Raw genomic sequence first — 56,822 nt, 5'->3', positions numbered from 1 at the left:
ACTGCTGCGCGACGACAGCGAATAGCCCGCACATCTATATCTGGCCAGGCGGGTATCTGGCTATGCGGGTATGTGGGTATGTGGGAGCGTGCTCGCACGCGAACAACGGCCTTGCCGCCCCCGACCGGACCGAACCCGGCCACCTCCCGCCATCCTCAATCCGCCTCCCCGGCCCCCTGCCACCCGCGAAACCCCTCGCGCACCGACAGGCTGCGGGCATACCCCAGATCGCGCAGCAGCTGCGCCGCCCGCAGGCTGCGCCGCCCGCTGTTGCACAGACACAGCAGAATTTGATCCTGCCGCACATGGTGCTGGTTGATCAGCGACAGGAAGTGCTGGAAGTCCCGCTCGTCCGGCTCGTCCGCATCCAGCAGCTCCTGTTCTTCTTCCGACAGATGCTTGCCCAGCAGCTGCTTCAGCCGGAACAGCGGCACCGACACCGCACCATCCACCGCGCCTTCCAGCTCCAGCTCGAACGGCTGGCGGATGTCCAGCAGCACCGCCAGCCCGATATCCACCAGCTCGCGCGACGCATCCACGCTGATCTCCAGCTGCGGCTCGTCCATCGGTTCGTTCCTTTCGTTACTCATGCGCACTCCTTCAAAAAGGCGCTGAATCGAGGCATCCCGGATCCGGAATGCACGGCCGGCGGTCCCCCGGCCCCTGCGGCCACCGGGCCCGACCGCCCGATGCTTGACCGGGTTAATCGAGCCCGTTATGTTTCATTAAACATAACGCGAATGCAAAAATCCCCGCCGACCTGTCACCCGGATCCTCCAGCCATGGCCCGATCCGCTGTGAAAGGTACGAATACCCTCGTACGGGGAAGAACGTACAGACAAGGCGTTCCCAGACGCATTCAGCCCGAAGAAAAGGACGACCGATGATGCACCTGCGCACCCTGCTCCTGACCCTGTTCCTGTTGCTCCCCGGCCTGGTGGCCGCCAACGGCCCGCTGACCATCGCCGCCGCCTCCGACCTGCGCTTCGCCCTGGACGACATCATCGAGGAATACGAACGCGAACACCCGGACGACGCGGTCCGCGTGACCTACGGCTCCTCCGGCCGCATGACCACGCAGATCATGAACGGTGCGCCGTACGACGTCTTCTTCTCCGCCGATATCGCCTACCCGCAGAAGCTGCGCGCCGAGGGCCATGCCGTGACGGAACCGGAGGTCTACGCGATCGGCCGCATCGTGCTGTGGAGCAATCGCATGGATGCCTCGGAGATGACGCTTGAAGACCTGCTGCGCGACGACATCCGCCGGGTCGCCATCGCCTCGCCCACCCACGCGCCCTACGGCGTGCGCGCGATGGAGGCGCTGAAGTCCGTCGGTATCTGGGAGGATCTGCAGCCCAAGATCGTCAACGGCGACAACATCGCCCAGACCGCACGCATGATCCAGGCCGGCGGTGCCGAGATCGGCATCATCGCGCTGTCGCTGGCCGAGTTCCCGGACCTCGCCGAACACCCGCACCACCTGATCGACGACGCCCTGCACGAACCACTCACCCAGGGCTTCATCATCACCCGACGCGGCGAAGACAACGCGACCGCGCACCGCTTCGCCGACTACATGAACGGCGACACCGCCCGCGACATCATGCGCCGCTACGGCTTCGTGATGCCCGGCGAAGAGCTGCCCGACGACGCCACCCGGTAACCGGACATGTTCGAGCTGAGCCCCACGGACTGGATGGCGATCGAGGTCACCCTCAAGCTCGCGATCTACACCACGCTGATCCTGCTGGTGATCGCCACGCCCATCGCCTGGTGGCTGGCCAACGGCCGCGCCCCCGGCGGCCTGCGCACCGCGGTGCAGGCCCTGGTGGCCCTGCCGCTGGTGCTGCCGCCCACCGTTCTCGGCTTCTATCTATTGGTCCTGCTGGGCCCGGCCGGCCCGGTCGGCAGCACGCTGGAGAGCTGGGGCCTGAACCACCTGGCCTTCACCTTCCAGGGCATCCTGATCGCCTCGGTGATCTACTCCCTGCCCTTCGCCGTGCAACCGCTGCAGCAGGCCTTCGCCAACCTCGGCCGCCGCCCGGTGGAGATCGCCGGCTCGCTGGGCGCCGGGCGCATGGACCGCTTCTTCACCGTGATCCTGCCGATGACCCGCGGCGGCTTCATCGTCGCCGCCACCCTCGCCTTCGCCCACACCCTCGGCGAGTTCGGCGTAATCCTGATGCTGGGCGGCGCGATCCCCGGCGAGACCCAGGTGCTGTCCATCCTGATCTACGACCACGCCGAGGCGATGGACTTCGCCTCCGCGCACCGCCTGTCCTTCGGACTGCTGATCTTCGCCTTCGTGGTGCTGTTCGTGGTCTACGCCATCAACCGCCGCTTCGACACGGTGCGCCTGTGACCGGCCCCATGAACGAGACCCTGCGGATCAAGGCGCGGCTGGAGCGCGCAGGCTTCACCCTGGAGGTGGACACCGCCTTCCCGCTGGAGGGCGTCACCGCCCTGTTCGGCCGCTCCGGCTGCGGCAAGACCACGCTGCTGCGCATCATCGCCGGGCTGGAGCACGCGCCCGGCGCCGAGGTCCACTTCGGCGCCACCCCCTGGCAGTCCGGCAAGACCTTCGTCCCGCTGCACCGCCGCCGCGTCGGCCTCGTGTTCCAGGAGTCCACCCTGCTGCCGCACCTGTCCGTGCGCGGCAACCTGCTCTACGGCTACAAGCGCACGCCGGAACCCCTGCGCCGCCTGCACCTGGACGAGGTCGCCGGGCTCCTCGGCATCGACGAGCTGCTGGAGCGCCGCGCCGAGGCGCTCTCCGGCGGCCAGCGCCAGCGTGTCGCCCTCGGCCGCGCCCTGCTCACCAGCCCCGACCTGTTGCTGCTCGACGAACCGCTCAACGCCCTCGACACCCAGACCAGGCGCGAGATCATGCCCTTCCTCGCCCGCCTGTCCGAGGAGACCGGCATCCCCACCCTGCTCGTCACCCACGCCCCGGACGAGGTCGAACGCCTCGCCCACCGCGTCGCCTTCATGCACGACGGCCAGCTCGAACGCCTGGAACCCCTGCGCGAGGCGCTCGCCCGCGCCGACTCGCCCCTGTTCCGCGACGAAGGCGCCGTCTCCGTCCTGCAAGGCGAACTGGGCCCGCCCGACGAACACGGCCTGCACCCCTTCGGCCCGCCCGAGGCCCGCTACCGCGTACCGACCACCCCCGGCGCCACCAACAGCGCCGGAAACCAGGCCCGCCTGCGCATCGACGCCCGCGACGTGTCACTTGCCCTCACCGCCCCGGAGGACGTCTCCATCCTCAACATCCTCCCCGTCACCATCGAGTCCCTGGACGAAGCCCCCGGCCACCATGGCCCCGCCCGGGTCCTTGTCACCTGCCGTCAGGACGACGGTCAAACCCTGATGGCCGAACTCACCCGCCTCTCCACCGAACGCCTCCGCCTGAAGCCCGGCACCCGCGCCCACGCCCTCGTCAAATCCGTCGCCTTTCTCGACTGACCACCCATTTGTGCCAGGCCATCCATGCACGGGACCGTCGACTGTTAGTATTACTTGCACCCGAGCCAGCCGGGGAGAGAAACCCGGTCTTTGTTCAGATCGGCAGCGGGCGCACCCAGCGCGGGCTTTACCAGTTGCTGAATTCCACGGGCTATATGGAAGGCTGGACGATCGACAACCGCTACCGGGGAGACGATGCGTTTGATGTCGAAATGGCCGAACGCTACCGCGACCACGCTCGCCGGACGTGCCGCGCGGCGAATCTGGGGGCGTGAACATGGCAGGCCGCCAAATATCCTTCGACCGCTGCATCCCGGAGCTAGTGCACGCAGTGCGCTCGGTCGAACCGACCGCCGACTTCTCCAGACTGCGCGTGGTGCGCGACATGCACGGCCGCCTGTATCTGACAGTCCCGGATGACTGGCCCCAGCCGGCCCTCGACACATTGCGCGAGCAACTACACCAGGCGCTTGGACCGTTCAGCCCGGGCAGGAACAATGGCGTGGCCAGATGCTCGGAAACGCTGGCCGGCGAAGCGCTTTACCGAGAACCCAGCCTGGTGCAGTGGGTGGGAGATACGGGGGTGCACCTCGTGGAGAGGCGTGCCATGGGCCAGGACTGGGTCCTGCAACCTGACCCTTGCCAGACCGCACATCCGCCGCGTTTTGTGTTCCACAGCCTGAAGGGCGGTGTCGGGCGTTCCACGGCGCTCATGCTGTGGGGCCGAGAGCTGGTCCGACAGGGACGTACGGTGCTGCTGGTGGATCTGGACCTCGAGGCCCCGGGGCTTGGCGCGCACATGCTGCCCGAACAAAGCCGACCGGAATACGGCGTGCTGGACTGGCTGGTGGAGGATCTTGTCGGTAACACCTGCCCGGATCTGGCGGCCGATATGGTGGCTGAAAGTACACTGGTCGACCGGCCGGGGCTCTGGCTGGCCCCAGCCCTGGGTCGAACGGCAGCCGAGCATTCCGAGAGTGCACTGGCCAAGCTCGCGCGCGCCTACCTCGAAGGCGAGGATGGAAGCGGCTTTGCGGTGCGTCTGCAACACATGCTCGGTGCCCTGGAGGCAGAGGTAAAACCGGATGTCGTGTTGATCGACAGCCGGGCCGGCCTTCACGAGACGGTCGCAGCGCCCCTGTTGCATCTGGGTGCGGAAGTGTTCTTTTTTGCCGTGGACGTACCCGCCACATGGGAGGGTTACCGCTACCTGTTCGCGCATCTCGCCCAATTGGCATCCGTCGGCGGTTCCGGATCGACCGATGCGCAGTGGCGGACGCGCTTCCATATGGTTCAGGCGCGTTCCACCATGCGCGAGGAAGACAAGCACCGTTTCGCCTCCAGTTCCTACGGGGTATGGGTCGACACTTTGTATGATGCCGTTCCATCGGATGGCGTGAACGGCCTGGATATCGCATTCACATTCGACGAACGTGACCCTGAAGCCCCCCACTGGCCATTCGGCATCCTGCGTAGCGAGCACTTCGAGGCGTTCAATCCGATGGAGCAGCTGGCGGACGTCGGGGAGTCTGCGATACGAGAGGCGTTCGGAGAGCTCTTCGAAGGCCTGCAGTCCTGTCTGAGCCTGCTGGAGGAAGAAGCCGGATGAATCAGCCCGCCTTGCACCGTGACGACCTGCGCGCGGCCTTTGAAGCCATTCCGGAAGAAGTGGCGCATCACGGTACCCAGCCTCCGGCACCCGCGAGCGTATACGTGGTCCCCGGTCACGAAAGTGCACTCAACCCCAATACGCCAGTGGTAGTCGGTGACCGGGGCACGGGCAAGAGCTTCTGGAGTGCCGCCCTCAACGGTGAGACTACCCGCATGATGATCGGCCATCAGCTGAGGCGGCTGAGGCTCGACAAAGTTCGTGTCGGCTGGGGCTACTCTTCCGAGACAGGCAACCACAGCCACCCTTCCCGGCGAGTATTGCGGAAGCTGCTTGACGAAGGATTCCGGGCCGAGGACATCTGGCGCACGGTCATCCTGTACCAGCTTGCCGATCCAGCAGAACACGCCCTGTTTCGGGGGGCGGAACGCTGGGCCGAACGTGTTCAGCGAATCGTCGATGACCCGGAGACCGAAGAACAACTGTTTGCAACGCTGGACGCTGACCTGAAGGCACGCGGGGAACGGCACCTGGTGGTATTTGATGCGCTGGACCGTCTGGGCGATGACTGGGCGCGCATCCGCGCACTGCTGCGGGGGCTGCTGCGGGTTGGTCTCGATCTGCGGGAATACAGCGCGATTCGTACCAAGTTCTTTCTACGCCCCGACATGTGGGAAGACGAAAGTGTCTGGGCCTTCCCCGATGCATCCAAGCTCACCCACGGGCGTGTACTGCTGGAATGGCATCGCGCGGATCTGTATGGCCTGCTGTGGCACCACCTGGGAAACGATCCACAATCCGGCCCCGCTTTCCGCGGATGGCTGGCCGCTACGCACAACGAACACTTCGAGTCGGTGGAGATCGACGGCGGGACCGTTTTCGTGGTCCCGGAATCGCTGCGAACACAGGACAAGGCACAGGCCGAAGTACTTCGGGCCATCGCGAGCCCCTTCATGGGGCGCGACCGACGCAGGGGCAAGACCTACACATGGGTGCCAACCCATCTGGCGGATGCCAAAGGGCAAATCAGTCCACGCAGTTTCCTGGTGGCACTGAAACAGGCTCATGTGCTCACCGAGCACCAGTACGCCGATTCCGGCGTTCTGCTTCACTTTGAGGGCATCAAGCGCGGCGTACAGGAAGCCTCGCGCATCCGTTTGCAGGAACTGCAGGAGGACTACCCCTGGATCAAGCAGATGCTCGAACCACTGCACGGGATGACAGTACCGGCTACCAGAGAAGACCTCCAGACCCGCTGGCGCGAAAGCGGCGTGGTGGACGCCATCCAGCAGGCCGCAACGGACGACGACAACCAGGACGACTCCGCACGCCCCTACCTGCCACCGCATGCGCTGGAAACGCCCGCCGCCGGCCAGTGTTTGGAAGACGCGCTCATCGAGGCCGCAATCGAGATCGGCGTGATGAGTCGCACGGCCGATGGCCGTCTGAATATCCCCGACCTGTTCCGGGTGGCTGCCGGTATCGGGCGTCGTGGCGGCGTCCGGGCGATCCGGTGAGATGACGATGCACAACACCCCGCATCCGGGCGAGTTCATTCGCGAGGTCTATCTGGAACCATTCGGGCTGAGTGCCCGCCACCTGGCCAGCAAGCTTGATGTCTCGCCTTCCACCCTGGGGCGTATCCTGCAGGGGCGCAGCGGAGTCAGCCCCGAGATGGCGCTGCGTCTTTCGAAAACACTCGGGCGGTCTCCGGAAAGCTGGCTTGCCATGCAGGACCAGCACGACCTCTGGTGTGCACGCAGGAGCGTGAAGTTGGACGGCGTACAGCGGATCCAGTTCGACGGGCTCGGCGACAACGGACAACCAGGCGCGTAGCCCGGCAAGCAGGTGCGCGACGGGCAAGGTGGCTACCCCCGGCCCGGTCAGCGCCGAGGCATCCACCGATATCGTTAAGGACCAGAGGGGGCCTCCAGCGCATGGAGAAGAAGACCCCTTCCGTCTCGTTACGCTGCTTACCGGGCCGCCTCGGCTTCCAGCATATCTGCGAGTTCGGCTGCGGGGACAAGGCCGTACCTGATCTGGCCCTCGGGGGTGATGATGGTGGGGGTACCCAGGAAGCGGTGCTCCCGGGCGATGGCCAGATGATCGGCCACGGGATTCGGGCAGTCTTCCGCCTTTATGGTCTCGGCCCGCTTGGCCCGGGTGATGGCATCCTGCCGGACGTCGCTGCACCACACCGCCTCCATCTGCTCGAAGGCGTTGCCGATGACGGGGAACGCCGCATAGCGAATGCGGATGTCCCATAGGAGGTAGTCGTCGATTTGCTGGTGGAACTCGCGGCAATAGGGGCAGTTGACGTCGGTAAAGACCGTCACGGTGTACTGGGCGCCATCCGGCTCAAAGACGATGAGCTCGTCCTCGTCCAGGCCTTCCACCAGTTGCACGATCTCGGCCTGCCGTTCCCCGGCGGCCGCGTTGGCGCTCAGGCCGAACACCAGAAGCGCCACGGCCACCAGGACCATGGGCCATGTGCAGATCCCGTTCGTCCGTATCACGTGCACCATCCTTCCGGCTTGATATGTTGACAGCCGGATTTGTCGGTCTGGCGGATCCCCTGCCCCGAAACACATACCAATGGACCATTGCGAGGCATCCGGGTTCCGGATGGAGGACGCTTGCCGGGCTCGGTGGCGACAGGCTGGCGCGGACGGTTTACTCTCGATAGCAGTGAACAAATAAGGGCCTGCCATGCCGTTGCCCGCGCAGAAGACGAAGATCGTGGCCACCGTCGGGCCGGCGTCCGATTCACCGGAGACGCTGCGGCGGATGATGCAGGCCGGGCTGAACGTGGTCCGGCTGAACTTCTCGCATGGCGACCCCGCCTGTCACGCCGGCCTGATCGCGCAGATCCGCGAAGCGGCGCAGGAGACCGGCACCCGTGTGGCCATCCTCGGGGATCTGCCGGGGCCCAAGATGCGCATTGGCGAGCTGGCCGAGGAGCCAATCGAGCTGGAGCCGGGGCAAGGCATCACGCTGACCACGCAGGAGTGCATCGGGGACGCCTCGCGGGTCAGCGTGTCGTTCTCCGGGTTGCCGGAGGCGGTGCAGCCGGGCGATGCGCTGTTCCTGAACGATGGCTACATCGAGCTGGAGGTGGTGTCGGTCGCCGGGCCCGACGTCAGCTGCCGCGTGCAGACCGGCGGGGAGTTGCGCTCGCGCAAGGGGCTGAACCTGCCGGGCATCGATCTCGGGATCCGCGCCTTCACGCTGGACGATCACGAATGGCTGCGGTTTGCGGCGGAACACGGCGTGGATGCGGTGAGCCAGAGCTTCGTGGTCGACGGCGACGACATCCTGGCGGTGCGCAAGGCCGCGGAGGATCTGGGCTACAACCCCTTCATCATCGCCAAGATCGAGCGCGCCGATGCGCTGGAGCAGCTCGACAGCATCCTCGAGACGGCCGACGGCATCATGGTGGCGCGCGGAGACCTGGGGGTGGAGATTCCGATCGCGAGCATCGCACTGGCCCAGCGCCGCATCACCCGCCGCGCCAACCGACACAACCGCCCGGTGATCACCGCCACGCAGATGCTGGAGTCGATGGTGAACTCGCGCCGGCCCACGCGCGCCGAGGCCACCGACGTGGCGAATGCCATCGTCGGCGGCACTGACTGCGTGATGCTCTCCGGCGAGTCCGCGATGGGGCGCTATCCGGTGGAATCCGTGGCGATGCTGGCGGCCATCGCCCGCTCGATCGAACCGGAACGCGACGCGGCCGCGGGCACCGACCACCCGGACGAACCCGACCTGCCCGAGCAGGAGCGCGCCGCCGACCTGATCGCGCGCAGCGTGTTCCACACCGCGCACCGGAGCCGACCGCAGGTCACGCTGGTGCCCACGCTCAGCGGCGCCACCGCCCGACGCATCGCCCGCCTGGGCCTGCCGTGCTGGATCGCGGCCTTTACGCCGCACCCCGAAACCGCTCAGGGCCTGCAGTTTTCCTACGGCGTACAGCCGGTGGCCGTCGCCGAAGACCGTAGCGACTGGAACGACTTTGCGCGCCAGTGGCTCGCGGAGAACGGCATCAACGAAGGCCTGTCCCTGCTCGTTCAGGGCCCCTCCGAGCCGCACCCCTCGGGCAACCACCGCCTGGAGCTGCTGGAACTGGGTCCGTTCCGCGGGGAAGGCTGATTCCGCTACCGGCCTGAGCGGGCCTCACCGGGCCCGTTTCGCGACGTGTCGGCCGGGACAGCGGGGTCCGGAGCGAACGCCCCCGGCTCGGCCCCCGGATCAACCACCTCGATCCGGTCGCGTCCGTCGTTCCTGGCCGAGTACAGCACCCGGTCGGCGCGCCTGGCAGGGTATCCGCGTTGTCCCCGGATCGGCATTCGGTCAGCGCCGGGGGGCGCCAAAGGCCGCCGTTCCTCAGGGCTCTACCGGGAGCAGATCCTCGATGTCGACCTCGAGGATAGCGGCGATGCGACGCATGGCATCCACGGAACCGGACTTGCTACCGGCTTCCAGTTGGGAGATGTAGGACTTGCCCACCCCCGCCGCCGTCGCCAGCGACTCCTGCGTCAACCCGCGATGTTCACGCCAGACGCGCATCGGGTGCTCGTCCCCGGCCAGAAGCCGCTGCGCAACCGCCTCCGGCACAACCTCGTCCTCGCCACGCTCCAGCTCGACCATGGCGCGGTCGAAAGTCCGGATGTCCTCGGCCTTTTCGGCGCTCGCCACCAGGCGCTCATAGGTGTCGATGGGGACCACGGCATATTCGGGTTTGCCGTCGCGTTCGATGATCTGAACCGCTTCACTCATTTGTAGATGCCTCCTCGTGCGCCTGCGTCCAACACCAGAATGACCAGATCGTCATCCTGCCGACGAAACAGAACCCTCCACCGGCCGATGCGCAGACGGTAACCTTCGCGCCCCTGCAGTGGTCTGACATCCAGTCCCGGTTCGTCCGGGTCCCGTGCCAGCCGGCTCAGCGCCCCGGTCACGCGCTGGCGCTCTCCACGCGGCATCCGCGCCAGGCACTTGAGTGCCGACTTCTTGTAGTTCAACCGGTACACGGAGAAGAGTGTAGAAAAAGGTTTACCAACAGGCAACATAACGAATGCCCCGCCCCGGGCATCCATCCGAACCAGGGGCAACCCCGGCCCCGGGGCGCAGGCCTTTGTCGCCGGGGCAGGTATCCGGCTATGGTCCGGGGTACGGATCAAGGAGAGCTGGCATGACCCGACCGACACCCCTGGACGCGGAACGGACCTACCATCGCTGCCCACCGGAGCAGCTCGAGTTCGACACCACCGAAGAGCTGGAAGAACTGGAACTCCCCTGCGGCCAGGACCGGCTGCTGCGCGCGCTGGAATTCGGTGCGGGCATACGCAGCGCGGGTTTCAACCTGTTCGTGCTCGGCCCCGAGGGCAGCGACCGGCACGACCTGGTGCGCCGTTTTCTCGCCCGCCGCGCGGCCAGCGAGGCGGTCCCGCCGGACTGGTGCCATGTCTTTAATTTCGACCGGCCGGAACGCCCCCACGCGATCCGTCTGCCGGCCGGCGAAGGACGTCAGCTGCGCGATGATCTCGAGAACCTGGTCGAGGAGATGCGCACCAGCATCCCTGCCGCCTTCGAGAGCGACGAATACCAGGGGCGGCTGCGGGAACTGCAGGAGGAGATGTCCGAACGCCAGAACGAAGGCGTCCGCGAGGTCCAGGAGGAGGCCAACAAGCACGACATCGAGCTGGTCAGCACCCCCGGCGGCTTCACCTTCGCGCCCGTGCGTGACGGCGAGGTCCTGGACCCGAAGGAGTACGAGAAGCTGTCGGAGGAAGAACGCGAGCGCATCGAACAAAAGGCCGAGAAACTGCAGAAACAGCTGCAGCAGGCCATCCAGCAAGTGCCCCGCCTGCGCAAGGAGCTGCGGGAGAAGGTCCACTCGCTGAACGAGGAGATGGTGCAGCTGACCCTCGGCGGCCCGATCCGCGAACTGAAGGAGAAATGGGCGCACCTGCCGCGGGTGGTGGAACAGCTGGACGCCATCCACGGGCACGTGGTGGAACACGCGGAGATCTTCCGTGGCGGCCACGACGAACACGGCGGGCAGGATGGGCAGAGCGGGCAGGATCACGCGCCCCCGGAAGCGATGCTGGCCCGCTTTCGCGCCAATCTGCTGGTGGACCATGCGGAAACCGAAGGGGCGCCGGTGATCTACGAGGATCTGCCCAATCACCAGCATCTGACCGGCCTGATTGAACACCACGTGCACAACGGCGCGCTGTACACCGACTTCTCGCTGATCCGCGCCGGTGCCCTGCACCATGCCAGCGACGGCTACCTGATCCTCGACGCCCGGCGAGTGCTGGTGCAGCCAATGGCGTGGGACAGCCTGAAGCGCGTGCTGTTCTCCGGCGAGATCCGCATCGAATCGCTGGAGCGGCTCTACGGCCTGGTCAGCACGGTCAGCCTGGAACCCGAGCCGGTCCCGGTATCGCCCAAGGTGGTGCTGGTGGGCGACCGCCTGCTGTACTACCTGCTGTCGCATTACGACCCGGACTTCGCCGAGCTGTTCAAGGTCGAGGCCGACTTCGAGGACGACCTCGAGCGCGACGAAGCCGGTTACGCCCTGTACGCGCGCATGCTCGCCAGCATGGCGCGGCGCGACGAGCTGCGCCCGCTGGACCGCGGCGCCGTGGCCCGCACCATCGAACACGCCAGCCGTCTGGCCGGGGACCAGACGAAACTCACCGCTCACGACCGCACCCTGCGCGACCTGCTGATGGAGGCCGACCACTGGGCGCGTCAGGCGGAGGCCGAAATCATCGGCGCCGCCCACATCGAACGCGCGATCGAGGAACGCATCGAGCGTTCGGCACGCGTGCAGCGGCGCAGCCTGGAACAGATCCGCCGCGGCACGGTGATGATCGCCACGGAAGGCAGGCAGACGGCCCGGGTCAACGGGCTGTCCGTGATGCAGCTGGGCAGTCACCTGTTCGGACGCCCGATGCGCATCACCGCGACCGCGCGGCCGGGCAAGGGCCAGGTCATCGACATCGAGCGCGAGGCCAGACTGGCCGGGCCGATCCACAGCAAGAGCGTGATGATCCTTTCACGCTTTCTCGCCAGCCGTTACACCGGGGATGCGGAGCTGTCGCTGTCGGCCAGCCTCGCCTTCGAACAGTCCTACGGCGGGATCGAGGGCGATTCCGCCTCGGTGGCCGAGATCTGTGCCCTGCTGTCGGCCATCGCGCGGATCCCGCTGAAACAGGGGCTGGCGGTCACCGGCTCGGTCAACCAGCACGGCGAGGTCCAGGCGGTCGGCGGGGTCAACGAAAAGATCGAGGGGTTCTTCGATGTCTGTCGGGAAGCGGGCGAGATGAACGGCCACGGCGTGCTCATCCCCGCCAGCAACGTGGAGCACCTGATGCTGCGCCGCGACGTGCGCGAAGCCGTGGCCGCCGGCCACTTCCGCGTGTACCCGCTACGCACGGTAGACGACGCCGTTGCCCTGCTCGCCGAGATGCCCCCCGGGGAAGCGGACGCCGATGGCGAGTTCCCGGCGGAGAGCTTCAACCGCGCGGTCGCCGACCGGCTGGCGACCTTCGCCCGCCTTGCGCGGCATCGCCGGCACGACGACGCGGGCGCCGAGGACGCCGGACCCGTTCCTCGGGACGAGGACGATGACTGACCCCGCGGGCACCCAGCCGCCCCCGGCGGCGGAGGCCGGGCGCATCCTGGTCCTGCTCGACGCCTCGCACGCCAGCCAGGCCGCGCTCGAGGCCGCGGCGACCCTGGCCGCCACGCTGCAGGGCGAGCTGCAGGCGATCTTCGTCGAGGAGGCCGATCTGCTGCGCAGCGCCGCCTACCCCTTCACCCGCGAGATCGGTTCGCTCTCCGGGCAGCCGCGGCCGCTGGAAACCGGCCCGCTGGAGAACCGCCTGCGACGGCGCGCCGCCCACCTCCGCCGTGCGGCCGAACAGGCCGCCGTGCGTGCGAGTATCCGCTTCTCGCTCGAGGTCCGCCGTGGATCGGTGCGCCGCGAGGTACTCGCGCTGACCACCCCCGGTGATTTCCTCGTGCTGGGCAAGATCGGATGGTCGGCCGCGACCGGCAACCGCCTGGGCTCCACCGCCCGCAGCCTGGTCCATGAAGCCCCGGGACGGGTCCACCTCACCGGAACCCGGCCGACACGTCCCGACAGCCCGGTCCTGGTGGTGGTCGATGCCCCGGAGACCGCGCACGATGCGCTCGCCTTCGCCCGCGCCCGAGCCCGCCAGCAAAGGCGCCCCCTGACCGTGCTGCTCGTCCCGCTGGACGACCTCGACGCCGCGCGGGAGCGGGACCGGGCCCTGAGCGAATGGGTGGCGGCCGACGACCTTCCGGTACGGGTTCACTCGCTGCGCTCGAGCGCTCCCCGCGAGCTGCTCCGCGCACTGGAGCGTCAGCCGGCGGCCGAAGTGGTGCTCGGCCGCCGCAGCCCGCTGCTGGCCGGCCCGCAGGGCGACGCCCTGCTCGGCGCTCTCGAGCCCCCGGTCACCATCACCCCCTAAGGGAAACACTGATCCATGTACACGCTCGCGTGCTACCCTTCGCGACCGTTTCACCAGCGATACCGGAAGGCCATGAAATACTTTCGCGCGATCAGCGTGATCGAGGGCATCTCCCTGATCACCCTGCTGTTTGTCGCCATGCCGCTGCGCACCTACGCGGACATGCACATGGCGGTCACCTGGGTCGGCTGGATCCATGGCATCCTGTTCCTGATCTATGCGGCCGCCACGGTGGTGGCCAGCCACATGCGCGGCTGGTCGGTGCTCAAGTGGCTGCTGGTCCTGGCAATGGGCGTGGTGCCCTTCGGGTTCCTGTACGTGGACTGGATGATCCGGCGCGAGCTGCAGCGCGGCTGACGGTCCGCGCGCGAGCGGAGGTGAGCGTGGACAACACCATCGAAGTGGAAGGCCTGGTCCGGGATTTCGCCGGCACCCGCGCGGTGGACGAGGTCAGCCTGCAGGTCCCCGCCGGCCATGTGCTCGGGCTGCTGGGCCCGAACGGCGCCGGCAAGACCACCACGGTGCGCATGCTGGCGACCCTGCTGTCCCCCACCGCCGGACACGCGCGGGTCGGCGGCCTCGATGTCGTCGACGAGGCGGCGCGGGTGCGCGAGATCATCGGCCTGACCGGCCAGTACGCATCGGTGGACGAGAAGCTGACCGGGCGCGAGAACCTGATCCTGATCGCCCGCCTGCTGGGCATGAAACGCGCCGCGGCCCGGGCCCGCGCCGACGAGCTGCTGGCCGACTTCTCCCTGCGGGACGCCGGGCACCGCCCGGTGCAGACCTATTCCGGCGGCATGCGCCGGCGGCTGGATCTGGCGGCCAGCCTGGTCGGCCGCCCGCGCATCCTGTTCCTCGACGAACCTTCCACCGGACTGGACCCGCGTGCCCGCCGCGACCTGTGGGCGCGGGTACGCCGGCTGCAGGACGCGGGCACCACGGTGCTGCTGACCACCCAGTACCTCGAGGAGGCCGATGCACTGGCCGATTCCATCGTGGTGCTGGATCAGGGCCGCGTAATCGCCGAGGGCACGGCCGCGGAGCTGAAGGCCCGGGTCGGCACGCGCACGCTGTTCCTGCGCCTGGCGCGGGCGGACCAGGCGGATGCGGCCGCCCGCCAGGTGGCCGCCCTCACCGGCAGCGACCCGCATGTGGAAGGCGAGACCCTCAGCGCACCGGTGGCCGAGGCCTCGCTGCTGCCGGCGGTGCTGCGCGAACTGGATGCCACCGGGATCGAGGTCGCGGAGCTGGGCCTGCGCAGCGCCAGCCTGGACGACGTGTTCCTTACACTCACCGGGCAGACCGGAAGCACCGACGCGCCGGCCGATGCCGCCGGGGACAGCGGGGAGGATGCCGCATGAATGCCCTCGACCAGACCCTCGCGCTGGCCTGGCGCAGCCTGGTGCAGGTGCGCCGCAATCCGTGGGAGCTGGGGGACTACTCCATCCAGCCGATCCTGTTCCTGGTGCTGTTCCTGTTCGTGTTCGGCGGGGCCATCGCCGGCTCGCCGGATGACTACCTCGCCTTCGTGCTGCCGGGCGTGATCGTGATGAACATGCTGTTCGTCACGGTGTATGTCGGCCACGGCCTCAACACCGACCTGACCCGCGGGGTGTTCGACCGCTTCCGCGCCCTGCCCATCCCGCGCTGGGCGCCGCTGGCCGGCCGCATCCTCGCGGACGTAGTGAAGCAGGTGCTGTGCATCGCCCTGCTGCTGATCGTGGGCTACCTGCTGGGCTTCCGTCTGGCCACCTCCTTCGGCCATCTGCTGGTCATGGTGCTGCTGGTGCTCACCTTCGCGGTGGCGTTCTCCTGGGTGATGGTGCTGGTCGGCGTGCTCGCCCGCGACCCGGAACACGTGCAGCTGTTCGGCTTCACCGCGCTGTTCCCGGTCACGTTCGTCAGCTCGGCGTTTGTCCCGGTGGAGACCATGCCCGAGTGGCTGCAGGGCTTCGTCCAGGCCAACCCGGTATCGCTCCTGACCGAGGCCGCGCGCGGGCTGATGAACGACGACGGAGCGGTCGCGGCCCCGGCGCTGGCATCGCTGGCCTGGGCGGCGGGGATCGCGGCGGTGTTCGCGCCGTTATCCGTATGGGTGCTCAACCGCCGGCTGGCGCGCGGCTGAGCCCCGGCGGGCGCTACGCCCGCAGGTGGCCGGACACAAAAAAGGCCGCCGCACGGATGCGACGGCCCAAAGGCCCCGTGTGATGGGGTGTGCGGGTTCAGTAGACGGGTACCAGCGCGTAGCCCTGGTTCTGGTAGCCCATCACCGCGATGAATCCGCTGCGAACCGGCTTGATCGGCTCCAGGATGGTGTCGTTGTCCACGCCGTAGGCGCGGGTGGCGGCCGAGCAGACTTCCATCTGCACGCCCAGCTCATCCAGCCGGTCCACTGCCTTCGCGATCTCCTCCAGGGTCTCCGCGTGGTCGATGTCCACCTCCGGCTCCGGATCGGTGGTGATGAACTTGACCGCCTCGGCGATGAACACCATGCGCAGGTCGGGCTCCACGCCCTCCTTGAGCAGGTTCTCGTGGTTGGTGGCAATGCCGCGCAGGTACGCCAGCATCACGTCCGGATCGGACTTGCGCATGTCGTAGACCGCCCGCATGGTCTCGATCCCCTGCGTGGCCTCACGGTTGTCCAGGCCCTCGTCGTCGGCGGCCGCCGGCACGGCCAGACCGAGCGGCAGGACGCAGGCGAAAAAGATGCTCAGTATCGTTTTTTTCATGTGGTCTCCTCCTCCTGGTGGTTTTCCGGTTCTCTTCCCGGGGTCAGTAGATCGGGATCACCGCATAGCCCTGCGCCTGATACCCGGTCAGCGACACGAAGGTATTGCGTACGGGATCAATACCCGGCAGAAGGTTGTGGTTCTCCACGCCAAACAGGCGCGTGGCCACCGAACAGGCCTCCATCCGCACGCCCTTCTCCCGCAGCGCGGCGATGTGCTCCTCGATCGCGTCCAGATGCTCGAACTGCGTCAGTTCGAACCGCTCGCGGTCCTCGCTGACCATGGTCACCGCCAGCCCGCGGAAGGCGAGGATCATGTCCGGCTCCACGCCCTGGTCGGTGAAGTCCTCGTGGGTCTCGCGGATCACCGTCAGGTAAAGCGCCAGCCCCTCGGGGTCGCTGTTGTTGAGATCGAACACCACGCGCCCGGTTTCGACGCCCTCCAGCGCCTTCGCGTCGGTGGGTTCAGCGCCGGCTTCGGCGGCGGACACCGCCAGCATTGGCCAGGCGGCCAGCGCCAGCAGCAACGGCAGTACGGCCATTCTTTTCATCATCATGCGTTCTCCCGGGTGGTGTTGCGAGGCGGATCCATCGCAATCGCCCGCCATGCCGCCTCCTGCATGTCGGGCAAAAAGTCGGACAGGGGCCGGTCCAGCACGCCATCGAGGTACAGGTGCAGCAGGCGGATGGCTCCGCCGAAGGCCACGGTGGCCGCCACCGGCACCTCCATCGGCCGCAGCTCGCCGGCCGCCATGCCCTGCTCGATGCATTCGCGCATGCGCTGGAACGGCTGCGACGAACACACCGGCGGTTCATCCGGCAGGAACTCCCGATGACGCGACTCCAGCACGAAGCGCATGGTTTGCGGGGCCTGTGCGGTGGTCTCGAACAGAAAGGCGATGATCCCGTCGCAGCGCGTGCGGCAGTCCTGACTCTCCTCCATCACCTGCTGCAGCCCGGCGTCCATGCGCTGCAGCAGGTCGTCGTACAGCGCCTTGGCCAGGGCCTCCTTGTTGCCGAAGTGGTGATAGATCGAACCAATCGACACCCCGGCCTGGCGGCGGATGTCGTGGATGGAGGTATTGAAATAGCCGTCGGTGCTGAAGCGCTCCAGCGCAGTGTCCAGAACCAGCTTGCGCAGGGTCTCCCCGCGTACGACCTTTCCGGGACTGGCAGTCATCGACGCCTCACTAAAACGAACGTTCGTTCTAATCTACACCCGCAATGCGTCGGGGGAAAGACCCGACCCGGCTCAGCCGGTCGTGAACCGCTCCGGCGGCGGCTGCGGGATCGGAACGTCCTCGACCTGCAGATCGTCCACCCGGGCCTGGCGCGGGCCCTCCTGCAGCCACGTCCCGAGCCGGTCGAGGGCCTCGGGCGAGCCCACCGCCAGCACCTCCACGCTGCCGTCGGGGAGATTGCGGGCATGGCCGGTCAGGCCCAACGGGCGCGCCTGTTTCTGCGTGGAGGCGCGGAAGAACACGCCCTGCACCCGGCCGCTGACACGCCAGCGGCGGGCCCGGTTATCATTGGCCTCAGTCATGAATCCTTCACCTCCGGAGTCCGTGCATGTCCGAATCGCCACGCCCTACGCTGTACCACAACCCGCGCTGCAGCAAGTCCCGCGCCGCGCTGGCCCTGCTGCGTGAACGCGACATCGAGCCGGAGATCGTCGAATACCTGAAGACCCCGCCGGATGCCGACACCCTGCGTGCAATCCTCACGCGACTGGGCCTGGGCCCGCGGGATGTCCTGCGCACCGGCGAGGCCGAATACCGCGAACAGGGCCTGAAGGACGCCGAGCTGGACGACGAGGCGCTGATCCGGACCATGGTCGAACACCCGAAACTCATCGAGCGCCCGATCCTGGTCCACGGTGACGCCGCACGCATCGGCCGGCCGCCCGAACAGATCCTGGAGATCCTGCCGTGAGCGCCGCCGTGGAAGTCCTGGTGCTGTACTACAGCCGCTACGGCGCCACTGCCGAACTGGCGCGCCACGTGGCCACCGGCGTGGAGCAGTCCGGGGCCACCGCCCGGGTACGCACGGTCCCGCCGGTGACCACCGGCACCCCCGGCGACACCCCGGCGGTGCCCGACAGCGGCCCGCCCTGGGCCGAGACCCGCGATCTGGAAGAATGCGCCGGGCTGGTGCTGGGCTCGCCGACCCGCTTCGGCAACATGGCCGCGCCGCTCAAGCACTTCCTTGATGGCACCAGCGGGCTGTGGGCCAGCGGCGGCCTGGTGGACCGCCCGTTCGGGGTATTCACCAGCACCGCCACCCAGCACGGCGGTCAGGAGACCACCCTGCTGACCATGGCGCTGCCGCTGATCCATCAGGGCATGCTGTGGGCCGGAGTGCCGTACACCGTGCCGGAACTCTCCGCGACCACCACCGGCGGCACACCCTACGGCGCCAGCCACGTGGCCGGGGAACGCGGCGAGGCGCCGGTCTCGCGCGAGGAACAGCGCATCGCCAGCGCGCTGGGCGAGCGCGTGGGGCGGCTGGCGCAGCGGCTGCAGGCCGCAGAGGGCCAGGGAGGCGGCAAGGCATGAACCTCGTGGCCCTGTTCCGCTGGATGACCCTGATCGGGTGGTTCGGCCTGTTCGCCACCCTGCTGGCTTTCACCGGCTGGCTGCAGCCGCCGGAGGCCCTGCCGCGCGCCCTCGCCCTGGCGATCCTGCTGGTGCCGCTGCTGTTCCCGCTGCGCGGGATCCTGCATGCGCGCCGCTACACCCATGCCTGGGCCAGTCTGCTGGCGCTGGCCTACATCACCCTCGGGATCACGCTGGCGTCGGTCGCCAGCGACCGTCTCTACGGTGCGCTGGTCACGGGCTTCAGCCTGGCCTGGTTCGCCGGCTGCCTGCTGTTCGTGAAGCTGGACGCGCGCCGCGCCCGCGCGGCTCAGTCGGCGGCCGAACGCGCCAGCTGATCGCGCACGAAGGGGATGGTCAGGCGGCGCTGTTCGGCCAGCGCCGCCAGGTCCAGGCGTTCCAGCAGGGCCAGCAGCGCGGCAACATCCCGCCGGTGGTGGCGCAGCACATAGGCGGCCACCGCATCCGGCATCTCCAGGCCGCGCCGCCGGGCGCGGTCCACCAGGATGCGCCGTAGATCCTCCTCCTCCGGGGGCTCCAGGCGGAATACCGGCCCCCATCCCAGGCGGGAGCTCAGATCCGGCAGGGTCGCGCCCATGTCGTCCGGCGGCTCCGGCGCCGCCAGCAGCACCCGGCAGCCAGCATCGCGCAGACGGTTGAGCAGGCCGAACAGCGCCTCGTCCCAGGCCGGCGAACCGACCACCGCCGCAAGGTCATCCAGCGCCACCAGCCCTGCACGCTCCAGCCCGTCCAGCACCGCCGCGGGGGGCGCCGTGGCCAGTTCCGCCAGCGGCAGGTAGGCGGCCCGGTCGCCGCGTTCATGCGCCACGTGGCAGGCGGCCTGCAGCAGATGGGTCTTGCCGGTCGCGCCCGGCCCGTGCAGATAGACCTGCGGCTGGCTCAGTCCGGCGTTGCGCCCCAGGCTCTCGACGGTGTCGCGCGCGATCCGATTGGCCTCGGCGTGGTATTCCACAAAGCGCGATGCATCGCGCAGCCGCAGGTCCAGCGGGAGCTGGGCCACGTCGGTGTCGACGCTGGCAGGATCTCGGGTCACGGGTCGGCATCCCCTCCGGGGGCGGGCTGATTGAGCGCGCGATAATGCGCCAGCGCGTGGCGCACCGCAACGGCCAGCACCGCCGCCACCGGCAGGGCCAGCAGCACCCCCACGAACCCGAACAGCTGCCCCCCGGCCAGCACGGCGAAGATCACCGCCACCGGGTGCAGCCCGGTGCGGTCCCCCACCAGCCACGGCGTCAGCCAGACCGATTCGAGGACCTGCGCCACCGCGAAAATCGCCCAGACGACCAGCAGCAGGACCCAGCCGTCGCCGGCGAACAGCACTGCAGCGCTGGCCAGGGTAATACCAACGATCACGCCCACATACGGGATGAAACTCACCACACCCGCGATCACGCCGATGGCCAGCCCCAGCTCCACGCCCGCCAGCGACAGGGCCACCGCATAGAACAGGCCCAGCGAAACCATCACCAGCAGCTGCCCGCGCAGGAACGCACCCAGCACTTCGTCGGATTCGCGCGCGAAGGTCTCCACCGGGGGCCGCCAGCCCAGCGGCAGCAGGTCATGCAGGCCGTCGATCAGGCGCGGCCAGTCGCGCAGCAGATAGAAGCTCACCACCGGGATCAGCACCAGGTTGAGCACGCCCATCACCAGCGCGGTGGTGGAACTGCCGATCCAGTGCAGCGCGCCGCCGGCCAGCCCGCCCGCCTCCTGCCAGTGGCGCGCCACCATGTCCTGCACCGCCTGCGGATCCAGCGCCGGGATGCCGTCGCCGACATGCCGCTCCAGCCATGGCCGTGCCTGCTGGTCGAACCAGGCCATGATCTCCGGCAGGAACAGGAACAGGCGCTCCAGCTGGGCGGCCACCAGCGGGATCAGGACCAGCACCACCGCCGCCAGCAGCAGCATCACCAGCAGGGAGATGACCAGCGTGGCCACCGTGCGCGAGGTATTCAAACGCACCCCCAGGCGGGTCACCAGCGGGTTGAACAGGTAACCCACCAGCAGCGCGACCAGAAATGGCATGAGAATGGGCGCCAGCAGATACAGCGCGCCGGCCACGACCAGCAGCCCCAGCAGGGCGGCCACGGTGGCGGCGGATACGTTCCCCGGGACCGGGCCACCGGGGGGCAGGGTTTCTGTGGCGCTCATCGGATCCTCCCCCGGATCAACGCACACCCAGCCACAGTGCAGCGTCGGGGAGTCCGGCCTCTTCCCGTTCCTCCTCCCCGGCCGCAGGGAAACCCGCTTCCTGCAGCACTTCGCCCAGGGCCTCGGCATCCAGCCCCGTCCGCAACCGCAGGGTCAGGGCGGCCCCGCCCAGCGAGTCCAGCTGCACGCGTTCGATGGCCTCCATGCCGCCCAGCCGGGCACGCAGCTGGCGAAAACCGTCGAAACCCGCCACCCCGGTAAAGCCCACCGTGATCCACTCGGGTTCGTCCGGCACCCGCGCCAGGTCAGCGCCCATCCGGTCCAGCGCGGTGGCGGTCGCCCGACGCGCGGCCGCCGGGGCATCCGCGCCGGTGGCCTCGGCACGGTATTCGCGGTCCCGGTGCACCAGCAGGGCCCGCGCGCGGGTCTCGCTTTCCGCCGGTCGCAGGTGCAGCAGGATCAGGCCGTCCGGACCGTAGCGCCCGGCCGCCTCGAACAGCGGCTCGGTCACGCGTCCGACGATGTCGCTGATGCGCGCCTCGCGCCGGTCCTGCAGATCCCCCAGTGGGAACAGCAGCGGCATGTCCCGCTCGCCAGCCAGGGTCTCCAGTGCGGCCAGCACGCCGGAGTCCTCCCCGACGGACGCGGTGCCCAGCAGGTCACGCCGGCCGCCGGCCTCCTCCGCCGCCCACACCAGCAGGGACGGACGCGAGCCGACAAGCATCGGAACGGCGGCGTCGCGCAGCGACCGGCGCAGGGCAGTCCGGTCGAACTCCAGGCGATAGCCGCCCGCGTCGCGCGCCTGCTGGCGCTCCAGCGCCGCCGGCAGTTCGTCATCGTCCGGGGTCTCGCGCAGCTGGTCGGCGAGCGCCCGCACCGCGTCGGAATCCAGCCCCGCCACCCGCACCAGCGCCGCGTGGAGCCCTTCCGCCAGCGCCGCTTCGCGCTCTTCGGCATCGCTCTCCACAACCAGTGTCCCCGCCCCCGCGGCGTGTGGCAGCAGAGCGATCAGCCACAAGGAAAGGAGCAGGGCGACAGCGGAAATGGAACGCGACACGGCGGGCATGGGACTCACGGGCAGCAGGCAGACAACACGGTGCTCAACATAGCACAGCGCCCGCCGTCGGCGCGCCGCCCGCGCTTTGCACGCCCCGGCACGGGCGGCTAACATGCGCGGGTTAAATGCGCGCCTGCCCGCGGGCAGCGTCGCGGCCCGCCAGAAGGCCCTTTTCCGGGAACGTTGCCCATGTCCGAATCCTCTTCCGGTCTGACCTATCGCGAGGCCGGCGTCGACATCGCCGCCGGGTCGGAACTCGTCGAACGCATCAAGCCGCACGCGCAGCGCACCCTGCGCCCCGAGGTCCTGGCCGGCCTGGGCGGTTTCGGCGCGCTGTTCGAACTGCCCGTCGATCGCTACCGCCAGCCGGTGCTGGTATCCGGCACCGACGGGGTCGGCACCAAGCTGCGGCTCGCCCAGCAGACCGATCGTCACGACTCGATCGGCATCGATCTGGTGGCGATGTGCGTGAACGACATCATCGTGCAGCGCGCCGAGCCGCTGTTCTTTCTCGACTATTACGCCACCGGCCATCTCGACATCGACATCGCCGGCGATGTCATTACCGGCATCGCCGAGGGCTGCGAGCAGGCCGGCTGCGCGCTGATCGGCGGCGAGACCGCCGAGATGCCCGGCATGTACCAGGGCGAGGACTACGACGTCGCCGGCTTCGCGGTCGGCATCGCGGAGAAGGATCAGCTGCTGGACGGCAGCCAGGTGGCCGCGGGCGACGTGATCCTGGGGCTGGCGTCCAGCGGTCCGCATTCCAACGGCTACTCACTGATCCGGCGGGTGCTGGAACACGTGCAGGCGGACCTCGACGCGCCGCTGCCGGGCGGCGACGGCGAGACCCTGGGCGCGGCCCTGATGGCGCCCACCCGCATCTATGCCCGGCCGCTGCTGGAACTGATGGCGCGGCATCCGGTGCATGCGGCGGCCCACATCACCGGCGGTGGCCTGACCGAGAACCTGCCGCGCGTGCTGCTCTCGGAGACCCTGCATGCGCGCATCGACACCAACGCCTGGCAGTGGCCGGCGGTGTTCCGCTGGCTGCAGCAGCAGGGCGGCATCGCCGACGAGGAGATGCTGCTGACCTTCAACTGCGGCATCGGCATGACGCTGATCCTGCCGGAAGCGCACGTAGATGCGGCCACCACCGAACTGGCGGCCGCCGGCATTCCCGCCTGGCCGATCGGCGTGGTGGCCGAGTGCGCGGAACACGAACCCGGCGTGGTGTACACCGCGGGATGACAGGCATGGCCCCGCAACGCCTGGTCGTGCTGATTTCCGGGCGCGGCAGCAATCTCAAGGCCCTGATCGACGCCTGTGAACGCGGCGAGATCAACGGCCGGGTGGTCGGCGTGATCAGCAACCGCCCCGACGCCGGCGGACTCGAGTTCGCGCGCGCCCGAGGCATCCCGGAACAGGTCCTCAACCACCGCGACTACACCGGGCGCGAACCGTTCGACGCGGCTCTGGCCGAAGCCATCGAGGCGTTCGAACCGGACCTGGTGCTGCTGGCCGGGTTCATGCGCATCCTGACCCCGGGATTCGTGGAACGCTTTACCGGACGGTTGCTGAACATTCACCCGTCGCTGTTGCCGAAGTACCGCGGACTGGACACCCATGCCCGCGCCCTGGCCGACGGCGAGACCGAACACGGCGCCAGCGTGCACTTCGTCACGCCGGAACTGGACGGGGGACCGGTTATCATGCAGGCACGGGTCCCGGTTCTGGCCGACGACACCGAAGCCTCCCTGAGTGCGCGCGTGCAGCAGGCCGAGCACCGCCTCTACCCCGCAGCAGCCGGGCTGGTGTGTTCAGGGCGGATTCAGTGGTCGGAACCCACGATCCGGTACGATGGCGCCCCGCTGGAGGCGCCCCTGCAGCTCGATCACGAGGTGACTCCCCATGCCCCAGGTGAATCGTCCTGACGCCGCCCGACGGCGTTTCACGGCGCGGTTGCTGACCGGTCTCGTCCTGGCGCTGGCCGCGGTCCTCGCAACGGCGGTCCCGACCGCCGCCCCTGCCGCCGACAGCAACGCGGACCCGGCGGACGCGTCGCGGATCCCGCCGTTCACCGCCAGCTTCGAGGCCACGGCCATGGCCAGCACGCTGAATGCCTCCATGAGCCTCAACCACGAAGACCTCCGCACGCGCATGGCAATGGATGCCCACGTGACCGGATTCCTGCGCGTACTCGGGCGTTTCGAACTCAGCCGCGAATCGCTGCTGAACACCAACGGTTCCGGCCTGCACCTGATCTCGTCGCGCTCCCACCAGGTCACCCCGCGCGACGAGCGTAAAGTCGAAACCCGCCTGGACCACGAGGAACAGCAGGCCATCGGCCACATCGACAGCGAGCGGTTCACGCTCGACGTGCCCGAAGGCACCCTCGACTTCCTTGGCTCGCTGTACATGATGATGCAGCAGCTGGAAACCGGCGAACTGGACGTCACCGGCGACACCGTCCGAATCCGCACCCTGGAGCGCGACCGCCTGCGCGAATACGAATTCCGCCGCGACGGCGAGGAAACCGTGGACTCCGGCATCGGCTCGCTGGACACCGTGCGCGTGGTCCGCCGCAGCGACAACGGCGATGTCGAACTCGCCGCCTGGTTCGCCCCGGACCTGAACCACATCCCCGTGCGCTTCGACTACGAAGCCGGCGGGCGCGTGTTCGAACTCGAACTCACCGCGCTGGAATGGCACGAACCCATCATCGACCTGACCGAAGACCCCAATCCGTGAGCACATCCATGAGCGAAACCTTCGACCTGGCCATCATCGGCAGCGGCCCCGGCGGTTATCGCGCCGCCGTCCTCGGCGCCCTGCGCGGACTCTCCGTCGTCATCATCGAGAAGGATACCTGGGGCGGCTGCTGCCTCAACCGCGGCTGCGTGCCCAAGAAGGACTGGTACCACACCGCGCGCACCGTGGCCGCCCAGCGCCACTTCGAGGGCCGCGGCATCCGGGGCTCGCTGAGCGCGGAGATGGACCCGGCCTGGGACCATCAGAAAGAGGTCGTGACCTCGGTGCGCGACTCCTACCTGGAGTACATGAAGCACCTGAAGATCCAGTACCGCGAGGGCACCGCCCGCTTTCGCGACGCCAGCACCCTGGAGGTCACGGGCGCCGACGGCAGCGAGACCCTGGAGGCGAAGCACACCATCATCGCCACCGGCGCCACCGCCACCGTGCCCGCACCGTTCGAGGCCGTCCCCGGGCGGGTGATCACCACCGACATGCTGTTCGACGAGCGCCCGCCGCAGGGCCGCCGGGTCGCCATCATCGGCTCCGGCGTGGTGGCCACCGAATTCGCCTTCATCTTCTCCATGCTTGGCAAGGAAGTGACCTGGCTGACCCGCTCGAAACCCCTGAACGGCCAGAAGTTCAGCCCCCAGGCCCTGTCGACGCTGAAGGACAAGCTGGGTGAGAACGGCGTCGAGCCGATCCGGGTGAAGGGCTACGAGAGCGTGGAGACCACCGATAACGGCGTCGTCATCACCGATCAGGACGGCGGACGCCACGAGGTCGACTGGGTCCTGCTCGGTACTGGCCGCACGCCGCATACCGCGGACCTGAACCTGGAGGCCGTCGGCGTGCAGACCGACGCGCGGGGTTTCGTGCAGCGACGCGCCACCCTGCAGACCGACGTCGACCACATCTATGCCATCGGCGACGTCGCCAGCGAATGGCAGACCGCCAACCACGCGCTGGCCGATGCCACCATCGCGGTGGAGAACATCCAGACCGGCAACACCCGCGAGCAGGACGAACGCTACGTGCCGATCGCCATCTATTCGGCGGTGGAGATGGCGCGTCTGGGCATGGACGAGGACGATGCCGAGGACGAGGAACTGGAACCCGCGGTCGGTTTCGCCGCGTTCGAGACCTCGCCACGCGCCCTGGGGCAGGACGAGCCCGAGGGCTTCGTCCGCCTGATCGGCGACATGGACACCGGCGGCCTGCTGGGCGGCGAGGTCATCGGCGGTGACGCCGGCGAGCTGATCCACATCCTGTCGCTGGCCCCCGATCGCGACACCGCGCTCAACTGGATCGCGAAGGGCCAGTGGAACCACCCGGCCCGCGCCGAGGAATTCCTCAACGCCACCGAGACCCTGGCCTCCAAGTGGGGCCTGAAGGCCGAGATCTTCGACCTGTGACCCGCCGGCCGGCGCCCGTCGCCGGCCGGCCGTCTCAATCCCCGCGACGCGTCATCCGCACCTCATGTTCGTGCGGATAGCGCGCCGCATGGAAGCGGCCCTCCCAGGTGTCCGCATCCAGGCGTTCGAGCTCCAGGTGGTAACTCTCCTGCTGGTCCGGGGTCGGGTTCCACACCAGTTCCACGCGTTCCCCGTCTGCGGCAAGCGCCACCGAATCCAGATCACCGCTGGCGCCGTCCAGCCCGGGCCCGCGGGCATTGCCCATCAGGAAATCGCCCTGCGCACGGGTCTCGCCACGGCCATGGAACACGCTGAAATACGCCAGCGGCACGTCACCCTCGACCAGCGCCGCACGCCACGAACCCTGCAGTGCACCGGCGGGCTGACCGCCCTTGCCGTACTCGGCATCCCGGGCGTCCTTCCCGGCGTCGTCCGGGTCGTCCGGAGCGGCATCCGGGGCCGCATCCGGGGCGTCACCTTCCTCCAGCCAGGGCGGGGGCGGACGCCGATCCACCGCCCACGCGGTGCGGATCTGCGCGTCCGGCCCGACGCTCAGGCGCTGCCAGATCGCCTCCAGCTCGTGGTCCATCAGGTCGCCGTCGCGCAGCAGGATATCCACGCTGCCCGGCTCCTCCAGCCCGACCTCCACCACCGCTTCGGCGAAGGGTTCGGCGAAGCCGACGCTCTCGCGGGCCTCCAGCTGTCCCGGCCGGGTATCCAGCAGGGACCCCAGCAGGAATGCCGGGGCCGGAGCGCCTTCCGGCGATGACGACAGCGATGGCGGGACGAAATCCCACAGCCCCTCGCCGTTGTCACGCCACTGCGTGACCCGGTCACCCAGCGGTTCGGGATCGGTGCAGGCCTGTTCAAGGCAGCGGGCCTGTTCGATGGCCGATGCGTCCAGGCTCCGGCGCGAGGCCGCGACCACGTGCCCCGGGAACCCCTGGATCGGGCTCATCACCATGCGCCAGGAGACCCCGTCCCACGCCCCGCCGTCGTTACCGTCGCCGGCGTCCTCGTCCGAAGGTTCAAAACGGTCGATCTGCACGAAATGCAGATCCCGCATCCGCCCGGGCGGACTACCCTCCATCCACTCGAAGCCCGCCTGCATCCGGTAGCGCGCGGGTTCCGCCGGCCCCTCGTGGCCCTCCAGCAGCAGGACGGGCACGGTCCACGGCCCGGCCCGTTCTAACGGCCGCACCGATTCGCGTTGCTCGGGCGGCAGGCGCTCGCGCAGCAACTCCGGGACCTCCTCGCTCGCGAAGCGCTGGTAGCCCTCCGCCTCCACGAAATCAGTGGCGGCCTCGCCCATGTCCTGCGGCGGTCCGGCCACCGCGCCCCCCGCCGCCAGCCCGACGAACGCGGCCACGATCCCCGCGTGCCGTACGGGTCCGCGCTGTCTCCGGGTTGAATCCTGCATGTTTCTCCCCTCCCTTCAGGTGATGCCGGTTCATACTGCCGGAACCGTATCGCCGACGCCCCCCATGAGCGGAGAGGAACCGACCGCTGCGAACGGGTTCTCGCACTCGCCCCCGGAATACGCGAGACTTTCATCACACTCAGCCAGGCGCGTGAACCAGGGCATGACGACTCCCCCCATCGGTGACGGCGATGCTCCGCAGACCTCGATCGCAGGCGAGGAGCGTTTCCGCACGCTGTTCGAGCTGTATCCCGACGCCACGGTGCTGATCGATCCAGAAACCAGTCGGCCGACCGAATTCAACCGGCTGGCCCACGAGCAGCTCGGTTACACCGCCGAGGAGTTCCATCGCCTGCGCATCACCGATTTCGACGCGCAGAAGACCCCGGAAGAAATCGCCGAACACATCGAACGGATCCTTGTGCAGGGACGGGATGACTTCGAGACCCGACACCGCCGCAAGGACGGCCGGATCATCGACGTACGGGTCTCGGTGGTGCTGCTGACACAGGAGGAGAAGCCCCTGTTCCTCGCGGTCTTCCGCGACACCTCCCGGGTGAAGGAGGCCGGTCGGGCGCTGGAGCGCAGCCGCGAGCGCCTGGCCCTGGCCACGGAGTCGGCCGGCCTGGGGATCTGGGACTACGACATGGCCAGCGGCCACCTGGAATGGGACGACGGCATGTTCCGCCTCTACGGCATCGACCCCGCCGAATTCGGGAATGCCTTCGAGGACTGGGCCGAGGCACTGACCCCGGATTCCCGGGAGACAGCCGTGGCCGCCTTTGAAGCCGCCGTTGAATCCGACGCACCATTCGACCTCCGGATCACCATTCGCCGCGCCGATGACGGGACCATCCGCACCCTGCACGGTCAGGCCCAGGTCATCCGGGATCACGCCGGCCGGGCCATGCGGGTCGTGGGCGTCAACCGCGACATCAGCGAGGAGGAGGCCAACCGCCAGCGGCTCGCCGCCGAGGAAGCGAAATTCCGTGGCCTGTTCGAGCTCTCGCCGGTCGGCATCGCCATGAACGACTTCGCCACCGGTGAATTCCTCGATTTCAATGCCGCCATTAATGAGCCCGCCGGCTATACGCGCGAAGAATTCCTGCAGCTGAGTTACTTCGAGGTTACTCCCGAAGAATACATGGCCGACGAACAGGCCATGCTCGAATCGATGCAGCGCACCGGCCGCTACGGGCCGTTCCAGAAGGAGTACATCCGCAAGGACGGCTCGCGCTACCCGGTCCTGCTCCACGGCTTTAAGACCACGGCACCGGACGGGCGCGAGGTGATCTGGTCGATCATCCAGGACATCTCCGATATCGAACGGACCCGCCAGGAACTGGAAGATGCACGCAACCAGTTTGCCTCGCTGGTGGAGAACATTCCCGGGATCACCTTCCGCTGCGTGTACGATGACGCCTGGACCATGCTCTTCATGAGCCGGGCGGCCGACCCGCTGACGGGTTATGACGCAGCGGAGGTGATCAATAACACCGTCGTCTCGTACGCACAGCTGATCCACCCCGACGATGCCGACCGGGTCGCGCAGACCATCGCGGAGGCGATCGCCGACGACCGGCCGTGGGAGACCCTGTACCGGATCCGGCATCGCGACGGCTCCATTCGCTGGGCCCAGGAACGGGGCATCGCCGTGCGTGACGAACAGGGCGGGGTCGCCTGGCTGGACGGTTTCATCCTGGACATCACCGAACAGAAGCAGGCCGAGGCCCGCGCCGCCGAGATCGAGTCGACAACGCGTCGGCACCGGGCGGCCGTGGACGCCATCGCCCATACCATTGCCGCAGAAGATAATGTCGGTGCGATCCTGGAGACCACCTGCCGCAGTCTGGGCGAGGCCCTGGGTGCCGACCGGGCGCTGGTCTACGAAATCGATTTCGAACGCGAGCTGGTCACCGGCCGGGAGGAATGGCTCAATCCCGAACGGCCTGCCATCACGCCGTCGATCGGCACCTACCCGCTGGCAGTATTCGGCAACGGCTTGCGCGAGATGCGTAACCGCCAGGGCTGGATGAACAGCCATGCAGACGCGCCCCACCCGAGCCTGGTTGCGGACGGCGCGACCGGCATCCTGCACGACCAAATGGGTATCGGAACCCTGCTGTGGTATCCGTTCGGTTTTCGCCAGAGCGGTTTCCATCTGCTGGTCCTCAACTGGCTGGACCGTCAGCCGGAACCGGACGAACAGCAACTCGGTTTTCTCGCCTCGGTTGCCGGCCTGGTCGAGCTGGCGCGGAACAAGATCCGCCTGCTGGAAGAACAGCAGCATGCGCAAGAACAGTACGAGGTCCTGTTCCGCGAGCTGCAGGACGGCTTCGCTCTGCACGAGATCATCTGCGACGACGACGGGAACCCGGTGGATTACCGTTATCTCGCGGTCAACCCCGCATTCGAGCAACTCACCGGACTGAAAGCCGAAATGACGGTCGGCCGGCGTGTGCGCGAAATCCTTCCCGGGGTCGAATCACACTGGATCGAAAACTTCGGACGCGTCGCACTGACCGGGGAGAACTGCAGCATCGAGGATTATGCCGCCGAGCTTGGGCGGTACTTTTCCACCACGGCCTTCCAGCCGGAGCCCGGACGTTTCGCCTGTCTGATCCGCGACGTCACCGACCGCCGGAAAGCGGAACAGGCCCTGCGCGAATCCAGGGAGCGCTTCGCCGGCATATTCGAGCAGACCCGCAGCGGGGTGGCGGTCTACCGCCCGGTGGACGACGGCGAGGACTTCGTGTTCATCGACTACAATCCCGCGGCGGCGCAGATGGACCGGACCACCCGCGACTCGGTCATCGGACATCGGCTCACCGAATGCTTCCCCGGTGTCCGCGAGATGGGGCTGTTGCAGGCCTTCCAGCGGGTGGCGCGGACCGGGGAGCCGGAGCTGCTGCCGATCTCCCAGTACCACGATGAGCGCATCGCCGGCTGGCGCGAGAACCGGATCTTCCGCCTCTCCTCCGGCGAGATCGTCGCGGTCTACGATGACCTCACCGAGATCAAGCAGGCCCAGCAGCAGTCCGAGCAGGCACGCGAGCAGGCGGAGCGGGCCAGCCGCGCCAAGAGCGAGTTCCTGGCCAACATGAGCCACGAGATCCGCACGCCGATGAACGCGGTCATCGGCCTGAGCCAGCTGCTGGAACAGACCGAGCTGGACGCGAAACAGCGCGATCAGGTGCACAAGATCCAGCAATCCTCGCGGATGCTGCTCGGCCTCATCAACGACATCCTCGACTTCTCCAAGATCGAGGCCGGCCAGCTGGAGCTGGAAGCGCGCGACTTCAGACTCGGCGAGGTGGTCGAGCAGATGGCGACGCTGTTCGGCGAGAAGGCCCACGCCGGGGGACTGGAGCTGCTCTACGACATCCAGCCCGACCTTCCGCGCGCCCTGGTTGGCGACGACCTGCGCCTGTCCCAGGTGCTCGGCAACCTGCTCGCCAATGCGACCAAGTTCACCGAGCGCGGCGGGACGGTGGAGCTCGGGATCCGTGCGGCCGGGCCGGTGACGGATGCTCAGGCCAGCCTGCGCTTTTTTGTACGCGACACCGGTATTGGCATGAGCGAGGAGCAGCTCGCCCGGCTGTTCCGCCCCTTCAGCCAGGCCGACACCTCCACCACCCGCAAGTATGGCGGCACCGGCCTGGGACTGGTGATCACCCGACGCTTGGTGGAGGCCATGGGCGGCGAGCTGGAGATGGAGTCGGTCCCCGACGAGGGCAGCACCTTCGCCTTTACCCTGACCCTGCCGCTGGGCCAGGACCGACAGGCGATTGTCGAGTGCCCCGAGACCACGGGCCGCCGGGTGCTGGTCGTCGACGATCAGGCCAGCGCCCGTCAGATGATGCGCGAACTCCTGCACCACTGCCATTACCTCACCGAGGAGGCCGACAGTGGCGAGACCGCCGTGGAGCAGGTGGTGGCGGCGGAACGCCGCGGCGAGCCGTTCGACTTCATCCTGATGGACTGGATGATGCCGGGCGGCATGAATGGCAGCGAGACCTGCGAAGCCCTCGAGCGCCTGCGCCAGCGCGGCGAACTGAAGCAGACGCGGCCCCCGATCCTGATGGTCAGTGCCTACGCCCGGGATGAAATCACCCTGCCTGAAGGGCTGACCACCGACTACCTGGCCAAGCCGATCACCGCCTCATCACTCTACGATGCCCTGGTGCGGGCAGAAGGTGGCGGCCCCCCTGATCGTGCTCCGCAGGCAGCCCGGGTGCCGAAGCTGGGCGGCCATCGAGTGCTGCTGGTGGAAGATAACGAGATCAACCAGGAAGTGGCCAGAGAGCTTCTTGAAAAAACTGGCGCCCGCGTAACCACAGCCGACAACGGCGCCGAGGCGGTCGAGGCCGTGCGCGCGGAGAAGCCCGATCTGGTACTGATGGATCTGCAGATGCCCGTAATGGACGGTTTCGATGCAACCCGGAGCCTGCGGGCCGATGGCTACACGGGCCCCGTTCTGGCCCTCTCGGCGGCGGTCATGGAAGAAGACCGCCAACGCGCGCGGGATGCCGGGGTCAACGGACACCTCGGCAAACCCGTCGACAGCACCGAACTCTACGCCGCACTCGCGACCCATCTCGACGCATCCACAACGGAGCCCACGCCCGGCGCAGAAGAGGAAGACTCTTCCTCCCCTGCTCTTCCCGCCACGCTGCCGGGCTTCGACCCGGCAAGGGGCCTGCGGCATTTCGGCGGCGATGCGGCCCTTTACTCCCGGCAGCTGCACAACTTCCGGGACCGACTGGTCTCTGATTACGAGCCGCTGATCGACCACCTGCGCGCCTCGCGGGACGACGAGGCGCACCGGCTCGCGCACAACCTGAAGGGGGTCGCCGGTACCCTCGCCGCCACGACCCTGCAGTCCCTGGCCGAACAGATCGACCGCCTGATCAAGGACGGCGACCCGGTGTCCGCCGGGCTCATACATCGGCTGGAAACCGCATTCCGGGAAGCCGCGCAATCGCTCGCAGACCTTCCCGACATTGCACAAGACAATGCGGCTGGTTCGATGCACGCGGTCGCCACCCTGCGCCAGCAACTGGAAGCCAGCGAACTGATCGAAGAGGAAACCCTGCGCGAGGCCCTGGCATGGCTGCGGGGTCGCGGTCTGGACTGCGAGAGACTGGAAGCGCAGGTACAACGCATGGCATTCGATGAGGCCCTGCAAACCCTCGACGAGCTGACACCCGGGCAGGGGCCTGATCAAGGAAACATTACATGAACCACGATGAACCGAAGCCGACCCTGCTGCTGGTCGACGACGAGCCGACCAACATCCAGGCGCTGGGACACCTTTTGAAAGACGATTACCGCATTCGGGTTGCGAACAACGGCGAGAAGGCCCTGGCGCTGGCCGCAGAGGGTGCCCCGGAGCGCCCCGACCTGATCCTGCTGGACATCCAGATGCCCGGGATCGACGGGTACGAGGTCTGCCGACGTCTGAAGGAAGACCCGCACACCAGCGACATTGCCATTATCTTCGTCACGGCGCTCGACGACGCGCGCGACGAAGAGCACGGACTGAACCTGGGCGCGGTGGACTACATCGCCCGGCCCTTCAATCCGGCCATCGTCCGCGCCCGTGTGAACACGCACGTGAAGCTCAAGCGCAGGACCGACCTGCTGGAACAGTACGCAATGCTCGACGGCCTGACCGGCATTCACAATCGCCGCTATTTCGACGAGCACCTGGACCGGGAGACCCGCCGCAGTCAGCGCGCCGGGGAACCCCTGTCACTGATCATGCTCGACATCGACCACTTCAAGGGCTTCAACGACCATTACGGGCATGGGGCCGGGGATCGCTGCCTGCAGAAGGTCGCTGAAACACTTGCGCGGACGCTGAACCGGCCCGGGGACACCCTGTGCCGTTATGGCGGCGAGGAATTCGTGGCCCTGCTCCCCGGGGCGCCGACATCCGGTGCGCTGGAGGTCGCCGAGAGGTTGAGGAGCGCGGTCGAGGAACGGGCCCTTGCGCATGAACATTCCAGCGCGGGCCCGGTGGTGACCGTAAGTCTGGGGGCGGCGACGTTCGATCCCGCCGGGGAGCCCGGCGCCGACATGGAGTCGTTGCTCGCAAGGGCCGACGCGGCCCTGTACCGGGCGAAGAACGCCGGCCGCAACCGCTACTGCGGGGGCTGATTATTCCCCGGCGACGGTCATCGACTCGATCAGGATGGAGCCGGTGCGGATGTTCCCGCGATAGTCGACATCCGAGCCGGTGGCGACGATGGCGCGGAACATGTCCTTTAGGTTGCCGGCGATGGTGATCTCCTCCACCGGGTGCATGATCTCGCCGTTTTCCACCCAGAACCCGGCCGCGCCGCGCGAGTAGTCGCCGGTCACCGGGTTCACGCCCTGACCGATCAGCTCGGTCACCAGCAGCCCGGTGCCCATCTCGCGCAGCATGCCCGGGGCGTCCAGCGTCCCCGGACGCACCGTCACGTTGCGCGCGCCTCCGGCGTTGCCGGTGGTCTCGCGGCCGAGGCGCCGGGCGGCGTAGCTGTCGAGGGTGTAGCTGCGCAGCACGCCGCGATCCACCAGCGGCCGGTTGCGGGTCTGCACGCCCTCGCCGTCGAACGGGGCGCTGCCGAGGCCGCGCGGGGTCAGCGGGCGCTCCTCGATGCGCATCCATTCGGGAAAGATGCGTTCGTCCAGGGCATTCAGCAGGAACGAGCTCTCGCGGAACTGGGCCGGGCCGGAGATCGCGCGGGTGAAACTGCCGATCAGGGTGCGCGCCATCTCCGGGGCGAACAGCACCGGGCAGCTGCGGGTGGAGAGCTTTTCTCCGCCCAGCCGGCGCACGGTGCGCTCCGCCGCCTCGCGCCCGATGTCCTCGGGGATACCCAGATCGGCGGCGCGGCGGCTGACGCTGTAGGCGTAGTCGCGCTGCATGCCGTCATCGCCACGTGCCACCAGGGCACAGGAAAGCGAATGGCGGGTGCTGCGATAGCCGCCCATGAAGCCCTGGGTGTCGCCGAGGAAGGCCATCGCGCGGCGGGTATTCACCGAGGCGCCTTCGGAGTTCTCGATGCGCGACTCGGTGTCGAACCCGGCCTGTTCGGTGCGCTGCGCCAGCTCGGTGGCCTGCGCGATGGACAGCTCCCAGGGGTGATCCAGGTCCAGATCTTCCCAGTCCACCGCCTTGAAGGCGATCGACGGCATGCCGGCATACGGATCCGGCTCGGTGTAGCGCGCGATGCGGCAGGCCGCCGCGACGGTATCCAGCAGGGCCTGCTCGCTGAAATCGGTGGTCGATGCCGCGCCTTTGGACTGGCCAAAGTGCGCGATCAGCGACAGGTTCTGGTCGCGTTCGTGCTCCAGGGTCTCGATCTCGCCCTTGCGCACCCCCAGGTCCAGGCCCACGCTGTGGCTGACGACCACCTGAGCATCGGTGGCCCCCTGCTTCTTTGCCTCTTCCAGCGCCTGCTGCACGCGGGCGCGCAGGGATTCGGGGCTGTGCGAGAGCGCCTGGGCGGCGGCTTCCGGGGTCTCGACTGCGGGACGTTGACTCATGCGGATTCCGGTCCGTTTTCGATTTGGGGGAGAGAAAAACCACGGGGTCCGCGCCCGCCCCTGCCGGGGGCGGACCCGGACCCCGTGCGGAAGTCGGGCTAGACGCGGGTGCCGTGCTTGTGGACCGCGCCGACGTTACCCCAGCGCTCGAGGTCATCCACGTGCACGCCGACCCAGTAGAGCATGCCGACGCTGTCACGGGTCCAGCCACCGATCAGGTCCTGGCCCTCGCCCAGATTGACGTGACGGGCGAATTCCTCGGCCTTGTCGCGGGCCCGGAACACGTGCCACTGAACGACCTTGTCGTGGCCGTGCCCTTCGGGGAGGGAGCGTTCCTGTTCCAGAAAATCGGTATTCATGCGGCTCTCCTTTTCTTGCTGACCAGATCCGGTCCGGTGACGCCCCGGACGATGCCGGGTCATGCCGCCTGGGTACCGCCCACCGTCATGCCGTCGATGCGCAGCGTGGGCTGGCCCACGCCAACCGGCACGCCCTGCCCCTCCTTGCCGCAGGTACCCACGCCGGGGTCGAGCTGCATGTCGTTGCCGACCATCGACACGCGGGTCAGGACATCCGGACCGTTACCGATCAGGGTCGCACCCTTCACCGGCCGCGTCACCTTTCCGTTCTCTATGAGATAGGCCTCCGAGGCCGAAAACACAAACTTCCCGGAGGTGATGTCCACCTGACCGCCGCCGAAATTGACCGCATACAGGCCGTCTTCCACCGAACCGATGATCTCCTCGGGATCGGCGGAACCACCCAGCATGTAGGTGTTGGTCATGCGCGGCATGGGCAGATGGGCGTAGGACTCGCGCCGACCGTTGCCGGTGGTCTGCGTGCCGCTCAGGCGCGCGTTGAGCTCGTCCTGCATGTAGCCGCGCAGGATGCCGTCCTCGATCAGCACGGTTTCCTCGGTCGGATTGCCCTCGTCATCCACGTTGAGCGAGCCGCGGCGCCCGGCCAGCGTGCCGTCATCGACGATGGTGATGCCCTCGGCCGCCACCCGTTCGCCGATGCGCCCGGCAAAGGCGGAGGTGCCCTTGCGGTTGAAGTCGCCCTCGAGGCCGTGGCCGATCGCTTCGTGCAGCAGGACGCCGGGCCAGCCCGGACCCAGCACCACTTTCATGCTGCCGGCGGGGGCGTCCACCGCCTCGAGGTTGACCAGCGCCTGACGCACCGCCTCGCGCGCGTAGGCGGCGGCCTGCCCGTTCTCGAGGAAATGGCGATAGCCGAAGCGGCCGCCGCCGCCGGAGCTGCCGGATTCGCGACGCCCGCCCTGCTCGACGATCACCTGCACGTTGAGCCGCACCAGCGGACGCACGTCGGTGGTGAGTTCGCCGCGCGCGTTGAGCACCATCACCACCTCGCGCGAGCCGGCCAGCGAGCACATCACCTGGGTCACGCGCGGATCGGCGGCGCGGGCCTCGGCGTCAACCTCCTTGAGCAGGTCGATCTTCTCCTGCTCGCCGAGGGAGTCGATGGGATTGTCGGGCACGTAAAGCTCGCGCGCGGGCGTACGCCCCTGCACCGCCACCCCGCCGCTCTGGCCCGCGCGGGCAATGCTGCGCGCGGTGCCCGCCGCCTCCAGCAGCGCGGGCATGGCGAGATCGTCCGAGTAGGCGAACCCGGTCTGCTCGCCGCGCACCACGCGGATGCCGGCGCCGCGCTCGATGTTGAAGTTCGCGGATTTGACGATCCCGTCCTCCAGCGACCAGCCCTCCTGGCAGGCGAACTGGAAATAGCAGTCACCGCCGTCGATCCCCTGGCCGAAAGTCGTTCCGACCAGGCGGGAGAGTTCGGATTCGCCGAGACCGGCGGGATCCAGCAGGGTCTGTCGGGCCAGGTTGTCGATCATGCATCCCTCGGGTTGGCTCGTTTTCGTCAGTATGAGGCCTGGGGCCCGGGAAGCGCTTTCAAGCCCGCGAGCGGCGGGGGCTCTCGCAACCCGCACGCGCTCCGGGAGGCTCACTCCGGAATGGCACAACCCAGACGCCGATGCGAGACAGTGGGGAACACGGTCCGCATGCGTTCCACCTCGCGGCCGTCGATCTCCCCCAGCAGGACCCCGGGGTTGCGCCCCAGCTCCCCCAGTACGCGACCCCAGGGGTCGATCACCGCACTGTGGCCCCAGGTCTCGCGACCGTTCACGTGAAAACCGCCCTGAGCCGCGGCCACCACGTACATCTGGTTTTCCACCGCACGCGCCCGCAGCAGCACCTCCCAGTGGGCCTGCCCGGTCTGCGCCGTAAACGCCGATGGCAGAGCGAGCCATTCCGCGCCCTGGTCCAGCAGCGCGCGGAACAGCTCGGGGAAACGCAGGTCGTAGCAGATCGCCAGCCCCAGACGCCCCGCCGGGGTGTCCACGGTCACCACCTCGTCGCCGGGCTGGTACACCCGCGACTCGGTATAGGCCTCGTTGTTGTCAGGCAGGTGCACGTCGAACAGGTGGATCTTGTCGTAACGGGCCGCGAGCTCGCCGCGGTCGTCATACACCAGGCAGGCCGAACGCACGCGTTCACCGTCGGGGGCCTGCAGCGGCACCGTCCCACCCACGATCCACACCCCCAGAGTGCGCGCCTGTTCGGCCAGGAAACGCTGCAGCGGGCCCTGACCATCGGGAGCCTCGGCGATGTCGAGGACATCGGTTTCCTGCATCCCCATGAAGGCAAAGTTCTCCGGCAGCACCAGTACCCGGGCTCCCTGCTCCGCCGCCTCGACCATGCGCCGGCGGGCATCGGCCAGGTTGGCCCGGGGCTGGGTCCCGGATGCCATCTGGATGGCGGCGACCGGTGTCATGCGCGTTCCTCGTGATTGTTCGAATTCATTATTGTTCGTTCTCCGCAGCTTCCACTCGGGCTTCCACCCGCGGCCGTTCCCACGGCCCGGTCACGCGATACTCCACCCGGGCCGCCTCTTCCATTTGATCGCCGATCCCCAGCACGCGTTCGAGCAGCAGTACCGCCGCCCCCGTCACCGGGCCGCCCAGCAGCGCCCCCGCGATCGGCAGCGCCGTACGCAGGCGCGGCACGACCACGATTTCCTGGTCGTATTCGCGCGCCACGAGATCCGTATCTCCCCGCACCCGGATGGCGGCCGAGCCGGCTTCCAGGCGGAGCTCCGGCACGTGCAGCACGCCATCACGGAGTCGGGCAGTGCCTTCGAGTTCGCTGAAGGCCAGCCCCTCGACAAACAGGTCGCGAAAATCCAGACGCAGCCGCTGCGGCAGGAGGTCGAGGCTCACCAGGCCCAGCAGCCGTCCGGCGCCGGGCTCGACATCGGCCAGTTCGCCATCGCTCATGGCCAGCGCCATCTCGCCGGTGAGGCGCCGCAGCGACGGCCGGAACAGGGGCCCCGGCCATTCCAGTTGCACCACGCCGTTCCCGGCACCGCCCCGCAGGGCCCGACTCAGGCCCGTGGACTCCAGCCCCTGTCCCCAGTCGCCACCCTCCAGCTCGAACTGCAGCCGACTCTGCCCGCGACCCTCGGCATCCACGCGCCAGCCCCCGCTTCCGGATGCCCGAACACCCGGATCCGGGCTGCGGAGCACCAGATCCTGCAGGGCCAGACCATCGGAGTGGGGGACCAGATCCCCGCGGATGTCGGCGAAACGGTAATCCCCCAGGCGCAGGCTGTCGAGGGCAAGCCGCACCGAGGGCCAGTTGCGGGGATCGGTCAGACCCTCGACGACCGCCGGCTCCTCGAGGGACGGATCCCCGTCGGGTCCGGCGAATTCCAGCTCCGGCAGATCCACCCGTTCCAGCCCCAGCTGCAGATGGTCCCGCCGGTCGCCCATACCGTAGCGCCACCCCACGGTTCCCGCGAGCCAGTCCGAACGGCTTTCCACCTGCCAGCCCCCGAGGTCCCGCACCGCCCGGATCCGGGTTTCCGGAACGCTGAGGCCATCCCAGTGCAGGGCGTGGTCCACGCGCAGGATCAGGCGATTCAGCGGTACCCCGGTGACGGCTTCCTCCGCGGCATCGGGACCGGGACCGGCAACCTGCACGTTCCCCGCCCACGGGGCGCCCTGCAGGGCATCGACCCAGGCGCGGGCATCCAGCTCGCCGAAATGCCCCTCCACTACGGCACCCTGCGAGGGCAGCCCGGGGGGATCCGCCGTCGCCCGCCCCAGCCCCAGGGCCAGCGCCTGCAGCGCCGGCGGCTCCCCGACCCCGGTCTCCGCCAGGACCCGCACGCGTGCCCGCAGGGCATCCCCCAGCACCAGATCTCCCACGGCCGGGCGCTGGTTGCCCAGCGGCAACGACAGCTCCAGCTCGCGTCGCTGCTCCTCGGTCTTGCCCACGGGTGCGGGCCAGTCGATGGAGGCCCCCTCCAGATCCGAACGCAGATCCAGGCGCATCCCGTCCATCCCGCCCCCCAGGCTCAGTTCCGCGTCCCAGTGGGCGCGGCCACTGGCATGGGCCGCCAGTTCCGGAATCCCCTCCAGCCAGGGCTCGAGCGGCTGCGGACCACGCAGCCCCAGCCGGGCGCGTTCGCCGTCCAGCGGCCAGTCGATGTCGAGGGCCACCCGTTCGCCATGCACCCCTGCCTCCAGACCCTCGGCATGCACCCGGTCCGCGGTATCGAAACGGATCTCGCCGCGCAGTCCGTCCAGTGCGACCGGCCATTGCGGCACGTTCAGGTCCAGCCCCTGCGGCCGCAGCCGCCCGGCCACCCGCAGGTCATCCATGCGATCGCTGTCCAGCGGCACCAGGAGCTGCAGGTCCAGGCCCGCCGGGCCGGCGGCCTCGGCCCCGTCGCGCAGCTCCGCCAGCTCGTCGCCCAGCCCGGCCCGGCGCAGGTATGCGAGCAGATCGGCCGCATTGCTGTCGGCCGACGCATCCAGTTCGAGATCGGGCTCGCCGGTCATGTCAGTCACGGTGACATCGCCGCGCGTGATGCGGGTGTCGAGGATACGGCCCCGCGCACCCTCGGTGCGGAAGGCCTCGTTGCGAAACCACAGACGCCCCGCCAGTTCCTCCGCCGGCGGCCAGTCCTCCTGATAGTCCAGCACTCCGTCCTCGATGTCGGCCCACAGATCGAACACCCCCTGGTGGTCCGCAAACGGGAATTCGAGCGGGCGCCCCCGGTAGGCCATGCCCCCGCCGGTCCCCCGACCGTCGACGATGCTGCGCGCCAGCCATTGATAGGTGGTCGCCGGGAGATAGCGTTCGGGGAGATAGCGAGCGGCATAGGCCCCGTCGGCATGGTGAATGTCCATCGCCATGGCCAGCAGTGGCCCCTGCTCGTGACCATCCAGGCGCAGTTCTCCGCGCAGCGAAGCCGCCCCCTGCTCGGCCCGGACCTCCAGCCCCTCGCCGGTCACGGTCCAGTCGCCCGGCGCATGCCGCCGTGCATGCAGCTCGCCGCGCAGGCGGTCCAGCCACAGGATCTCGTCACCCAGCACGCGCGGGAACTCCGCACGCAGGTGTTCGCCATCGAAGGTGGCGCCGGCCTCGTCCGTCTCCGCGTCCCACCATGCACGCAGATCCAGGCCACGCACCCCCGGCCAGTCGCCATCCGTGCGCAGACTGAACGAGCGCAGATCGAGCTCCGCCTCGCGGATGCGCAGACGGTCGTCGTCGCGCCGCGCCACCAGCCTGCCCTCCGCCAGGCGGCCGCGCGGACGCAGGCGCGCCACAGGGTCCGCCAGGGCGGGCGCCGCATGATCCAGCAAAGGCTTGAACGGGGCATAGACGTCGGCATCCAGCCCGCGCGCGGCCAGCTCCAGCCGGTCCACCACGGCGCCGTGCGCCCCCGTCTCCAGGCGATAGCGCATGCGCAGGTCACCGGAACCGGGCCGCGTGCCGGTCCAGGCGGAGCGGTGCCAGGCATCGTCCACATGCCAGTCGAAGCGGTGTCCGAGTTCGCGCTCGCGCGCGTCCTCGTCGCCGTTCAGCCGGGTGGTATGGAACCCGCGCAGGCGGGTGAGGCGACCGTCTTCCAGGTCACCCCAGATCCGCGCCCCGCTGGTACCGTCGATTGCCGGCAGGCCGAGATACGCCAGCCAGGGTGCCCAGTGAGCGATCTCCAGGCTCTGGCCCTCGAGGAAGAACCGGGCATCGCGAGCGGCGGACGCCGGGATCCGCACGCCCAGTTCGAAGCTTCCGGCGGCCTCCGGGTCCAGGGCGCCCGCCAGCCGCAGCAGGCCGTCGCCAGCCGCGCCGCTGCGAAAGCTCAGATGCTCCAGCCGGGCGGCCGACGTAATACCGGCAACACGATCGTCCCACACCAGCGAGATCGCCTCGCCATCGAACTCCGGCCAGGCCTCCAGCGCATGTTCCAGCACCGCGCCCTCGCCGGTGCCCATGGTGTGGCCATGGAAGGTGACCCGCCCGTCCGCCTGGCGGACCAGACGGGCCTCCATGCCGATGACCTGCAGCCGCAGGCGGGGCGCCCACGCGTACAACGACGCCACCGGGTCCAGGGTGGCCCCGACCCGTTCGACCTCCAGGGGCTCGGCCTCGCCCTCGACCATGTGCACCCCGCGCACCACCAGCTCGGGGGTCCAGCCGCGCCAGCCCAGCTCCACCGACTCGGCCCGCACCTGCATGCCGGAGGTTTCGGAAGCGGCCGTTTCCAGGCGTTCGTGCAACCCGTCCCAGTGCGGCAGGAACAGCCGCAGGCCCAGCAGCACGAGCACCAGCAGCAGGACCACGACAAGCAACGCAGGCAGCAGCACCCGAGCGATCGTGCGCAGCCTGTTCCAGGCGTACCCGGTTCGCTCCGCTGCATTCACGCTGGAAAACCTCCCGTCAGACAAACACGACGTCGAACTGCTCCTGGGTGTAGAGGGTTTCGACCTGGAAACGGATGGGGATGCCGACGAAGCTCTGCAGCTCCGCCAGGCTCGCCGACTCCTCGTCCAGCAGCAGGTCGATCACGCTCTGCGAGGCCAGCACCCGCAGTTCGCGGGCATCGTACTGGCGCACCTCCCGCAGGATCTCGCGAAACAGTTCGTAACACACGGTTTCGGCCGTCTTGAGATACCCCCGGCCGCCACAGGTGGGACAGGGCTCACACAACTGGTGTTCGAGGCTGTCGCGGGTGCGCTTGCGGGTCATTTCCACCAGTCCCAGCGGCGACACGTCGCAGATCTGGGTCTTCACGTGGTCGCGCTCCAGCGCCTTCTCCAGCGCGCGGATCACCTGGCGCTTGTGCTCGTCATCCTGCATGTCGATGAAATCGATGATGATGATCCCGCCGAGATTGCGCAGGCGCAGCTGGCGACCGATGGCCTGGGCCGCCTCGAGGTTGGTCTTGAAGATGGTCTCCTCGAGCTTGCGGTGGCCGACGAAGCCGCCGGTGTTGATGTCCACCGTGGTCATCGCCTCGGTCTGGTCGAAGATCAGGTAGCCGCCGGATTTCAGCTCGACCTTGCGCTCCAGCGCGCGCTGGATCTCCTCGTCGATGTTGAACAGATCGAAGATCGGCCGCTCGCCGGGGTAGTGCTCGATGCGTTCGGTCAGCTCCGGCAGATAGCGCCGGGAGAAATCGACGATCTTCTGGTAGGTCTCGCGCGAGTCGATGCGGACCCGTTCCAGGTCGACCCCGACCATGTCGCGCAGGATTCGCTGCACCAGCGGCAGGTCGGCGTACACCTCGGTCCCGGCCGGCGCGCTGCGCGCGGCTTCCTGCAGGCTGTCCCAGATCTTCTTGAGGAACGCGGTGTCGGTACCCAGGGCCTCGTGGTCCGCCAGCTCCGCCGCGGTACGCACGATGAAGCCGTGCTGCGGGGCCAGTTCGTCGCGCAGGGCCTCGACCTGTTCACGCAGGCGGGCACGCATGGCATCGTCCTCGATCCGCGTGCTGACCCCGACATTGTTCTGGTTAGGCATCAACACCAGGTGACGGGCCGGCACCGTGATATAGGTCGTCAGACGCGCGCCCTTGGAACCCATCGGGTCCTTGGTCACCTGCACCAGCAGCTCCTGCCCTTCGTGCAGCAGATCGCGGATCGCTTCGCTGCCCCGCCCCTCTTCCTCGTTGCGCGAGATCACGTCCGAGGCATGCAGAAAGGCGGTGCGGTCGCGCCCGATCTCGACAAACGCGGCATCCATCCCCGGCAGCACGCGCACCACGCGCCCCTTGTAGATGTTGCCGACGATCCCCCGCTGGCGCGCGCGCTCGATATGCAATTCGGTCAGCACGCCATTCTCCACCAGGGCCACCCGGCTCTCCTGGGGCGTGACGTTCATCAGCAGTTCGGTTCCGGTCATGCGGGATCTTTGGTCGGCGTGTACGAAAAAGGAACGCGACTCCGCCTCAGGCGGAGTCGCGCGCGGGGGTCGCTGCGGCAGGATCCGCGTCCCCGTCGGACGGCGGCGGATCGCCCGGCGGCGATCCGGGTGGCAGGGACCGCGGCCAGGACTTGATCACCGCATGCACCAGGGTGGCCAGCGGGATGGCGAAGAACACGCCCCACAGGCCCCAGATCCCGCCGAAGATGAACACCGAGGCGATGATCGCCACCGGATGCAGGTTGACCACCTCGGAGAACAGCAGCGGCACCAGCACGTTGCCGTCGAGGAACTGGATCACGCCGTAGGCCACCAGCACCCAGGCGAACTCGGAACTGAGGCCGAACTGGAAATACGCCACCGCCGCCACGGGGATGGTCACGACCGCGGCACCGATGTAGGGGATGATCACGGAGATGCCGACCATGAACGACAGCAGCACCGCGTATTCCAGCTGGAACCAGTTGAACGTGGCGAAGCTGACGACCCAGACGATCAGGATCTCGATGAACTTGCCGCGCACGTAGCTGGCGATCTTCACGTTCACCTCGCCCCAGACCTCGCTGGCCAGATGCGTGTCGCGCGGCATGAACCCCCGGATCCAGCCGAGGATCTGGTCGCGGTCCTTGAGCATGAAGAACACCATCAGCGGGACCACGATCAGGTAGATCACCACATCCACCAGATGGCGCGCGGAGGCCAGCGAGAACGTCACCACCTGCTGTCCCAGCTGGGTGGCCTCGGCACGGATCGCGCCCATCAGCTCGAACACCTGCTCGTCGGTGATCAGCTGGGGGTAGCGCTCCGGCAGCTGCAGCAACAGTTTCTGCCCCTCGGAGATCATGCCCGGCAGCTCGCGCACCAGCTGGGTCACCTGCTGCGACATCAGCGGCACCACGCTGAACAGTGCGGCCAGCGTGGCCAGCAGTGCTCCCAGCAGCACCAGTATCACCGCGAGGATGCGCGGCACCCGCAGGCGCTGCAGCTTGGCCACTGCCCCTTCCAGGAGATAGGCGATGATCACGCTCGCCAGCAGCGGCGCGAGGATGCGCCCGGCGAACACGATCACCAGGAACCCGGCCAGCAACAGCATGGCCAGGATCACCACCTGCGGATCCGTGAAGTGCCGCCGGTACCACTGGCGGAGCATGTCGATCATGACGTCGGGCTGTCCTTGTCGTTGCCGCCGCGATGCGGGTCCTCGGCCTGCACCCTGGCCTGATAGTGCGACCAGAATACCGTTTCCAGTTCGTCGATGACCTCTTCGGCCTCGCGGCCCTGCATCACGTGCTGGGCCATCAAGGACGAGGCCTCGTTGAGCAGCTTGCCGCGATCCAGCATGTAGTAGGTGGCGGTCAGCCGGCGCATCGCCTTGATCACCGACTCGCCCGCGGGCCGCGGGATGGGCTCGGGTTCCGGCACGCCGGCCGGCTCGGGTTCGGACCCCGCGGCGATATCACCGGACTCCCCGCCCGCGCCATCGCCCTGGGATTCGAGGAAACGCGCGAATTTCAGCAGGCTCGTCCGGTCGGCTTCGGACAGGCGCGCGGCCACCTCGGCGATGGCCTCGGTGGTCACATCACGCTTGCGCCCGCCCTGGCCTCCGGCCAGGACCTGTCCGAGATCCCCGGGCAGGCCGGCGTCCGTCGAGCCCTTCGGCGGGATCATCCATCACCCTCGATCTGCAGGCTGAACACGGGCATCTTGCGCCGCTCCTGCATCAGCGACAGCTGCTTGACCAGGGCGACGAGCAGTTCGTCGGTAACCTGCTGCATCTGGTTCCATTCCATGCGCGCCTCGCCGAGCAGTTCGCCCATGTTCGGCGGCGGATTGTGGTCGCCCTCCATCAGGATATCCTCGAGCATCCCGGGCTTGGCCTCCGGACGGAACAGCATGCCATAGGTCAGCTCGTCGGGCCGCACCATCAGCCACTGGCCATCGTCATCTACCATGATCGGCTCCAGACCCTCGGGAAGCTCCACCGAGCCGTGGTGCAGCTGCAGCACGCGGTGGCCGTCCACCGCTTCGGCCACCGGATCGCCCTCGCCGGCCGCGGTCTTGTGGGCGGTAGTGAAACGCGCCACGTAAGGCGGCTCCTCGCTGGCCGTACCTCCGGCCTGCTCGGCCACCAGCAGTCCGCCCATGCCGAGACCGACCACCGGGCGCTGCGAGCGGCGGAAAATGTCGATCAGGGACAGTTCGTCCGGGACCTGCGGGTTGTTCTCGCGGTCCGCCGTGGGCCAGGCCCCGCCCAGCAGCCACAGGCCGTCGAACTGGGCCGCCGACCCGGGCAGGTCCTGCCCGACGAAGGGGCGGTAGTAGGAGAATCCGATGTCGCGTTTTTCGAGCTGGGCCTCGATCAGGGCCAGGAACTCGGAATAGGTGTGCTGTACTACGCAGTAGTTCTTCATCGCACTTTGTCCTTATTTGGGCATGTCGGGGCCGGGCCGGCAGTAGTCCTGCAGGAACTGCTTGAGCACTTCCAGCGTCGGCACCCGGAATTTCTGTCGCGCATGGACCAGCGAGATTGGCCGTTCCAGCGCGGGATCGAGCGGGATCGCCGCCAGTTCGCCCAGGGCCAGTTCCTTGGCCACCACGGCCTCGGACAGCACCGAGACCCCCATTCCGGCGGCCACGGCCCCCTTGATGGCCTCGGGGCTGCCCAGTTCCATGCAGCCGCGCAGGGCGTTGCGGTCGTACCCGGCCTGCCCAAGGTACTCCATGATGACCTCGCGGGTCCCGGAACCCTCCTCACGGCATATGAATGGGGCATCGATGAAGGCCTCGACCCCGACACTGTCACGTCCGGCGAGCGGATGGTCGGGCGGCACCACCAGCTGCAGACGGTCACTGAAACAGGCCTGCACCTCCAGACTGCGATGGGTCACCGGCGCCTCGACGATACCCAGGTCCACGCTGCCTTCCTCGACCATGCCCACCACCATGCCGGTGTTGCCCACCCGCAGGCGGATGCCGATCTCCGGATGCGCACGGCGGAACGCCCCCAGCAGCGACGGCAGCATGTATTCGGCCACCGTGGTGCTGGCGCCGATCACCAGCGCCCCGGCGGCCCCCTTCAGCTCGCGCAGGGCGGCCTCCATCTCGCCGTAGGTATCGAAGATCCGCTCGGCGTAACGCCGCACCAGTTCCCCGGCTTCGGTCAGGGCCACCCGGTTGTGATTGCGATCGAACAGCCGCGCGTCCAGCTGTTCCTCCAGCTGGCGGACCTGAAAGGTCACCGCCGGCTGGGTCATGTGGAGGATCTCCGCGGCGCGGGTAAAGGACAGCTGCCGCGCCACCGTCAGAAACACCTGCAAGCGTCGATCGGCCATCGGCCCCGTTCACCCCTGTCGCGCCGGAAACCGGCATGCTACCAGTGCCACTGCCAGCGCGGCACATGCCGGCGCAGGGATCCCGCTTGCATCCGCTGCAGCAATACTCCAGAAAGGGACATCATGGACATACAACAGCTGCTCGACTCCCGCTGGCGGCCCGAACCCTGGCTGGAGATTTCCGGTGGCCGACGGCTGGCCGCCCTGGTACTCATCCTCATCCAGATGGGTGCCGTGGTCGCCCTGGTCCTGCGCACCGGCGGCACCGCCACCGCCTACCTGAATTTCATCCTGATCCCGATCCTGGCCGGGGCCGCGATCTTCGGCCCGCGCGGAGGCGCCGCACTGGGCCTGCTCGCCGGACTGGTCCTGGGCCCGTTCATGCCCCTGGACACCACCACCGGGCAGATGCAACCGCTGCTCAACTGGACCACCCGTGCGGGACTCTATGTCTTCCTCGGCGGGGTCACCGGCTGGATGTTCGCCCAGCTCCACGGGCACGCGCGGCGTCTGGTGGACCAGGCGCTTGCCAACCCGCTGACCGGCCTGCCGAACCGCCAGGCACTGGAGCGCGACCTGGCAGAGCCGGGCATCCCCCGCCCGGCATGGCTCGCGAGCCTGCGAATGGACAACTATGCGGATGCCGTCAGCGCCCTGGGGCTGGACGCCGAACGCCGCCTGGTGCAGGCCATCAGCCAGCGGCTGCAGACCATGGCCGAGGCAACCGGCAGTCGCCTCTACCATGTCCACGACGACCATTTCGCCCTGATCGTTCCGGCCAACGGCGAGGCGCCCTGCAGCGAGATCACCCGTCTGGCCGTGGAGCGGCTGGAGGCCCCGTTTCTGGTTCGCGGCATCCCGGTTTATCTGGGGGCACACGCCGGGGTCACGGCCTTTCCGACCGGGCCTCGCGACGATCCCGCCGGTTTGCTGACCCGCGCCTGGATGGCCATACACGAAGCGCGCACCAGCGGGCTTCCCTGCCGTGTCTGGAACGCCGAGCAGGAAGAGCGCTCGCGGCGCACGGTCGAGCGTCTCGGCGAACTGCAGGAGGCACTCGGCCGCGACCAGCTGCACCTGTGGTATCAGCCCAAGACTCGCCCGGACGACGGCCGCCTCCTCGGGCTGGAAGGCCTGCTCCGCTGGGAGCACCCGCGGCTAGGCAATATCCCGCCCGACGAGTTCATGCCGCAGGCCGAACACACCGGCCTGATCCACCCGCTGACCCGCGAACTGCTGGAACGCGCGGCCGCCGACACACTGCGCCTGCGCGAATCCGGGATCGACGTACCGGTGAGCGTAAACGTGTCCGCCCGGAATTTTCTCGATCCCGAGTTCGCCGAGCACGTGCTCGCAATCATCCGGGGGGCCGGGCTGTCACCCCGCGACCTGGAGCTGGAATTCACCGAGACCGCGGTCATGGCCAACCCCGAGGAGGTCATCGCCGCCCTCGGCCGCCTGCAGAACGCCGGAGTCGACGTGGCGATCGACGACTTTGGCACCGGCCAGGCGTCGCTGTCCTACCTGCGCCGACTCCCGGTGCACGCACTCAAGCTCGACCAGGCGTTCGTGCGCGACATGACCCGGCGTACGGTCGACGCTCAGATCACCCGCGCGGCCATTGGTCTGGGACACGACCTCGGGCTGCAGGTGGTGGCAGAGGGCGTGGAGGACGAAGAGACCCTGAACGAGCTGCACCAGCTGGGCTGCGATGCGGTTCAAGGGTACGGCATCGCCCGGCCAATGCCGCTGGACGACGTGATCCGCTGGACACACGCGAATTCGCCGCCAGTGCCGGCGCCGGCCACCTGAGGAGCCGGGGACGGATCTCCCGGAAAACCCGGGGCACCCGTGCGAATGTGCACATTGCTCGGCGTTTCCCTAGACTGCGCCGCATGAGCAAGGCCTGGAAGAAACTCGATCTGGAAGGTGGCGGGCTGCAGGCGGTCAACGCCCGGCTGGCCAGCACCATGCGCTCGCGGCCGGCAGCCTATGCCGCGTGGCTGCTGTTCCCCGTCGGCGGGCACCGTTTCTATCTCCACGAACCCGTCGGTGCGGTGGCGTTCATCGCCGGCAGCGCGGCCACCGCCGCCCTCGCCGTGCTTGCACCCGCACTCTGGTGGCTGCTCCCGGCGGCCCCGGTCGCCGCGCTGGCGGCCTTCGACCTGGTGTGGATCGACCGTCGCGTGACGCGCTACAACAAGGAACTGCGGATGCGGGCCTTCCTGCGCAAGGGCGACCGCCCGCCGCAGGACTATCGCGGACGCTACACCTCCGACGAGGACGCCCGGCGCGAGCTGCAGGAATACCAGGAGGTCAAGGAAGGCGAACGCCCGGGCCAGCCGGGCCCCGCCGGTGCCAACGACCGCGATCGCGATGCCGGGGGGAAACGCCGCATGCCCAGCTTCAACGAACAGGAGGCAATGCTGCGGCAGATGCGGCAGCGCCGTCAGGACGACGAGGACTGACCGGCCGCCCCGGCGTCCCCGTCGCCAACCGCCGGCTCAGTCGTCGCCGGGGCGCCACACGCCGCTGGCTTCCTGCGGGGCGGCGGGCTGCTGCTGCTTCTGGCCTTCCACGTCGTCGAACACCGATTCGGTGAAGGCGGCGAGCTGCTTGAGGTAATCCTTGCGTTCATCCACCGACTCGGGCATCTGCGCCAGCAGAAAGCCGGTGATCGCACTCAGGTACTGCACGGCCACCAGCGGCTGCTGGGCACGCGGATCGGCCTCGGCCAAGACGCCCTGAACCTTCTGGATCAGTTCGCCGGACAGCTGCAGGGTTTCGTCGCTCATTTCCGGATTCTCCATTCACACTCAAAGTTTGCGCGCAACCCTAAGCCATGCCCGGAAGCACCGAAAGTCCGCCCGTGCAGCGACGGGCCTTTAGGGAAACACTGATCAGCCCTGACGCGAGCGCCAGCCCTCGTCGTCGCGATCATCGTCGGACGAATGCTCCGCCAGCGGGGCGTCGTCCTCCACGTCGAAATCCTCGTAGGCCCGGTCAGGCGGGACCTGCCAGGGCTCGGAGGGCACGATGTTGTGCTCGCCGGGACGCGGTGCCCACCGCTCCTCCTCCAGCCCGCGGATCAGCCCGACGACCATCACCAGCATCACCAGCGAGAACGGCAGGGCCGCCAGGATGACCGCGCTCTGCAGCACTTCCAGCCCGCCGGCCAGCAGCAGCACCGCGGTCAGCAGGCCCATCGCCCCGCCCCAGGTCGCCAGGTGCACCGTGCGATGTTCGGTGGAGCCGTGCGCCAGAAGGGTGTTGATGACCACGATCCCGGCGTTCGCGGAGGTCAGCAGGTAGGTCGCGATCAGCACGGTCACCAGTATGCTGCCGCCGATCGCGACCAGCCCCGGCTCCAGGGTCTCCATGGTCAGGAAGGTGGCCCGGGTCATGTCCTCGCTGACCGCGACAGCGATGCCGGCCACCCCCTCGGATTCGGCGTACAGCGCGGTCCCGCCCAGCAGCCCCAGCCACACGAAGGTGATCAGAGTCGGCATCAGCAGCACGCCCATCACGAACTCGCGCAGGGTGCGCCCGCGCGATATGCGCGCGATGAACAGCCCGACGAACGGCGCCCAGGCCAGCCACCAGCCCCAGTAGAAGACCGTCCAGTCGGCATGCCAGCCGTCGGTATGGTGGGCATGGGTGTACAGCGACAGCCCCATCAGGTTCTGCAGATAGGAGCCGGTGGACTGCACCACCAGCGCCAGCAGGTACTGGGTCGGCCCCCAGATCAGCAGCAGCGCGAGCAGCCCTGCGCTGAGCCACATGTTGGCCTGCGAGATCCGCTGCACGCCGGACTGCAGCCCGGTCGCCACCGACAGCACCGCGATCACCGTGAGCACCGCGGTGATCACCACCTCGGTGGTCGCCGAGGTGCCCATCCCGGTGAGGTGGTCCAGTCCCGACCCCAGCTGCTGGATGCCCAGGCCCAGGGTGGTGGCGATGCCGAATACCGTCGCGAGGATCGCCAGCAGGTCGACGATGTCACCCGGCCAGCCATGCACGTACTTGCCCAGCATCGGGTGCAGGGCCGAGCGCAGGGCCAGCGGCTGGCCACGACGAAAGCCGAAATAGGCCAGCATCAGCGCCAGAAGCGCGAACACCGCCCAGGCGTTCAGCCCCCAGTGGAAATAGGTCAGCACCATGGACATGTCCGCCGCCGCCGGGTCGCCGTCGCCGGCCACGAACGGATTGCCGCCATAGTGGCTGAGGGGTTCGGCCACCGCCCAGAACAGCAGCCCCACGCCCATGCCCGCGGCGAACAGCATCGCCAGCCAGGACAGGGTAGTGAACTCGGGGACCTCGTCGTCATGCCCCAGACGGACGTCCTTGTAACGGCCGATGCCCAGCCAGATTACCAGGACCAGGAAGAAGGCCATGGCGGCGACGTAATACCACTCCAGCAGGGGACTGAGGAAATCGCGTGCCCCGCTGACCGCGGAATCGACCTGATCGGTACGGTAAATCGCCAGCGCCACGATGATCAGCACGGCAACGATGGAGACGAAGGCGACTCGGGGATTCAGGCCCTTGAACGGACCGCGAGTGGCAACGTTGTACATGGGCTCCCCTGGTTTCCGGGTCCGGCGCGGGCGGGTCAGGCGGATGACCGCCGGGACGCGAACGACTCGCCGGCCGGCCCCGTCCCGGGCCCCGGTCCCGACGCATCGCGCGCGGCCCGAATGATCGCATGGACCCACCGCAGCTTCGCAATCGCGGCCGGGGTCAGCGTGAACGGGTAGATGTGGCCATGCCCCATGCTGCGGTTGAGGCTGTTGAGGGCATTGGTCAGCGGCAGCCAGTGATCCATCAGGGTATCGATGTCCGGGGCATGATAGGGATCATAGTCCGGCGCGTGGCTCATCGCCGACCCGGCCAGCCCCTCGGCGCCAACCTCGAGGCCATAGGCCCGCGCGGTGTCCAGGGTATCCACGATGTGCAGATAGTGCGCCCAGGTCTCCGCCCAGTCCTCCCACGGATGAGCACTGGCATAGGGACTGACGAAGCGCTCCTGCCAGTCGGCCGGCGGCCCCTCGCGATAATGCCGGCGCAGCGCGGCATCATAATCGGCGCGCTCGTCGCCGAACACCCGGCGGAAATCCTCGTGCGCCGGGCCACCGCGCACCAGGCGTTCCCAGTAATGGTGGCCGCTCTCGTGGCGGAAATGTCCCAGAATGGTGCGATAGGGCTCGGCCATCGCCTCGCGCATGCGCTCGCGCACCGCCGGATCGGCCTCGGCGATATCCAGGGTGATGAGACCGCCGGCATGCCCGGTCACCACGCCGCCGCCTTCCTGAAAGGCCGGCGCGGTGGACGCCAGGAAATCGAACGCCAGGCCCGCGGGATCATCGCGTTTCGGCGTCACCGGCAGACCGAGCCGCAGCAGGCCATAGACCAGACGCCTCTTCTCCGCCTCCAGACGCGCCCACAGGGTCCGGTTCCCGGGAACACTCAGATCGGGGATGGTCCGGTTGAGACGGCATGCGCGGCAGAACGGATCCGGATCCGACTCCGGCACCATCCAGTTGCAGATGCCGTCCACCGCATAATGCCGACACTGCCGATAGTGCTGGCCATCCGGCTCCCCGGCTATTTGCCACCATCCTTCCGGAACCTCGCGGCCATGCCGGTCGGTGCCCGCCCCGACCGGGGCCAGGGCCGCCACCCGCATGCGGTCGGGCAGAAAACCCAGACGGTGGCCGCAGCGGGTGCAGCAGGTATTGTCGAAATGCACCGCAAGGCCACAGGCCTCGCACTCGAACAACTGCATGGATATTCCCCGCTGCTCCCGGTCTGCCGGTACCGCCCCAGAGTACGCCCTCCGGCGCCCCGCGTCAGGGCCCCTCGAGCAGCGTCCGCACCCGTTCCAGCGTACGCGGATGCTCGAGGATGCCGGCATGCGTGGCATCCACCCCGTAGAGACTCGCAGCCGCCGTCTGGGCCTCCGGCCGCAACATGCTCTCGAGGCTCACCACGCCGTCGGTAAGTTCGCGGCTGCGCCCGCTGTCCCGACGATGCGCGAACAGCAGGTGCATCTCGGCCGGGATCCCGACCGAGCCGGCGAACAGGCCTTCCAGAAATTCGCTGCCCGGCGCCATGTCACGCCAGACCGGCACCACGACCGGCGCATGCGCGACCCCGGTCGCGGCCATCCGGTGGCCTCCCCAGGGCGTGGCCAGGGTCACCAGCCGCGGCACCCGGGCAGGCGCGCCGCGGCGCTCGCGCTCCAGCAGGAAACCGCGCGCCACCAGGCCGCCCATGCTGTGCGCCACGACCTGATACCGCTCCAGGTCGTGGCGCAGCTCCAGCTCCTCCATCACCTGGGCCAGGTGCACCGCGGCCGCTTCCAGCGGGACACCCGACGGGTAGTAATAAGCCCAGGGCTGGAAACGGCGGGTGTCCAGGTCCTCCACCAGCGCCTCGAAGGAGGCAGGCGAACCGTTCATGCCGTGGATGAACAGCACCGGCTCGCGCGAGGAATCGTAGGGGCCATCGAGGAAATACACCCCGGCGTAGCCATCGCGGACGAAATCCAGCGGCCGCCACTGACTGGCGGCGGCAATCGCCGGATCGAATCGCGGGTCCGCCAGCGTGGTGACAAGACCGAAGGCCGTAACCCGCCCGAGGCTGGGCAGCGAACCATCCTGGTGTGCCGCCCGTTCCGCCGCCGCGCCCGGGAACGTCAGGCCGCCCTCGTCGAACGCCCCGTCGATCCGCCTCGCGGGGTCGTCGACCCGGATGCGCTCGTCCAGGTAGCGCTCGCCGGCGCCGCAATCGAGCGTTGCACCGCGCTCCCAGGCATGGGCGGCCACGGGCACGGCCTCCGCATCGCGGCCATCCTGCCAGTAACCCAGCACCGACCACACGCCCGGTTCGAGGGCAAAGAACCACTGCCCGCCGGACCCAGTGAGCACGTGATCCACCACCTCCGGCGGCAACCCTTGACCGCGCTCGCGCACCGCCAGCACCACGTAGGCCCCGTCGTCCGGATCCTTGCCAGGCTCTCCGGCCCCGGCGATGCGGCCCTCCAGTACGCAGCCCCCCTGCATCGCGGCAAACTGGCCGCGCGCCTCCAGCAGGGTGCAGCCGGTCCCGGCCACCGCCACGGCCAGCAGCACAGGCATCCACGCAAGCCGCCACATCGCCCGGCGGAACACGTCACGCACCCCTGCCCGCTCATCCATGGTTTCATCCTTTGACCCGGCCTACGGCGGGCCTTACGCTTCCATTCCGGGCATGTTCCCGCGCCACGCGCCGGCCGTCCAGCCCGCACCATCCATGTGCATTCTGCACCACAAAAGAGCAGCCAGGATTGTCCCGGGTAGCAGCTTATGCCTTAATGCGCGCCCATGATTCACACAGGAAGACACTCATGAACGGAAGTCTCGACGAGAAACTCGAGCCGATTTATCAGGAAGTCCTGCACCGCAACCCGGGCGAGACGGAGTTTCACCAGTCCGTGCACGGGGTGCTGCAGACCCTGGGCCCGGTTCTGGTCAAGTACCCGGAATTCGCCGACCTGAAGATCATCCAGCGCATCTGCGAACCGGAACGCCAGATCATCTTCCGCGTGCCCTGGCAGGACGATCGCGGCGAACTGCAGATCAACCGTGCCTTCCGCGTGCAGTTCAACAGCGCGCTGGGGCCGTACAAGGGCGGCATCCGCTTCCATCCATCGGTGTATCTGGGGATCGTCAAGTTTCTCGGCTTCTCCCAGGTCTTCAAGAATGCGCTTACCGGGCTGCCGATCGGCGGCGGCAAGGGCGGCAGCGACTTCGATCCCAAGGGCCGCTCCGACGGCGAGATCATGCGCTTCTGCCAGAGCCTGATCACCGAGATGTATCGCTACCTCGGCGAATACACCGACGTCCCCGCCGGCGACATCGGCGTCGGCCAGCGCGAGGTCGGCTACATGTTCGGGCAGTACAAGCGCCTGACCAACCGCTTCGAGTCGGGCGTGTTCACCGGCAAGGGTCTGGACTGGGGCGGCAGCCGCGCGCGCACCGAGGCCACCGGCTACGGTGCGGTGTTCTTCACCCAGGAGATGCTCAAGGCCCGCAACGACTCCCTCGAAGGCAAGCGGGTAGTGATCTCGGGTGCCGGCAACGTGGCGGTCTTCGCCACGCAGAAGGCACAGCAGCTGGGCGCGAAGGTCATCGCCTGTTCGGACTCGCGTGGCGTGATCCTCGACGAGGACGGCCTGGATCTGGACCTGCTGCGTCAGATCAAGGAGCGTGAACGCGGCCCGGTCTCGGACTACGCCGAACGCAAGCCGAGCGCGAAATACCGCGAAAACGGCTGCATCTGGGAGATCCCCTGCGAGGTCGCCCTGCCCTGCGCCACGCAGAACGAACTGACCGGCAAGGACGCGAAGGCGCTGGTCGAAAACGGCTGCATCGCGGTCGCCGAAGGCGCCAACATGCCGGTAACCCCGGAGGGCATTCAGACCTTCCGCGAGGCGGGCATCGCGTTCGGTCCCGGCAAGGCCGCCAACGCCGGCGGCGTGGCCACCAGTGCGCTGGAAATGCAGCAGAACGCCAGCCGCGACTCCTGGACCTTCGAACACACCGAAGCGCGCCTGCAGGAGATCATGGCGAACATCCACCAGACCTGCTTCGAGACGGCCGAAGAATACGGCTCACCGGGCAATTACTCGGTCGGCGCCAACATCGCCGGCTTCGTCAAGGTCGCCCGCGCCATGGAGGCCATGGGCCACATCTGAGCTCCCGGGGTCTACAGTTCCAGCATGCCGGCCACGACCAGCAGCAGGAACATCAGCACCGCGCAGGTGGCACTGACCACAAACGAGCCGATGCCCGGGCCCGATTGCCTCTGCTCGGGCATCGGCCGTTGTGCAGGCGCAGCGGGGGTACGCCAAAGCGTCCCGGAGGAGCATCCCCCGGGGGCGGCCTGGTTCAGCGCTTCCATGGGGGAGGCACAGCTCACCAGAAAGCCCGCGACCTGCGGTGACCACTTCTGACGGAGAGGGTGGCCTGCAGGGCGAGTGAGGCAAGCTTGAAACCAATTCGGACCGAACGTAGGGTTGACAACATAGCAACAGCCAAAAGGAGATTGGCGATGAACCACGACGACCGGGAACGGATCTCCACGGTGATCAACTATTTCTGGGGTGAAGACACCGCAGCGCCCCATGCTGTAACCCGGAATGTCGCGAAGGTTGCCTTCGAAGCGCTTCAGGAAGCTCAGTCCTGCACAGCGGCAATGGACATGGTTCCGCGCCCTGGCGCTACCAAGGCGGGGCCCCGTTATGCGGCCAAGCAGCTGGCGAAGATTGGCAAGCGCATTGCCTCTGGCGATACGTCCCAGTACGAGACGTGCCGCAGTCAGGTCGCCGTTGCGTACAAGTCGAGAATCAATATGGCGCTGATGGGGTTGTGATCATGAGCAAACGACTTGCTTCGGTCGCACTTGCGCTTTCGTTCACCCTCATGCTGGCCAGCCCCAATGCGACATCAGGTGACCAGCTGACACTGTCATACTCCGGACAGCAATACCTGCTTCCTCCGAACCCTGTTGCCATAGGGTCAGCGGGGGGCAAGGATAATGTTCTGATCATCAAGTACAGCGAAAAGTCCGGAAAGGACTATATCAGCCTCTCCCGGGGGGGCGACCTGGAAACCGGGGCATGTAGTTATCCCGATTTCTTCCGGTCGACCCTGGATTCACAGGCCGAAGATAGCTGTGCAAACTCGGCCATCGACGCCTTCCGGCGGATATTCGTCGCCGACGCGGAAACGGACGTTTGGGAGGTCTCGGGCCATCTCCACTACTACTTCCGCACGGCCGATCATGGCACCTTCGTTTTCTCGGTGATCGACGACCATGCCATCATCGTGATCAACACCGATTTCATGGAAGAACAGGAACTGCGCCACGCCCTGACCGCGCTGGCAGAGTGATGCAATTCCGAGGCAAGGGAATTACTGCATCATGGGGTAGGGCACTCCAGCACGC

The 56,822-nt window shown here is 68.1% G+C and carries 54 protein-coding genes (1 of these 54 only partly in view); 28 read left to right on the top strand and 26 right to left on the bottom strand.

Going from position 1 to position 56,822, the window contains the following annotated elements:
- Window positions 1–25: the end of a winged helix-turn-helix domain-containing protein gene (locus tag G020_RS0102460; protein WP_024328524.1), read on the top strand. It extends 377 nt beyond the left edge of the window; 25 of the gene's 402 nt are visible here — the last part of the coding sequence; its start codon lies beyond the left edge, outside the window; the stop codon is at window positions 23–25.
- A 130-nt stretch (window positions 26–155) separates the two neighbouring features.
- Here the strand turns inward: G020_RS0102460 and G020_RS0102455 are convergent, their stop codons facing one another.
- The gene (locus G020_RS0102455; protein ID WP_024328523.1) at window positions 156–590 is read right to left on the bottom strand and encodes a rhodanese-like domain-containing protein; all 435 of its coding nucleotides are present in this window, start codon (window positions 588–590) and stop codon (window positions 156–158) included.
- Window positions 591–886: 296 nt separating this feature from the next.
- Here G020_RS0102455 and modA point away from each other — a divergent pair, with 296 nt between their 5' ends.
- From modA to G020_RS0102420, 7 genes are all read left to right on the top strand, one after another.
- The gene (modA, locus tag G020_RS0102450) at window positions 887–1,666 is read left to right on the top strand and encodes a molybdate ABC transporter substrate-binding protein (RefSeq protein ID WP_024328522.1); all 780 of its coding nucleotides are present in this window, start codon (window positions 887–889) and stop codon (window positions 1,664–1,666) included.
- 6 nt (window positions 1,667–1,672) lie between these two features.
- Window positions 1,673–2,365, top strand: a complete 693-nt coding sequence (modB, locus tag G020_RS0102445; protein ID WP_024328521.1) for a molybdate ABC transporter permease subunit — start codon at window positions 1,673–1,675, stop codon at window positions 2,363–2,365.
- A complete protein-coding gene (gene modC / locus G020_RS0102440) occupies window positions 2,362–3,468 on the top strand; it encodes a molybdenum ABC transporter ATP-binding protein (protein ID WP_024328520.1) in 1,107 nt (368 codons plus the stop codon). The genes modB and modC overlap by 4 nt, the downstream gene beginning before the upstream one ends.
- A gap of 134 nt (window positions 3,469–3,602) precedes the next feature.
- On the top strand, window positions 3,603–3,743 hold the full coding sequence (locus tag G020_RS15485; RefSeq protein ID WP_156002674.1) for a hypothetical protein: 141 nt from the start codon (window positions 3,603–3,605) through the stop codon (window positions 3,741–3,743).
- A 56-nt stretch (window positions 3,744–3,799) separates the two neighbouring features.
- Window positions 3,800–5,077: a ParA family protein gene (locus tag G020_RS14755; protein ID WP_024328519.1), complete on the top strand. Its 1,278-nt coding sequence runs from the start codon at window positions 3,800–3,802 to the stop codon at window positions 5,075–5,077.
- A complete protein-coding gene (locus G020_RS0102425; protein ID WP_156002671.1) occupies window positions 5,074–6,594 on the top strand; it encodes a hypothetical protein in 1,521 nt (506 codons plus the stop codon). Before G020_RS14755 ends, G020_RS0102425 begins: the two co-directional genes overlap by 4 nt.
- A 1-nt stretch (window position 6,595) precedes the next feature.
- A complete protein-coding gene (locus G020_RS0102420; protein ID WP_024328517.1) occupies window positions 6,596–6,913 on the top strand; it encodes a HigA family addiction module antitoxin in 318 nt (105 codons plus the stop codon).
- A gap of 137 nt (window positions 6,914–7,050) precedes the next feature.
- Here G020_RS0102420 and G020_RS0102415 read toward each other — a convergent pair whose 3' ends face one another.
- Entirely contained in the window at window positions 7,051–7,560 is a 510-nt protein-coding gene (locus G020_RS0102415) for a DsbC family protein (protein WP_024328516.1), read from the bottom strand.
- A 226-nt stretch (window positions 7,561–7,786) separates the two neighbouring features.
- Here G020_RS0102415 and pyk point away from each other — a divergent pair, with 226 nt between their 5' ends.
- Window positions 7,787–9,229 (top strand): pyruvate kinase, encoded by a 1,443-nt coding sequence (pyk, locus tag G020_RS0102410; protein ID WP_024328515.1) that lies wholly within the window; start codon window positions 7,787–7,789, stop codon window positions 9,227–9,229.
- Between the two features lie 234 nt (window positions 9,230–9,463).
- Here pyk and G020_RS0102405 read toward each other — a convergent pair whose 3' ends face one another.
- Window positions 9,464–9,856, bottom strand: a complete 393-nt coding sequence (locus G020_RS0102405; protein WP_018946494.1) for a helix-turn-helix domain-containing protein — start codon at window positions 9,854–9,856, stop codon at window positions 9,464–9,466.
- Window positions 9,853–10,110 (bottom strand): type II toxin-antitoxin system RelE/ParE family toxin, encoded by a 258-nt coding sequence (locus G020_RS14605; protein WP_024328514.1) that lies wholly within the window; start codon window positions 10,108–10,110, stop codon window positions 9,853–9,855. Before G020_RS14605 ends, G020_RS0102405 begins: the two co-directional genes overlap by 4 nt.
- 161 nt (window positions 10,111–10,271) lie before the next feature.
- Here G020_RS14605 and G020_RS0102395 point away from each other — a divergent pair, with 161 nt between their 5' ends.
- From G020_RS0102395 to G020_RS0102375, 5 genes are all read left to right on the top strand, one after another.
- Window positions 10,272–12,725, top strand: a complete 2,454-nt coding sequence (locus tag G020_RS0102395) for a Lon protease family protein (protein WP_024328513.1) — start codon at window positions 10,272–10,274, stop codon at window positions 12,723–12,725.
- Complete coding sequence (locus G020_RS0102390; RefSeq protein WP_024328512.1) at window positions 12,718–13,587, top strand: universal stress protein; 870 nt, start codon at window positions 12,718–12,720, stop codon at window positions 13,585–13,587. The genes G020_RS0102395 and G020_RS0102390 overlap by 8 nt, the downstream gene beginning before the upstream one ends.
- 72 nt (window positions 13,588–13,659) lie before the next feature.
- The gene (locus G020_RS0102385) at window positions 13,660–13,944 is read left to right on the top strand and encodes a DUF3817 domain-containing protein (RefSeq protein WP_024328511.1); all 285 of its coding nucleotides are present in this window, start codon (window positions 13,660–13,662) and stop codon (window positions 13,942–13,944) included.
- 26 nt (window positions 13,945–13,970) lie between these two features.
- Window positions 13,971–14,951, top strand: a complete 981-nt coding sequence (locus G020_RS0102380) for a daunorubicin resistance protein DrrA family ABC transporter ATP-binding protein (RefSeq protein WP_024328510.1) — start codon at window positions 13,971–13,973, stop codon at window positions 14,949–14,951.
- Window positions 14,948–15,715, top strand: a complete 768-nt coding sequence (locus G020_RS0102375) for an ABC transporter permease (protein WP_024328509.1) — start codon at window positions 14,948–14,950, stop codon at window positions 15,713–15,715. The genes G020_RS0102380 and G020_RS0102375 overlap by 4 nt, the downstream gene beginning before the upstream one ends.
- Before the next feature lie 97 nt (window positions 15,716–15,812).
- On the opposite strand, the gene G020_RS0102370 is transcribed toward G020_RS0102375, so the two are convergent.
- The 4 genes from G020_RS0102370 to G020_RS0102355 all read right to left on the bottom strand — a co-directional run bounded on the left by G020_RS0102370 (window position 15,813) and on the right by G020_RS0102355 (window position 17,861).
- Window positions 15,813–16,319 (bottom strand): DsrE family protein, encoded by a 507-nt coding sequence (locus G020_RS0102370; protein ID WP_024328508.1) that lies wholly within the window; start codon window positions 16,317–16,319, stop codon window positions 15,813–15,815.
- Between the two features lie 43 nt (window positions 16,320–16,362).
- Entirely contained in the window at window positions 16,363–16,869 is a 507-nt protein-coding gene (locus G020_RS0102365) for a DsrE family protein (protein WP_024328507.1), read from the bottom strand.
- Between the two features lie 2 nt (window positions 16,870–16,871).
- Complete coding sequence (locus G020_RS0102360; protein WP_018946503.1) at window positions 16,872–17,498, bottom strand: TetR/AcrR family transcriptional regulator; 627 nt, start codon at window positions 17,496–17,498, stop codon at window positions 16,872–16,874.
- Window positions 17,499–17,570: 72 nt separating this feature from the next.
- Window positions 17,571–17,861 carry an acylphosphatase gene (locus tag G020_RS0102355; protein ID WP_018946504.1) on the bottom strand — a complete coding sequence of 97 codons (291 nt, stop codon included), beginning with the start codon at window positions 17,859–17,861 and terminating at the stop codon, window positions 17,571–17,573.
- A gap of 26 nt (window positions 17,862–17,887) precedes the next feature.
- On the opposite strand from G020_RS0102355, the gene arsC reads away from it, so the two are divergent.
- Genes arsC through G020_RS0102340 form a run of 3 tightly spaced genes read left to right on the top strand, consistent with a single transcriptional unit; the run spans window position 17,888 to window position 19,250 of the window.
- Window positions 17,888–18,250 (top strand): arsenate reductase (glutaredoxin), encoded by a 363-nt coding sequence (gene arsC, locus G020_RS0102350; protein ID WP_024328506.1) that lies wholly within the window; start codon window positions 17,888–17,890, stop codon window positions 18,248–18,250.
- Window positions 18,247–18,873 carry an NAD(P)H:quinone oxidoreductase gene (gene wrbA, locus G020_RS0102345; protein ID WP_024328505.1) on the top strand — a complete coding sequence of 209 codons (627 nt, stop codon included), beginning with the start codon at window positions 18,247–18,249 and terminating at the stop codon, window positions 18,871–18,873. Before arsC ends, wrbA begins: the two co-directional genes overlap by 4 nt.
- Window positions 18,870–19,250: a DUF2069 domain-containing protein gene (locus tag G020_RS0102340; protein WP_018870111.1), complete on the top strand. Its 381-nt coding sequence runs from the start codon at window positions 18,870–18,872 to the stop codon at window positions 19,248–19,250. The genes wrbA and G020_RS0102340 overlap by 4 nt, the downstream gene beginning before the upstream one ends.
- Here G020_RS0102340 and hda read toward each other — a convergent pair.
- Genes hda through G020_RS0102325 form a run of 3 tightly spaced genes read right to left on the bottom strand, consistent with a single transcriptional unit; the run spans window position 19,223 to window position 22,147 of the window.
- On the bottom strand, window positions 19,223–19,966 hold the full coding sequence (hda, locus tag G020_RS0102335) for a DnaA regulatory inactivator Hda (RefSeq protein ID WP_024328504.1): 744 nt from the start codon (window positions 19,964–19,966) through the stop codon (window positions 19,223–19,225). The genes G020_RS0102340 and hda overlap by 28 nt on opposite strands.
- Window positions 19,963–21,081, bottom strand: a complete 1,119-nt coding sequence (locus tag G020_RS0102330) for an AI-2E family transporter (RefSeq protein WP_024328503.1) — start codon at window positions 21,079–21,081, stop codon at window positions 19,963–19,965. The genes hda and G020_RS0102330 overlap by 4 nt, the downstream gene beginning before the upstream one ends.
- Before the next feature lie 16 nt (window positions 21,082–21,097).
- Window positions 21,098–22,147 (bottom strand): DUF2066 domain-containing protein, encoded by a 1,050-nt coding sequence (locus G020_RS0102325; RefSeq protein WP_024328502.1) that lies wholly within the window; start codon window positions 22,145–22,147, stop codon window positions 21,098–21,100.
- Window positions 22,148–22,327: 180 nt separating this feature from the next.
- On the opposite strand from G020_RS0102325, the gene purM reads away from it, so the two are divergent.
- Genes purM through G020_RS0102305 form a run of 4 tightly spaced genes read left to right on the top strand, consistent with a single transcriptional unit; the run spans window position 22,328 to window position 26,304 of the window.
- Entirely contained in the window at window positions 22,328–23,389 is a 1,062-nt protein-coding gene (gene purM, locus G020_RS0102320) for a phosphoribosylformylglycinamidine cyclo-ligase (protein ID WP_018946510.1), read from the top strand.
- Window positions 23,390–23,394: 5 nt separating this feature from the next.
- Window positions 23,395–24,072 (top strand): phosphoribosylglycinamide formyltransferase, encoded by a 678-nt coding sequence (purN, locus tag G020_RS0102315; RefSeq protein WP_024328501.1) that lies wholly within the window; start codon window positions 23,395–23,397, stop codon window positions 24,070–24,072.
- Complete coding sequence (locus G020_RS0102310) at window positions 24,050–24,889, top strand: DUF3108 domain-containing protein (RefSeq protein ID WP_024328500.1); 840 nt, start codon at window positions 24,050–24,052, stop codon at window positions 24,887–24,889. The genes purN and G020_RS0102310 overlap by 23 nt, the downstream gene beginning before the upstream one ends.
- An 8-nt stretch (window positions 24,890–24,897) precedes the next feature.
- The gene (locus G020_RS0102305) at window positions 24,898–26,304 is read left to right on the top strand and encodes an NAD(P)/FAD-dependent oxidoreductase (RefSeq protein ID WP_024328499.1); all 1,407 of its coding nucleotides are present in this window, start codon (window positions 24,898–24,900) and stop codon (window positions 26,302–26,304) included.
- A gap of 34 nt (window positions 26,305–26,338) precedes the next feature.
- On the opposite strand, the gene G020_RS0102300 is transcribed toward G020_RS0102305, so the two are convergent.
- Window positions 26,339–27,673 (bottom strand): hypothetical protein, encoded by a 1,335-nt coding sequence (locus G020_RS0102300; protein WP_024328498.1) that lies wholly within the window; start codon window positions 27,671–27,673, stop codon window positions 26,339–26,341.
- Between the two features lie 214 nt (window positions 27,674–27,887).
- Here G020_RS0102300 and G020_RS0102295 point away from each other — a divergent pair, with 214 nt between their 5' ends.
- Both G020_RS0102295 and G020_RS0102290 read left to right on the top strand, forming a co-directional pair.
- Complete coding sequence (locus tag G020_RS0102295) at window positions 27,888–32,966, top strand: PAS domain S-box protein (protein WP_196800300.1); 5,079 nt, start codon at window positions 27,888–27,890, stop codon at window positions 32,964–32,966.
- The gene (locus tag G020_RS0102290; protein WP_024328496.1) at window positions 32,963–33,886 is read left to right on the top strand and encodes a diguanylate cyclase; all 924 of its coding nucleotides are present in this window, start codon (window positions 32,963–32,965) and stop codon (window positions 33,884–33,886) included. The genes G020_RS0102295 and G020_RS0102290 overlap by 4 nt, the downstream gene beginning before the upstream one ends.
- On the opposite strand, the gene pmbA is transcribed toward G020_RS0102290, so the two are convergent.
- From pmbA to G020_RS0102240, 10 genes are all read right to left on the bottom strand, one after another.
- Window positions 33,887–35,260, bottom strand: a complete 1,374-nt coding sequence (gene pmbA / locus G020_RS0102285) for a metalloprotease PmbA (protein WP_024328495.1) — start codon at window positions 35,258–35,260, stop codon at window positions 33,887–33,889. It lies immediately after the preceding gene.
- Window positions 35,261–35,358: 98 nt separating this feature from the next.
- Complete coding sequence (locus tag G020_RS0102280) at window positions 35,359–35,619, bottom strand: hypothetical protein (RefSeq protein ID WP_018946516.1); 261 nt, start codon at window positions 35,617–35,619, stop codon at window positions 35,359–35,361.
- Between the two features lie 59 nt (window positions 35,620–35,678).
- Entirely contained in the window at window positions 35,679–37,118 is a 1,440-nt protein-coding gene (tldD, locus tag G020_RS0102275) for a metalloprotease TldD (RefSeq protein WP_024328494.1), read from the bottom strand.
- A 110-nt stretch (window positions 37,119–37,228) separates the two neighbouring features.
- Complete coding sequence (locus G020_RS0102270) at window positions 37,229–38,059, bottom strand: carbon-nitrogen hydrolase family protein (RefSeq protein ID WP_018946518.1); 831 nt, start codon at window positions 38,057–38,059, stop codon at window positions 37,229–37,231.
- Between the two features lie 28 nt (window positions 38,060–38,087).
- The gene (locus G020_RS0102265; protein ID WP_255349525.1) at window positions 38,088–41,999 is read right to left on the bottom strand and encodes a YhdP family protein; all 3,912 of its coding nucleotides are present in this window, start codon (window positions 41,997–41,999) and stop codon (window positions 38,088–38,090) included.
- Between the two features lie 16 nt (window positions 42,000–42,015).
- Window positions 42,016–43,479, bottom strand: coding sequence for a ribonuclease G (gene rng / locus G020_RS0102260; RefSeq protein ID WP_024328492.1), 1,464 nt, complete (start codon window positions 43,477–43,479; stop codon window positions 42,016–42,018).
- Window positions 43,480–43,525: 46 nt separating this feature from the next.
- The gene (locus tag G020_RS0102255; protein WP_019021329.1) at window positions 43,526–44,659 is read right to left on the bottom strand and encodes an AI-2E family transporter; all 1,134 of its coding nucleotides are present in this window, start codon (window positions 44,657–44,659) and stop codon (window positions 43,526–43,528) included.
- A complete protein-coding gene (locus G020_RS0102250; RefSeq protein WP_024328491.1) occupies window positions 44,656–45,168 on the bottom strand; it encodes a hypothetical protein in 513 nt (170 codons plus the stop codon). Before G020_RS0102250 ends, G020_RS0102255 begins: the two co-directional genes overlap by 4 nt.
- Window positions 45,165–45,911, bottom strand: coding sequence for a type 1 glutamine amidotransferase (locus G020_RS0102245; protein WP_018870130.1), 747 nt, complete (start codon window positions 45,909–45,911; stop codon window positions 45,165–45,167). The genes G020_RS0102250 and G020_RS0102245 overlap by 4 nt, the downstream gene beginning before the upstream one ends.
- Window positions 45,912–45,923: 12 nt before the next feature.
- The gene (locus G020_RS0102240) at window positions 45,924–46,832 is read right to left on the bottom strand and encodes a LysR family transcriptional regulator (protein WP_024328490.1); all 909 of its coding nucleotides are present in this window, start codon (window positions 46,830–46,832) and stop codon (window positions 45,924–45,926) included.
- Between the two features lie 123 nt (window positions 46,833–46,955).
- Between G020_RS0102240 and G020_RS0102235 the strand changes: the two genes are divergently transcribed.
- On the top strand, window positions 46,956–48,644 hold the full coding sequence (locus G020_RS0102235; protein WP_024328489.1) for a bifunctional diguanylate cyclase/phosphodiesterase: 1,689 nt from the start codon (window positions 46,956–46,958) through the stop codon (window positions 48,642–48,644).
- A gap of 83 nt (window positions 48,645–48,727) precedes the next feature.
- Window positions 48,728–49,300 carry a hypothetical protein gene (locus G020_RS0102230; RefSeq protein WP_024328488.1) on the top strand — a complete coding sequence of 191 codons (573 nt, stop codon included), beginning with the start codon at window positions 48,728–48,730 and terminating at the stop codon, window positions 49,298–49,300.
- 36 nt (window positions 49,301–49,336) lie between these two features.
- Here G020_RS0102230 and G020_RS0102225 read toward each other — a convergent pair whose 3' ends face one another.
- From G020_RS0102225 to G020_RS0102210, 4 genes are all read right to left on the bottom strand, one after another.
- Complete coding sequence (locus G020_RS0102225; protein WP_018871131.1) at window positions 49,337–49,627, bottom strand: hypothetical protein; 291 nt, start codon at window positions 49,625–49,627, stop codon at window positions 49,337–49,339.
- A 105-nt stretch (window positions 49,628–49,732) separates the two neighbouring features.
- Window positions 49,733–51,409 (bottom strand): BCCT family transporter, encoded by a 1,677-nt coding sequence (locus tag G020_RS0102220; RefSeq protein WP_018946527.1) that lies wholly within the window; start codon window positions 51,407–51,409, stop codon window positions 49,733–49,735.
- Between the two features lie 35 nt (window positions 51,410–51,444).
- On the bottom strand, window positions 51,445–52,617 hold the full coding sequence (locus G020_RS0102215; protein ID WP_024328487.1) for a putative zinc-binding metallopeptidase: 1,173 nt from the start codon (window positions 52,615–52,617) through the stop codon (window positions 51,445–51,447).
- A 64-nt stretch (window positions 52,618–52,681) separates the two neighbouring features.
- The gene (locus G020_RS0102210) at window positions 52,682–54,031 is read right to left on the bottom strand and encodes an alpha/beta fold hydrolase (RefSeq protein ID WP_024328486.1); all 1,350 of its coding nucleotides are present in this window, start codon (window positions 54,029–54,031) and stop codon (window positions 52,682–52,684) included.
- A 188-nt stretch (window positions 54,032–54,219) separates the two neighbouring features.
- Here G020_RS0102210 and gdhA point away from each other — a divergent pair, with 188 nt between their 5' ends.
- The 3 genes from gdhA (at window position 54,220) to G020_RS0102190 (ending at window position 56,767) form a co-directional block, all read left to right on the top strand.
- Window positions 54,220–55,569 (top strand): NADP-specific glutamate dehydrogenase, encoded by a 1,350-nt coding sequence (gdhA, locus tag G020_RS0102205; RefSeq protein WP_024328485.1) that lies wholly within the window; start codon window positions 54,220–54,222, stop codon window positions 55,567–55,569.
- A 356-nt stretch (window positions 55,570–55,925) separates the two neighbouring features.
- Window positions 55,926–56,246, top strand: coding sequence for a hypothetical protein (locus G020_RS0102195; RefSeq protein WP_024328484.1), 321 nt, complete (start codon window positions 55,926–55,928; stop codon window positions 56,244–56,246).
- 2 nt (window positions 56,247–56,248) lie between these two features.
- Window positions 56,249–56,767 carry a hypothetical protein gene (locus tag G020_RS0102190; protein WP_231363034.1) on the top strand — a complete coding sequence of 173 codons (519 nt, stop codon included), beginning with the start codon at window positions 56,249–56,251 and terminating at the stop codon, window positions 56,765–56,767.
- The last annotated feature ends 55 nt before the right edge of the window (window positions 56,768–56,822 follow it).

Source organism: Thioalkalivibrio sp. ALR17-21 (assembly GCF_000420185.1).
Lineage (GTDB): Bacteria > Pseudomonadota > Gammaproteobacteria > Ectothiorhodospirales > Ectothiorhodospiraceae > Thioalkalivibrio > Thioalkalivibrio halophilus.
Note: the sequence above shows the minus strand (reverse complement) of the source record. Positions and strands in the feature narration are given on the sequence as shown.

Coding starts and splice junctions, on each gene's coding strand:
- G020_RS0102455 (WP_024328523.1), bottom strand. CDS start 590: ATGAGTAACGAAAGGAACGAACCGATGGACGAGCCGCAGCTGGAGATC.
- modA (WP_024328522.1), top strand. CDS start 887: ATGCACCTGCGCACCCTGCTCCTGACCCTGTTCCTGTTGCTCCCCGGC.
- modB (WP_024328521.1), top strand. CDS start 1,673: ATGTTCGAGCTGAGCCCCACGGACTGGATGGCGATCGAGGTCACCCTC.
- G020_RS0102425 (WP_156002671.1), top strand. CDS start 5,074: ATGAATCAGCCCGCCTTGCACCGTGACGACCTGCGCGCGGCCTTTGAA.
- G020_RS0102420 (WP_024328517.1), top strand. CDS start 6,596: ATGACGATGCACAACACCCCGCATCCGGGCGAGTTCATTCGCGAGGTC.
- G020_RS0102415 (WP_024328516.1), bottom strand. CDS start 7,560: ATGGTCCTGGTGGCCGTGGCGCTTCTGGTGTTCGGCCTGAGCGCCAAC.
- pyk (WP_024328515.1), top strand. CDS start 7,787: ATGCCGTTGCCCGCGCAGAAGACGAAGATCGTGGCCACCGTCGGGCCG.
- G020_RS0102405 (WP_018946494.1), bottom strand. CDS start 9,856: ATGAGTGAAGCGGTTCAGATCATCGAACGCGACGGCAAACCCGAATAT.
- G020_RS0102395 (WP_024328513.1), top strand. CDS start 10,272: ATGACCCGACCGACACCCCTGGACGCGGAACGGACCTACCATCGCTGC.
- G020_RS0102390 (WP_024328512.1), top strand. CDS start 12,718: ATGACTGACCCCGCGGGCACCCAGCCGCCCCCGGCGGCGGAGGCCGGG.
- G020_RS0102385 (WP_024328511.1), top strand. CDS start 13,660: ATGAAATACTTTCGCGCGATCAGCGTGATCGAGGGCATCTCCCTGATC.
- G020_RS0102375 (WP_024328509.1), top strand. CDS start 14,948: ATGAATGCCCTCGACCAGACCCTCGCGCTGGCCTGGCGCAGCCTGGTG.
- G020_RS0102370 (WP_024328508.1), bottom strand. CDS start 16,319: ATGAAAAAAACGATACTGAGCATCTTTTTCGCCTGCGTCCTGCCGCTC.
- G020_RS0102365 (WP_024328507.1), bottom strand. CDS start 16,869: ATGAAAAGAATGGCCGTACTGCCGTTGCTGCTGGCGCTGGCCGCCTGG.
- G020_RS0102360 (WP_018946503.1), bottom strand. CDS start 17,498: ATGACTGCCAGTCCCGGAAAGGTCGTACGCGGGGAGACCCTGCGCAAG.
- G020_RS0102355 (WP_018946504.1), bottom strand. CDS start 17,861: ATGACTGAGGCCAATGATAACCGGGCCCGCCGCTGGCGTGTCAGCGGC.
- arsC (WP_024328506.1), top strand. CDS start 17,888: ATGTCCGAATCGCCACGCCCTACGCTGTACCACAACCCGCGCTGCAGC.
- G020_RS0102340 (WP_018870111.1), top strand. CDS start 18,870: ATGAACCTCGTGGCCCTGTTCCGCTGGATGACCCTGATCGGGTGGTTC.
- G020_RS0102330 (WP_024328503.1), bottom strand. CDS start 21,081: ATGAGCGCCACAGAAACCCTGCCCCCCGGTGGCCCGGTCCCGGGGAAC.
- G020_RS0102325 (WP_024328502.1), bottom strand. CDS start 22,147: ATGCCCGCCGTGTCGCGTTCCATTTCCGCTGTCGCCCTGCTCCTTTCC.
- purM (WP_018946510.1), top strand. CDS start 22,328: ATGTCCGAATCCTCTTCCGGTCTGACCTATCGCGAGGCCGGCGTCGAC.
- purN (WP_024328501.1), top strand. CDS start 23,395: ATGGCCCCGCAACGCCTGGTCGTGCTGATTTCCGGGCGCGGCAGCAAT.
- G020_RS0102310 (WP_024328500.1), top strand. CDS start 24,050: ATGCCCCAGGTGAATCGTCCTGACGCCGCCCGACGGCGTTTCACGGCG.
- G020_RS0102305 (WP_024328499.1), top strand. CDS start 24,898: ATGAGCGAAACCTTCGACCTGGCCATCATCGGCAGCGGCCCCGGCGGT.
- G020_RS0102295 (WP_196800300.1), top strand. CDS start 27,888: ATGACGACTCCCCCCATCGGTGACGGCGATGCTCCGCAGACCTCGATC.
- G020_RS0102290 (WP_024328496.1), top strand. CDS start 32,963: ATGAACCACGATGAACCGAAGCCGACCCTGCTGCTGGTCGACGACGAG.
- pmbA (WP_024328495.1), bottom strand. CDS start 35,260: ATGAGTCAACGTCCCGCAGTCGAGACCCCGGAAGCCGCCGCCCAGGCG.
- G020_RS0102280 (WP_018946516.1), bottom strand. CDS start 35,619: ATGAATACCGATTTTCTGGAACAGGAACGCTCCCTCCCCGAAGGGCAC.
- tldD (WP_024328494.1), bottom strand. CDS start 37,118: ATGATCGACAACCTGGCCCGACAGACCCTGCTGGATCCCGCCGGTCTC.
- G020_RS0102270 (WP_018946518.1), bottom strand. CDS start 38,059: ATGACACCGGTCGCCGCCATCCAGATGGCATCCGGGACCCAGCCCCGG.
- rng (WP_024328492.1), bottom strand. CDS start 43,479: ATGACCGGAACCGAACTGCTGATGAACGTCACGCCCCAGGAGAGCCGG.
- G020_RS0102255 (WP_019021329.1), bottom strand. CDS start 44,659: ATGATCGACATGCTCCGCCAGTGGTACCGGCGGCACTTCACGGATCCG.
- G020_RS0102250 (WP_024328491.1), bottom strand. CDS start 45,168: ATGATCCCGCCGAAGGGCTCGACGGACGCCGGCCTGCCCGGGGATCTC.
- G020_RS0102245 (WP_018870130.1), bottom strand. CDS start 45,911: ATGAAGAACTACTGCGTAGTACAGCACACCTATTCCGAGTTCCTGGCC.
- G020_RS0102240 (WP_024328490.1), bottom strand. CDS start 46,832: ATGGCCGATCGACGCTTGCAGGTGTTTCTGACGGTGGCGCGGCAGCTG.
- G020_RS0102235 (WP_024328489.1), top strand. CDS start 46,956: ATGGACATACAACAGCTGCTCGACTCCCGCTGGCGGCCCGAACCCTGG.
- G020_RS0102230 (WP_024328488.1), top strand. CDS start 48,728: ATGAGCAAGGCCTGGAAGAAACTCGATCTGGAAGGTGGCGGGCTGCAG.
- G020_RS0102225 (WP_018871131.1), bottom strand. CDS start 49,627: ATGAGCGACGAAACCCTGCAGCTGTCCGGCGAACTGATCCAGAAGGTT.
- G020_RS0102220 (WP_018946527.1), bottom strand. CDS start 51,409: ATGTACAACGTTGCCACTCGCGGTCCGTTCAAGGGCCTGAATCCCCGA.
- G020_RS0102215 (WP_024328487.1), bottom strand. CDS start 52,617: ATGCAGTTGTTCGAGTGCGAGGCCTGTGGCCTTGCGGTGCATTTCGAC.
- G020_RS0102210 (WP_024328486.1), bottom strand. CDS start 54,031: ATGGATGAGCGGGCAGGGGTGCGTGACGTGTTCCGCCGGGCGATGTGG.
- gdhA (WP_024328485.1), top strand. CDS start 54,220: ATGAACGGAAGTCTCGACGAGAAACTCGAGCCGATTTATCAGGAAGTC.
- G020_RS0102195 (WP_024328484.1), top strand. CDS start 55,926: ATGAACCACGACGACCGGGAACGGATCTCCACGGTGATCAACTATTTC.
- G020_RS0102190 (WP_231363034.1), top strand. CDS start 56,249: ATGAGCAAACGACTTGCTTCGGTCGCACTTGCGCTTTCGTTCACCCTC.